The 55786-nt window shown below is 58.2% G+C and carries 58 protein-coding genes, 1 pseudogene and 1 riboswitch (2 of these 60 only partly in view); of the genes and pseudogenes, 35 read left to right on the top strand and 24 right to left on the bottom strand.

What is annotated here, in order from left to right; all coding sequences use genetic code 11:
* Nucleotides 1-13 carry the 5' end (the start) of a tyrosine-type recombinase/integrase gene (locus tag FIL88_RS10785; protein ID WP_246066697.1) on the bottom strand. The gene continues 1280 nt to the left of window position 1, outside the view, so only the first 13 of its 1293 coding nucleotides appear in the window; it begins with the start codon at nucleotides 11-13; its stop codon lies off the left edge, out of view.
* Nucleotides 14-35: 22 nt separating this feature from the next.
* Nucleotides 36-227: pseudogene (locus FIL88_RS16935) on the bottom strand (IS3 family transposase); the annotation flags it as partial.
* A gap of 466 nt (nucleotides 228-693) precedes the next feature.
* Between FIL88_RS16935 and FIL88_RS10790 the strand changes: the two are divergent.
* The 9 genes from FIL88_RS10790 (at nucleotide 694) to FIL88_RS10830 (ending at nucleotide 8911) form a co-directional block, all read left to right on the top strand.
* Nucleotides 694-2250 (top strand): ABC transporter substrate-binding protein, encoded by a 1557-nt coding sequence (locus tag FIL88_RS10790; RefSeq protein WP_142853884.1) that lies wholly within the window; start codon nucleotides 694-696, stop codon nucleotides 2248-2250.
* Between the two features lie 141 nt (nucleotides 2251-2391).
* Nucleotides 2392-3372 carry an ABC transporter permease gene (locus FIL88_RS10795; RefSeq protein WP_142853885.1) on the top strand — a complete coding sequence of 327 codons (981 nt, stop codon included), beginning with the start codon at nucleotides 2392-2394 and terminating at the stop codon, nucleotides 3370-3372.
* The gene (locus FIL88_RS10800; protein ID WP_142853886.1) at nucleotides 3369-4319 is read left to right on the top strand and encodes an ABC transporter permease; all 951 of its coding nucleotides are present in this window, start codon (nucleotides 3369-3371) and stop codon (nucleotides 4317-4319) included. The genes FIL88_RS10795 and FIL88_RS10800 overlap by 4 nt, the downstream gene beginning before the upstream one ends.
* A gap of 4 nt (nucleotides 4320-4323) precedes the next feature.
* Entirely contained in the window at nucleotides 4324-5319 is a 996-nt protein-coding gene (locus FIL88_RS10805) for an ABC transporter ATP-binding protein (protein ID WP_142853887.1), read from the top strand.
* Complete coding sequence (locus FIL88_RS10810; protein ID WP_221931143.1) at nucleotides 5316-6362, top strand: ABC transporter ATP-binding protein; 1047 nt, start codon at nucleotides 5316-5318, stop codon at nucleotides 6360-6362. The genes FIL88_RS10805 and FIL88_RS10810 overlap by 4 nt, the downstream gene beginning before the upstream one ends.
* A gap of 14 nt (nucleotides 6363-6376) precedes the next feature.
* On the top strand, nucleotides 6377-7339 hold the full coding sequence (locus FIL88_RS10815; protein WP_142853888.1) for a LysR family transcriptional regulator: 963 nt from the start codon (nucleotides 6377-6379) through the stop codon (nucleotides 7337-7339).
* 98 nt (nucleotides 7340-7437) lie between these two features.
* Nucleotides 7438-7704, top strand: a complete 267-nt coding sequence (locus FIL88_RS10820; RefSeq protein ID WP_142853889.1) for a spike base protein, RCAP_Rcc01079 family — start codon at nucleotides 7438-7440, stop codon at nucleotides 7702-7704.
* A 287-nt stretch (nucleotides 7705-7991) separates the two neighbouring features.
* Nucleotides 7992-8522, top strand: a complete 531-nt coding sequence (locus tag FIL88_RS10825) for a hypothetical protein (protein ID WP_185960915.1) — start codon at nucleotides 7992-7994, stop codon at nucleotides 8520-8522.
* A complete protein-coding gene (locus FIL88_RS10830) occupies nucleotides 8519-8911 on the top strand; it encodes a hypothetical protein (RefSeq protein ID WP_142853891.1) in 393 nt (130 codons plus the stop codon). The genes FIL88_RS10825 and FIL88_RS10830 overlap by 4 nt, the downstream gene beginning before the upstream one ends.
* 46 nt (nucleotides 8912-8957) lie before the next feature.
* On the opposite strand, the gene FIL88_RS10835 is transcribed toward FIL88_RS10830, so the two are convergent.
* Nucleotides 8958-9977 (bottom strand): NAD-dependent epimerase/dehydratase family protein, encoded by a 1020-nt coding sequence (locus tag FIL88_RS10835; RefSeq protein WP_142853892.1) that lies wholly within the window; start codon nucleotides 9975-9977, stop codon nucleotides 8958-8960.
* A 186-nt stretch (nucleotides 9978-10163) separates the two neighbouring features.
* Here FIL88_RS10835 and ilvD point away from each other — a divergent pair, with 186 nt between their 5' ends.
* The gene (gene ilvD, locus FIL88_RS10840) at nucleotides 10164-11999 is read left to right on the top strand and encodes a dihydroxy-acid dehydratase (RefSeq protein WP_142853893.1); all 1836 of its coding nucleotides are present in this window, start codon (nucleotides 10164-10166) and stop codon (nucleotides 11997-11999) included.
* Between the two features lie 34 nt (nucleotides 12000-12033).
* Here the strand turns inward: ilvD and FIL88_RS10845 are convergent, their stop codons facing one another.
* On the bottom strand, nucleotides 12034-13116 hold the full coding sequence (locus tag FIL88_RS10845) for a serine hydrolase domain-containing protein (RefSeq protein WP_142853894.1): 1083 nt from the start codon (nucleotides 13114-13116) through the stop codon (nucleotides 12034-12036).
* A gap of 117 nt (nucleotides 13117-13233) precedes the next feature.
* On the opposite strand from FIL88_RS10845, the gene FIL88_RS10850 reads away from it, so the two are divergent.
* Nucleotides 13234-13917 (top strand): haloacid dehalogenase type II, encoded by a 684-nt coding sequence (locus FIL88_RS10850; protein ID WP_142853895.1) that lies wholly within the window; start codon nucleotides 13234-13236, stop codon nucleotides 13915-13917.
* Here the strand turns inward: FIL88_RS10850 and FIL88_RS10855 are convergent.
* From FIL88_RS10855 to FIL88_RS10875, 5 genes are all read right to left on the bottom strand, one after another.
* A complete protein-coding gene (locus FIL88_RS10855) occupies nucleotides 13890-15425 on the bottom strand; it encodes a sulfatase-like hydrolase/transferase (protein ID WP_142853896.1) in 1536 nt (511 codons plus the stop codon). The genes FIL88_RS10850 and FIL88_RS10855 overlap by 28 nt on opposite strands.
* A 162-nt stretch (nucleotides 15426-15587) precedes the next feature.
* Nucleotides 15588-16139 (bottom strand): biotin transporter BioY, encoded by a 552-nt coding sequence (locus tag FIL88_RS10860; RefSeq protein ID WP_142853897.1) that lies wholly within the window; start codon nucleotides 16137-16139, stop codon nucleotides 15588-15590.
* Nucleotides 16140-16143: 4 nt separating this feature from the next.
* On the bottom strand, nucleotides 16144-16758 hold the full coding sequence (locus tag FIL88_RS10865; RefSeq protein ID WP_142853898.1) for an energy-coupling factor transporter transmembrane component T family protein: 615 nt from the start codon (nucleotides 16756-16758) through the stop codon (nucleotides 16144-16146).
* Complete coding sequence (locus FIL88_RS10870) at nucleotides 16733-17464, bottom strand: energy-coupling factor ABC transporter ATP-binding protein (protein WP_246066689.1); 732 nt, start codon at nucleotides 17462-17464, stop codon at nucleotides 16733-16735. The genes FIL88_RS10865 and FIL88_RS10870 overlap by 26 nt, the downstream gene beginning before the upstream one ends.
* A 132-nt stretch (nucleotides 17465-17596) precedes the next feature.
* Nucleotides 17597-18457 (bottom strand): LysR family transcriptional regulator, encoded by an 861-nt coding sequence (locus FIL88_RS10875; protein ID WP_142853899.1) that lies wholly within the window; start codon nucleotides 18455-18457, stop codon nucleotides 17597-17599.
* Nucleotides 18458-18556: 99 nt separating this feature from the next.
* Between FIL88_RS10875 and tmpA the strand changes: the two genes are divergently transcribed.
* From tmpA to FIL88_RS17035, 3 genes are all read left to right on the top strand, one after another.
* A complete protein-coding gene (gene tmpA, locus FIL88_RS10880) occupies nucleotides 18557-19702 on the top strand; it encodes a 2-trimethylaminoethylphosphonate dioxygenase (RefSeq protein ID WP_142853900.1) in 1146 nt (381 codons plus the stop codon).
* Nucleotides 19699-20286 carry a (R)-1-hydroxy-2-trimethylaminoethylphosphonate oxygenase gene (gene tmpB / locus FIL88_RS10885; protein ID WP_142853901.1) on the top strand — a complete coding sequence of 196 codons (588 nt, stop codon included), beginning with the start codon at nucleotides 19699-19701 and terminating at the stop codon, nucleotides 20284-20286. Before tmpA ends, tmpB begins: the two co-directional genes overlap by 4 nt.
* 120 nt (nucleotides 20287-20406) lie before the next feature.
* The gene (locus FIL88_RS17035) at nucleotides 20407-22632 is read left to right on the top strand and encodes a M10 family metallopeptidase (RefSeq protein ID WP_142853902.1); all 2226 of its coding nucleotides are present in this window, start codon (nucleotides 20407-20409) and stop codon (nucleotides 22630-22632) included.
* On the opposite strand, the gene FIL88_RS10895 is transcribed toward FIL88_RS17035, so the two are convergent.
* Both FIL88_RS10895 and puuE read right to left on the bottom strand, forming a co-directional pair.
* Nucleotides 22633-23124, bottom strand: coding sequence for an ureidoglycolate lyase (locus FIL88_RS10895; protein ID WP_142853903.1), 492 nt, complete (start codon nucleotides 23122-23124; stop codon nucleotides 22633-22635). It abuts the gene before it with no gap.
* Entirely contained in the window at nucleotides 23121-24542 is a 1422-nt protein-coding gene (gene puuE / locus FIL88_RS10900) for an allantoinase PuuE (RefSeq protein WP_142853904.1), read from the bottom strand. Before puuE ends, FIL88_RS10895 begins: the two co-directional genes overlap by 4 nt.
* A 112-nt stretch (nucleotides 24543-24654) precedes the next feature.
* Between puuE and uraH the strand changes: the two genes are divergently transcribed.
* The 6 genes from uraH to FIL88_RS10930 all read left to right on the top strand — a co-directional run bounded on the left by uraH (nucleotide 24655) and on the right by FIL88_RS10930 (nucleotide 28862).
* A complete protein-coding gene (gene uraH / locus FIL88_RS10905; protein ID WP_142853905.1) occupies nucleotides 24655-25008 on the top strand; it encodes a hydroxyisourate hydrolase in 354 nt (117 codons plus the stop codon).
* Between the two features lie 103 nt (nucleotides 25009-25111).
* Nucleotides 25112-25323: riboswitch (cobalamin riboswitch) on the top strand.
* Between the two features lie 122 nt (nucleotides 25324-25445).
* A complete protein-coding gene (locus FIL88_RS10910; RefSeq protein WP_142853906.1) occupies nucleotides 25446-26231 on the top strand; it encodes a DUF4198 domain-containing protein in 786 nt (261 codons plus the stop codon).
* Between the two features lie 10 nt (nucleotides 26232-26241).
* A complete protein-coding gene (gene cbiM, locus FIL88_RS10915; protein ID WP_142853907.1) occupies nucleotides 26242-26859 on the top strand; it encodes a cobalt transporter CbiM in 618 nt (205 codons plus the stop codon).
* Complete coding sequence (locus FIL88_RS10920) at nucleotides 26856-27440, top strand: cobalt ABC transporter permease (protein ID WP_142853908.1); 585 nt, start codon at nucleotides 26856-26858, stop codon at nucleotides 27438-27440. Before cbiM ends, FIL88_RS10920 begins: the two co-directional genes overlap by 4 nt.
* Complete coding sequence (cbiQ, locus tag FIL88_RS10925; RefSeq protein WP_142853909.1) at nucleotides 27437-28225, top strand: cobalt ECF transporter T component CbiQ; 789 nt, start codon at nucleotides 27437-27439, stop codon at nucleotides 28223-28225. Before FIL88_RS10920 ends, cbiQ begins: the two co-directional genes overlap by 4 nt.
* Nucleotides 28212-28862 (top strand): energy-coupling factor ABC transporter ATP-binding protein, encoded by a 651-nt coding sequence (locus FIL88_RS10930; protein WP_142853910.1) that lies wholly within the window; start codon nucleotides 28212-28214, stop codon nucleotides 28860-28862. The genes cbiQ and FIL88_RS10930 overlap by 14 nt, the downstream gene beginning before the upstream one ends.
* Nucleotides 28863-28877: 15 nt before the next feature.
* Here the strand turns inward: FIL88_RS10930 and FIL88_RS10935 are convergent, their stop codons facing one another.
* From FIL88_RS10935 to FIL88_RS10950, 4 genes are read right to left on the bottom strand one after another with little or no spacing between them, the layout of a single operon-like run.
* A complete protein-coding gene (locus FIL88_RS10935; RefSeq protein ID WP_142853911.1) occupies nucleotides 28878-29510 on the bottom strand; it encodes an ATP-binding cassette domain-containing protein in 633 nt (210 codons plus the stop codon).
* The gene (locus FIL88_RS10940) at nucleotides 29503-31197 is read right to left on the bottom strand and encodes an ABC transporter permease (RefSeq protein WP_142853912.1); all 1695 of its coding nucleotides are present in this window, start codon (nucleotides 31195-31197) and stop codon (nucleotides 29503-29505) included. Before FIL88_RS10940 ends, FIL88_RS10935 begins: the two co-directional genes overlap by 8 nt.
* 45 nt (nucleotides 31198-31242) lie before the next feature.
* Nucleotides 31243-32451 carry an ABC transporter substrate-binding protein gene (locus FIL88_RS10945; protein ID WP_142853913.1) on the bottom strand — a complete coding sequence of 403 codons (1209 nt, stop codon included), beginning with the start codon at nucleotides 32449-32451 and terminating at the stop codon, nucleotides 31243-31245.
* Nucleotides 32448-33083 carry a CDP-alcohol phosphatidyltransferase family protein gene (locus tag FIL88_RS10950; protein WP_142854027.1) on the bottom strand — a complete coding sequence of 212 codons (636 nt, stop codon included), beginning with the start codon at nucleotides 33081-33083 and terminating at the stop codon, nucleotides 32448-32450. The genes FIL88_RS10945 and FIL88_RS10950 overlap by 4 nt, the downstream gene beginning before the upstream one ends.
* 176 nt (nucleotides 33084-33259) lie before the next feature.
* On the opposite strand from FIL88_RS10950, the gene FIL88_RS10955 reads away from it, so the two are divergent.
* Both FIL88_RS10955 and FIL88_RS10960 read left to right on the top strand, forming a co-directional pair.
* Nucleotides 33260-34087, top strand: coding sequence for a bifunctional allantoicase/(S)-ureidoglycine aminohydrolase (locus FIL88_RS10955; RefSeq protein WP_142853914.1), 828 nt, complete (start codon nucleotides 33260-33262; stop codon nucleotides 34085-34087).
* A gap of 67 nt (nucleotides 34088-34154) precedes the next feature.
* Complete coding sequence (locus FIL88_RS10960) at nucleotides 34155-35144, top strand: type I glyceraldehyde-3-phosphate dehydrogenase (protein ID WP_142853915.1); 990 nt, start codon at nucleotides 34155-34157, stop codon at nucleotides 35142-35144.
* A gap of 2 nt (nucleotides 35145-35146) precedes the next feature.
* Here the strand turns inward: FIL88_RS10960 and FIL88_RS10965 are convergent, their stop codons facing one another.
* The 9 genes from FIL88_RS10965 to FIL88_RS11005 all read right to left on the bottom strand — a co-directional run bounded on the left by FIL88_RS10965 (nucleotide 35147) and on the right by FIL88_RS11005 (nucleotide 42820).
* Entirely contained in the window at nucleotides 35147-35941 is a 795-nt protein-coding gene (locus FIL88_RS10965; RefSeq protein WP_142853916.1) for an ABC transporter substrate-binding protein, read from the bottom strand.
* Nucleotides 35938-36651, bottom strand: coding sequence for an ATP-binding cassette domain-containing protein (locus FIL88_RS10970; protein ID WP_142853917.1), 714 nt, complete (start codon nucleotides 36649-36651; stop codon nucleotides 35938-35940). Before FIL88_RS10970 ends, FIL88_RS10965 begins: the two co-directional genes overlap by 4 nt.
* Nucleotides 36651-37355, bottom strand: coding sequence for an ABC transporter permease (locus FIL88_RS10975; RefSeq protein ID WP_142853918.1), 705 nt, complete (start codon nucleotides 37353-37355; stop codon nucleotides 36651-36653). Before FIL88_RS10975 ends, FIL88_RS10970 begins: the two co-directional genes overlap by 1 nt.
* 118 nt (nucleotides 37356-37473) lie before the next feature.
* Nucleotides 37474-38940 carry a protein adenylyltransferase SelO gene (locus FIL88_RS10980; RefSeq protein WP_142853919.1) on the bottom strand — a complete coding sequence of 489 codons (1467 nt, stop codon included), beginning with the start codon at nucleotides 38938-38940 and terminating at the stop codon, nucleotides 37474-37476.
* An 8-nt stretch (nucleotides 38941-38948) separates the two neighbouring features.
* On the bottom strand, nucleotides 38949-39455 hold the full coding sequence (msrA, locus tag FIL88_RS10985; RefSeq protein WP_142853920.1) for a peptide-methionine (S)-S-oxide reductase MsrA: 507 nt from the start codon (nucleotides 39453-39455) through the stop codon (nucleotides 38949-38951).
* The gene (msrB, locus tag FIL88_RS10990; protein ID WP_142853921.1) at nucleotides 39452-39898 is read right to left on the bottom strand and encodes a peptide-methionine (R)-S-oxide reductase MsrB; all 447 of its coding nucleotides are present in this window, start codon (nucleotides 39896-39898) and stop codon (nucleotides 39452-39454) included. The genes msrA and msrB overlap by 4 nt, the downstream gene beginning before the upstream one ends.
* Nucleotides 39899-40000: 102 nt before the next feature.
* On the bottom strand, nucleotides 40001-41239 hold the full coding sequence (locus tag FIL88_RS10995; protein ID WP_142853922.1) for an NAD(P)/FAD-dependent oxidoreductase: 1239 nt from the start codon (nucleotides 41237-41239) through the stop codon (nucleotides 40001-40003).
* A 24-nt stretch (nucleotides 41240-41263) separates the two neighbouring features.
* Nucleotides 41264-41527, bottom strand: coding sequence for a proline racemase family protein (locus tag FIL88_RS17040; protein ID WP_281281305.1), 264 nt, complete (start codon nucleotides 41525-41527; stop codon nucleotides 41264-41266).
* Nucleotides 41528-41938: 411 nt separating this feature from the next.
* Nucleotides 41939-42820 carry a MurR/RpiR family transcriptional regulator gene (locus FIL88_RS11005; protein WP_246066690.1) on the bottom strand — a complete coding sequence of 294 codons (882 nt, stop codon included), beginning with the start codon at nucleotides 42818-42820 and terminating at the stop codon, nucleotides 41939-41941.
* Nucleotides 42821-42942: 122 nt separating this feature from the next.
* Here FIL88_RS11005 and FIL88_RS11010 point away from each other — a divergent pair, with 122 nt between their 5' ends.
* From FIL88_RS11010 to FIL88_RS11070, 13 genes are all read left to right on the top strand, one after another.
* Nucleotides 42943-43719, top strand: a complete 777-nt coding sequence (locus tag FIL88_RS11010) for an N-formylglutamate amidohydrolase (RefSeq protein WP_142854029.1) — start codon at nucleotides 42943-42945, stop codon at nucleotides 43717-43719.
* Nucleotides 43716-44300, top strand: coding sequence for a TRAP transporter small permease subunit (locus FIL88_RS11015; RefSeq protein WP_142853923.1), 585 nt, complete (start codon nucleotides 43716-43718; stop codon nucleotides 44298-44300). Before FIL88_RS11010 ends, FIL88_RS11015 begins: the two co-directional genes overlap by 4 nt.
* Nucleotides 44297-45616: a TRAP transporter large permease gene (locus FIL88_RS11020; protein WP_142853924.1), complete on the top strand. Its 1320-nt coding sequence runs from the start codon at nucleotides 44297-44299 to the stop codon at nucleotides 45614-45616. Before FIL88_RS11015 ends, FIL88_RS11020 begins: the two co-directional genes overlap by 4 nt.
* 33 nt (nucleotides 45617-45649) lie before the next feature.
* On the top strand, nucleotides 45650-46684 hold the full coding sequence (locus tag FIL88_RS11025; protein WP_142853925.1) for a TRAP transporter substrate-binding protein: 1035 nt from the start codon (nucleotides 45650-45652) through the stop codon (nucleotides 46682-46684).
* A 63-nt stretch (nucleotides 46685-46747) separates the two neighbouring features.
* Nucleotides 46748-47272 carry a hypothetical protein gene (locus FIL88_RS11030; RefSeq protein WP_142853926.1) on the top strand — a complete coding sequence of 175 codons (525 nt, stop codon included), beginning with the start codon at nucleotides 46748-46750 and terminating at the stop codon, nucleotides 47270-47272.
* A gap of 10 nt (nucleotides 47273-47282) precedes the next feature.
* Nucleotides 47283-48635 (top strand): glutamine synthetase family protein, encoded by a 1353-nt coding sequence (locus FIL88_RS11035; protein ID WP_142854030.1) that lies wholly within the window; start codon nucleotides 47283-47285, stop codon nucleotides 48633-48635.
* A gap of 89 nt (nucleotides 48636-48724) precedes the next feature.
* The gene (locus FIL88_RS11040; protein WP_142853927.1) at nucleotides 48725-50107 is read left to right on the top strand and encodes an aldehyde dehydrogenase family protein; all 1383 of its coding nucleotides are present in this window, start codon (nucleotides 48725-48727) and stop codon (nucleotides 50105-50107) included.
* Nucleotides 50104-51249 (top strand): iron-containing alcohol dehydrogenase, encoded by a 1146-nt coding sequence (locus tag FIL88_RS11045; protein WP_142853928.1) that lies wholly within the window; start codon nucleotides 50104-50106, stop codon nucleotides 51247-51249. The genes FIL88_RS11040 and FIL88_RS11045 overlap by 4 nt, the downstream gene beginning before the upstream one ends.
* Nucleotides 51250-51253: 4 nt before the next feature.
* Nucleotides 51254-52093, top strand: a complete 840-nt coding sequence (locus FIL88_RS11050; RefSeq protein WP_142853929.1) for an SMR family transporter — start codon at nucleotides 51254-51256, stop codon at nucleotides 52091-52093.
* 335 nt (nucleotides 52094-52428) lie between these two features.
* The gene (locus FIL88_RS11055) at nucleotides 52429-53562 is read left to right on the top strand and encodes an ABC transporter substrate-binding protein (protein ID WP_142853930.1); all 1134 of its coding nucleotides are present in this window, start codon (nucleotides 52429-52431) and stop codon (nucleotides 53560-53562) included.
* Between the two features lie 127 nt (nucleotides 53563-53689).
* A complete protein-coding gene (locus tag FIL88_RS11060; protein ID WP_142853931.1) occupies nucleotides 53690-54802 on the top strand; it encodes an ABC transporter ATP-binding protein in 1113 nt (370 codons plus the stop codon).
* A gap of 11 nt (nucleotides 54803-54813) precedes the next feature.
* Nucleotides 54814-55734, top strand: coding sequence for an ABC transporter permease (locus tag FIL88_RS11065; protein WP_142853932.1), 921 nt, complete (start codon nucleotides 54814-54816; stop codon nucleotides 55732-55734).
* A protein-coding gene (locus FIL88_RS11070) for an ABC transporter permease (protein WP_142853933.1) crosses the window boundary here: on the top strand, nucleotides 55731-55786 show its 5' end (the start). It continues 1222 nt past the right edge of the window; the window shows 56 of its 1278 coding nt (coding positions 1-56); it begins with the start codon at nucleotides 55731-55733; its stop codon lies beyond the right edge, outside the window. Before FIL88_RS11065 ends, FIL88_RS11070 begins: the two co-directional genes overlap by 4 nt.

Consider the following 55786-nt stretch of genomic DNA (forward strand, 5'->3'; position numbering starts at 1 on the left):
CTGGACCAGTCACGGTTTGATGCCGCTCTGTTTGCTCACTCAAGCAGCCTTTTTTCAAAAACCAAGGGGCTTTTCCCGCCGAGGGCTGAGTGCCTGCGTCGTAGATTGTAGAAGCCGTTAATGTATTCGAAGGTGGCCATTTCAGCATCGCGTCGTGCCCGCCAAGACCTCTTCCACAGCAGTTCAGCCTTGATTGCTTTGTAGAACGTCTCGACAGCTGCGTTGTCGGGTGATTGTGAGGGGAAGTGATGGGTGGAATCATGAAGTTCTTATGCGGGAAACGAACTGATCGCAATGCGGAGCCGGCCAACATCATATCGGTTTCCACGCGCTTTGTGTGTGCAGAAAACAAACTCTGTGGGCTGATGGTTTGGTGGGTCATACTCCATAAATTCGAGTTGGAGATCCGATGCGGGTAGCTTATTTCCTTGATGCTTTCAAAACTGCTAGTAAGACTTGCGCGAGGGTCACTCTGATCTGCGTCACAGTTTTCCTTAAGCTTGATATGCAGCTTATAGGTCCTCCCGATTGAGGGAGGTGAGCCTCTCGGTAAGTAAAAAACCTTTATTATCAATATTTTACCAATTTATCATTTAGTGCATGCGCCCTGTGCATACCTTATTCGATATCGGCATTTGCGCCCATCTTCCCAGGCGGCTAGCGTTCTGGTCACAACCACAGGGGAGTAAATCCATGACAAAATTTGTCCGTAGCCTTGCGGCCGTAGCCGCAGTGGCAACGTTGGCATCGGCAGCAAATGCCGAAACCACCGTGCGCGTTGCTTATGACGCTGACCCGGTATCGATGGACCCGCATGAACAGCTGTCTGGCGGCACGCTTCAGCTGTCGCACATGGTCTTTGACCCGCTGGTGCGCTGGACCAAGGATCTTCAGTTCGAAGCCCGTCTGGCCGAAAGCTGGGAACAGATCGACGACACCACCATGCGCTTCAAGCTGAAGAACGGCGTGAAGTTCCACTCGGGCAACATGTTGACCGCGAAAGACGTGGACTGGACCTTCGACCGCTTGAAGGCCAGTGACGATTTCAAAGGCATCTTCGCACCCTTCACGGATGTTGAAGTTGTCGATGACATGACCTTCGACCTGAAAACAGCCGAGCCTTATCCGCTGGTGCTGCACACCGCGACATACATCTTCCCGATGGACAGCGCGTTTTATACCGGCACCACCGATGACGGCAAAGACAAGTCGGAAATCGTGAAGCACGGCGACAGCTTCGCATCGCGCAACATCTCGGGTACTGGCCCGTTTGTTGTGTCCGAGCGTGAGCAGGGCGTTAAAGTGGTCTTCGATCGTTTTGACGGTTACTGGGATACTGAAACAGCTGGCAACGTCGACAAGATCATCCTGACCCCGATTAAAGAAGACCCGACCCGTGTGGCCGCGCTTCTGTCGGGCGATGTAGACTTCATCGCGCCGGTTCCGCCGACCGATCTGAAACGCGTTGGCGATGCTGACGGTGTTGATCTGATCACCATGGCTGGCACGCGTATCATCACGTTCCAGATGAACCAGAACCGCGTTGAAGCTCTGAAAGATCCGAAGGTGCGTCTGGCGATCGACTATGCCGTGAACAACGCAGGTATCGTTGACCGCATCATGCGTGGCTTCGGCACCGTTGGTGCACAGGCATCGCCCGCTGGTTATCTGGGTCACGACCCAGCAATCACGCCGCGTTTCGATCTGGAAAAAGCGAAGGCCTTGATGGCTGAAGCTGGTTATGCTGACGGTTTCTCGATCACTATGATGGCGCCGAACAACCGCTATGTGAACGACGACAAGATCGCACAGGCTGTTGCGTCGATGCTGTCTCAGATCAACATCAAGGTTGACCTGCAGACCATGCCGAAAGCCCAATACTGGCCCAAGTTCGACGAGCGCGCTGCTGACATGATGATGATCGGCTGGCACGCAGATACCGAAGATTCGGCGAACTTCCACCAGTTCCTGTCGGCCTGCCCAGATGAAGCGACCGGCAACGGTCAGTACAACTCGGGTGCATATTGCAACGCAGAAGCTGATGCGCTGATGAACGCGTCGAACAGCGAAACCGATCCGGCAAAACGTGCAGAGCAACTGCAGAAGCTGGAAAATATCCTGTACGATGAAGCAGCCTTCATTCCGCTGCACTGGCAGAACCTGGCTTGGGGATCGAAGTCGAACATGAACTCGACTGACATCGTCAACGCTCTGAACTTCCCCTACTTCGGCGATCTGGTCGTCCAGTAAGGAGAATACATCCGGGCCAGCCATGTGTTGGCCCGGACCCACATCCGCTTGCGCGTGTGAACCCCTTCGGCCCTGCAGATTGGCCAGCCACCTGACATTTCGGGCAGCGCGCAACAGAAAACGTCTACAAAGGTCAATACGATGTTTGCCTATCTCGTAAAGCGAGTATTTCAGGCGATTGCGGTGATGTTTGTCATCTCGCTGATCGGCTTTGCCATCCAGGGCAATCTGGGCGACCCTCTGCGAGAGCTGGTCGGACAATCCGTATCCGAGGAAACCCGACAGCAGTTGCGGGATGAGCTGGGGCTGAATGACAGCTTCATGACCCAGTACCTGCGTTTTGCAGGCAATGCGCTTCAGGGCGATCTGGGGACCTCGTACTTCTTCAAAGAACCCGCGCTGGACGTCATCTTGAAAAAGCTGCCCGCCACGCTTGAGCTGGTGATGGGCGCGACGCTGATCATTGTTGGCCTTTCGGTTCCGCTGGGCGTTTATACGGCCATCAAGCCTGACACGATCCTAAGCCGGTTGATCATGGGCCTGTCGATTGTCGGCATCTCGATCCCGGTCTTCCTGACCGCCATCATGATGATCTTCGTCTTCTCGGTGCATTATGGTTGGTTCCCGTCATTTGGACGTGGCGATGTCGTGCATGTCTGGGGTTATTGGGAGACGAACTTCCTGACCGCCGATGGTTGGATGCATATCATTCTGCCATCCTTCGCACTTGCGTCGATCATGTTGCCGCTTTTCATCCGGCTGATCCGTTCGGAAATGATGGAAGTGCTGCAATCCGAATATGTGAAATTTGCCAAGGCGAAGGGCATCAACCCGCGCCGCATCTATTTCCTGCACGCGCTGAAAAATACGCTGCTGCCAGTCATCACCGTGGGTGGTGTGCAGATCGGGACCATGGTGGCCTATACCATCCTGACCGAGACCGTGTTCCAGTGGCCGGGCATGGGCTTCATGTTCCTTGAGGCCGTGAACCGCGTCGATACGCCCCTGATCGTGGCCTATCTGATCGTCGTGGGCTTTATCTTCGTGGTGACGAACACCATCGTTGATCTGATCTATGGCCTTGTGAACCCAACCGTGAATATTGCGAGGATGGGCGCATGAGCACTGAAAGCCTGAACCCCACCGCCGAGCCATCGCGCTGGACGAAAATCTGGAACTCGAACATGGGCTATAGCTTCCGGAAGAACCCGGTGGCAGTGGTCAGCATGATCATCTTCCTGATGATTGCAGTAGCCGCGTTTTTCGCCCCGCTGATCGCGCCCTATGATCCCTATGATCCAGCGTCGATTGACATCATGAACTCGGAATATCCGCCTTTCTGGGTGGATGGGTCTTTGCCTGACTTCTCGCTTGGCACCGACGACCAGGGCCGCGACTTGTGGTCGACGATCCTGTACGGCACGCGCCTGTCACTTCTGATCGGCGTCTGTGCCGTTGCGCTGCAAGCCTTCCTTGGGATCTCGATCGGTCTGATCGCGGGCTATGTCGGGGGGCGTCTGGACAGCCTTCTGATGCGTCTGGCAGATATTCAGCTAAGCTTCTCGACCCTGATGGTCGCGATCATCTTCCTTGCTGTGACGCAGGCGATGTTTGGGTCCGAGACGTTCAACCAATACGCTGTTTTCTTCCTGATCGCCGTGATCGGGGTTGCCGAATGGCCGCAATATGCGCGGACTGTGCGGGCGACCGTGCTGGCTGAGAAGAAGAAAGAATACGTGGACAGCGCCCGCGTGCTGGGCTTTGGGCCGGGCCGCATCATGGTGCGGCACATCCTGCCGAATTCGCTGTCGCCGATCTTTGTGATCTCGACCGTTCAGGTGGCGAACGCGATTATCTCTGAGGCGTCGCTGAGCTTTCTTGGTCTGGGCATGCCACCCAGCCAGCCCTCGCTTGGGTCGCTGATCTCGTCGGGCTTCGACTATATCTTTTCGGGCAGCTGGTGGATCACCGTCATTCCGGGTGTGATTCTGGTCGTGTTGGTCCTTGTCATTAACCTGCTGGGCGACTGGATGCGTGATGTCCTGAACCCGAAACTTTACAAGGGGTGACGAGATGAGCCTTCTTTCCGTCCGTGACCTGACCGTGAAATTCGCGATGCGCGAGAATACGGTCACCGCTTTGAACGGCATTTCCTTCGACGTGGCCAAAGGCGAACGCCTTGGCATCGTTGGGGAAAGCGGTGCAGGTAAGTCGATCACCGGCTTTGCCCTGATGAACCTGCTCAGCCGTCCGGGCTTCATTGACAGTGGTCAGATTATGTTCGAGGGCGAAGATGTCGTCGGCATGAATGACAAGCAGTTGCGCGGCATGCGCGGCAACCGCATGGCGATGATCTTTCAGGATCCAATGGTGACGCTGAACCCGGTTCTGACCATCGGCCAGCAGATGATCGAGACCTTGATGGCGCACCGCAAACTGTCGCGCGAAGAAGCGCGTCAGATCGCCATCGTAAAGCTGCGCGAGGTCTATATTCCATCGCCCGAAGATCGTCTGGACCAATACCCGCACGAGCTGTCGGGAGGTATGCGCCAACGGATCATCATCGCGATTGCGCTGCTTCTGGATCCGCAGTTGATCATCGCAGACGAGCCCACCACTGCGCTGGATGTGACCATTCAGGCGGACATCATGGAGCTGCTGCTTGAGCTGTGCCAGTCCAACCAAGTTGGGCTGATCCTGATCACCCACGATCTGGGTGTGGTCAGCCAGATGACCGAGCGCACGCTGGTTATGTATGCGGGCCGCATCATCGAAAGCGGTCGCACGCGCGAGATCATCAACGATCCGCAACACCCATATACGCAGGGCCTGATCAACGCCTTGCCACAACAGACACTGCCGGGCCAAAGGCTCAAGCAGATCCCGGGGAACATGCCATCACTCACGAATATCCCCCCGGGATGCCCATTCAACCCGCGTTGCGAATATGCGACCGACCTGTGCCGCTCGCGCATCCCCGAGATCTCGCATTTCGGCGAGGTCGAGGTGGCCTGCCACGAGGTTCAGCGCCTGCAATCCAATGACGCACGGCAGGAGGCAAAAGCATGAAGGATATGGCAACGCAAACACTCCTGCTGGAAATCAAGGGGCTGGAAAAGCGCTTCGATCTGGACAAGGGCTTTCTTGAGACCGTCAAGTTCAAAGATGGGCGTCTGACGCGTGAGACACGTTCGGTCCATGCGGTGAACAACGTGAATCTCGACGTTGCGAAGGGCGAGGCCTTGTGTGTGGTTGGTGAAAGTGGCTGTGGGAAGTCCACGGTTGCGCGGCTGGTGGCGGGGCTTCTGGCCCCAAGTGCTGGCGAGATCCACTATGAAGGGCAGCGCATTGATGATCTGTCGCGCAATGAAATGCTTCCCTTGCGCAAGAAGATCCAGATGATCTTTCAGAACCCCTATGCGTCGCTGAACCCGCGCATGACTATTCTGCAGGCGTTGGAAGAGCCTGTGCGCCATCACAACCCGAAATTCTCGGCCGCCGAAGTGCGGGACAAGGTGACTGAGGTGATGATGTCGGTGGGTGTCGATCCCACGTGGATCAAACGCTATCCGCATGAATTTTCTGGCGGACAACGTCAGCGAATCGCCATTGCGCGCGCGCTGACGGTGGATCCCGAGTTCATCATCGCGGACGAGCCAATCAGCGCATTGGACGTGTCTATTCAGGCGCAAGTTTTGAACTTGATGCTGGAAGCCAAGGAAAGCCGCGGGCTGACTTATCTGTTCATCACGCATGATTTAAGCGTGGTCGAGCATTTCGGCACACGGGTTGCGGTTTTGTATCTGGGAACCGTCTGCGAGGTTGCCGATACGGCAACCCTGTTTTCGAATCCAAAACACCCCTATACTAAAGCCTTGCTGTCCGCAGTTCCGCAGTTGAAGGATGACCGGCCGAACCATATCCGCCTGAAGGGCGAGATTCCGACGCCGATCAATCTGCCGCAAGGTTGCCCCTTCGAAAGCCGCTGTATTTTTGCGAATGGCAGATGCAAAAGTGAAAAGCCGCGCGCCATTCACCAGCCAGACGGCAGCATTGTTGCCTGTCACGCCCTTGAAGAAGGTCGGTTGGATGCGGACGCGCCCGGCCTCTAAGGGCGAGCCGATCCGTGGACATAGTTTGGTTGAAAGATTTTGAGGCCTTGGTCGCGTGTCGAAACTTTTCGCGCGCGGCTGAGGATCGCAATGTCAGCCAACCGGCGTTTTCGCGCCGAATCCGAGCGCTTGAGAATGATATCGGCGTACGCCTGATCAATCGCGAGACGTTGCCGTTAACATTGACCCCGGCAGGGGACGTATTCCTGTCGCAGGCGCGCCTTATGCTGCGGACCTATGAAGAAACGATCGAGCGCTGTCAGACCATTGATGCGGCCAAGGAAAACGTGATCCGGATTGCCGCGTCGCAGTCGCTTTACATGACGCATTACAAGCAATTGATTGCGCCACTGGCGACCGAAGGCGGGGTTGAGACGGATCTGAATTCGACCTCGTGGGCGGCCGATCAGTTTGTGAGTGCGCTTCAACAGCATTATTGCGATGCGTTTCTGACCTATTGGCATCCGTCGATGGATTATCTTGGCCCGCTTGAGGTCGCCAATTTCGAGCACATGACACTTGCCCGTGACCGGTTCGTGCCTGTGTCGCGCTGTAAGCCCGGTGGTAGTGCCGAGTTCACCTTCAGTAATACTGCCAAAGAAGCGATGCCGTTGCTGTCTTACGGTGCGGTGTCAGCGCTGCGATCGGTGCAAGACTTTGTGGTCGAGCAGATTGTCAGCCCGCGCAAGGTGTTCGTCGTCAACCAAAATGCATTGGCCAACAGTGTGAAGGCGATGATCCTTGAGGGGTTCGGGATGGGGTGGCTTCCGCTCAGCCTGTGCCGATCCGAAATCGATGCCGGGATGCTTACCATCGTGGATAGTCGCCTGACCACGGATCTTGAGATCCGCATCTATCGCGATCCCAAAAATAGCAAGGGCACGTTAAACGGTCTTTGGGATCGGTTATCGGATTTGAATACAAACGCTGTGCCGTTCTCGTCGGTTGCTGCGCAACAGAGCGTTCGGACTGGTTAAGGCTTCTTCAACCTCTCTGCTTAGAAAGCTCGACATCCCATCACGTGGGGTGACCGTCTCTGGTTGCCTGATGCGTGTGAACTTGCCAGGAGCTTGCTATGTCCAACCCCTTCGAGAACCGCTCGCCATCCCTGCGCGGCCCTGCCACCGATATCGAGCCGGTCTTGCCGTCCGATGTGACTGATCTGCCTAATGTTGCCGTGTCGCTTTATGTTGAAGCTGGCGGTGTGATCACGTTTGAAAGCGTGGTGGGCGCGACGCGTTCCGTAACGGTTGCAGATAACTCGATTTTGCCAGTTGGCGTGCGAAAAGTGCTGTCAACCGGAACTACCGCATCGGGCATCCACGCGTTTGTACTTGTCTGATGCTTAGTTATGGATTCGAGTTACCGGCGGTGGCCCTGCGACCAGCAGGGGCGTCGTCGTCATCGCCACCGGCATTCTCACCCTTGCAATTAGCGCCGTCGGCTATGTTCGATCCGGCAGATACTGCAAAATTGTACCAAGATTCAGCCGGCGCGACCCCTGTGATTGGAGACAACCAGCCCGTGGGGCTTTGGCAGGATGAAACGACAAATGGTCTGGATTTGCGTCAGGCAGTGAGTGCCGCCCGTCCAAGTTACCGTACAGATGGCGCACATCACTGGATTGAGATGGATGGTGTGGACGATAGTTTGGCTACGGACCCGATTCTGAAGCTGGGAAACCCTCTGACCATTGTTATTGGGTATCAAATGATTTCTGCGATCGGTACGCAACGCGTTAATTTTGTTGAGATCAGCAAAGATAATAAGAATGCGACTTCTTTCGGGGCACAGCCACTTAATGATCGGCTGCAGTTCTTTAGCCGTATTGATGATCAAGGGGTGGGCATTAGCCACATCAAAGCTCTTGGCGCGTTGGGGGGGCACACAAGGCACGTTGCCACGCTTCAGGCGACATCAGGTCAGGTTGTCATTCGTCTGGATGGAACCGTTGTTCAGCAAAGCACGCAGATTTTGGCCGGCGAGTTCTTGGATGCGCAGGCGATGCGTGTTGGGTTGGGGGTGAGCACTGCCAGCATTCCGGGGGCATTCCGTTTGTATGGGATGCAGGTTTGGGACGGGGCAGAGACGCAGCCCGACACCGCCCAGATCGAGCAACTAGAAGGCTGGATGGCCGAGCAAATCGGAGTAACGATATGACATTGCGCATCACCATTATTTGCCCAGAAAACATGATTGACGACGCCAATCAGTTTGCACTGTGCGTGGGGAACATCATGGACGACGCGCAGACGTTTCGAAGCGCTGGGTGGGAGGATGCAGGCGGAATGAAGTTCGCTTTAGCATCCCTGTTGTCATCAGATGATTTTCCACTGGTAGCTTCGAGTTCGCTGAATGCGCCAGCGCATGCGCCTACTGCTGACCTGGCGGCTGCAATGCGCGCGCAGTCCGTGCTTGAGACATGGTCACCTCTGATGTCGCCGTTGCCTCCTGCACCTGATCCGGGAAAGCTGTTGGCCATCATCGGGGTCGAGCCGCGGAATGTGATCCCTTTGCTGGGACTGAGCCCCATCCCGATTGAAGAATGATCATAGCCAGCCCGAGTATGGTGGGTGTTTCTTTTGATGAGGGGGATCAGACTTTGTAATAGTCGCGATACCACGCCACGAATTGGTTTACTCCGTCGCGGAAGTCCGTCGCGGGGCGGTATCCGGTCAAGCGGTGCAGCAATGTTGCATCTGCCCATGTGGCAGGCACGTCGCCCTTCTGCATTTCCATATAGTTCCGCAGCGCCTTCTTTCCCAAGGCGTCCTCGATCGCCTCGACGAAATCCATCAAACGTACCTTGTCTGAATTCCCCACATTCACCACGCGATAAGGCGCGGCGGGGGACAGGCTGTCGCCTTCTTCAATGTCGTCTTTGCTTTCGGGGCGCACCGGTGGGCTGTCGATCAACAGTCGGATGCCGCGGACCAGATCCTCGACATAGGTGAAGTCGCGGAACATGTCGCCGTTGTTGTAGATGTCGATGGGCGTGCCGTCGATGATCCCCTTCGTGAACTTGAACAGTGCCATGTCGGGCCGCCCCCACGGGCCATAAACGGTGAAGAAGCGAAACATCGTCGATGGGATGTTCCACAGATGCGCATAGCTGTGTGCCATGCTTTCATTCGCCTTCTTGGTGGCCGCATAGATGGTCAGCTGGGTGTCCGCCTTTTCCGTTTCCGTAAACGGCATTTCATCATTCGCGCCATAGACCGAGCTGGTCGAGGCCATCAGCAGGTGGTCTACCTTGTGACGGCGAGCTGCCTCCATCACGTTGAACGTGCCGACAACGTTTGAATCGATATAGGCCCGCGGGTTCTCAAGGCTGTAACGCACGCCCGCCTGAGCGGCCAAATGCACGATGATGTCAGGCGCGAAATCATCCGCCATCTGGTCGAACAGCTCTAGATCCTCAAGCATCCCTTCGGTGGCGGTGAACCCTTCGTTCTGCAACAGCATCTGATGACGGCGCTGTTTTAGGGTGACGTCGTAGTAATCCGTCATCCCGTCGAAGCCGTGCACACGAAAGCCGTCTTCCAGCAGAAGTTTTGACAAGTGATAGCCGATAAATCCGGCCGAACCCGTCACAAGAACCTTACGTTTTCCCATTAAAAATGACCTTTTATGAAATCGTCAGTTACACTTCTAAACACCGCAATCGCATGCGCCAAGTGTCTTGGCCAGCGCATGGTGACAAGGTGTAAACCCGCCGCGAATGTCAATCTGCTCTGGTTTCAACGCGCACGAGGTGGTAATCGCTGCCAGATAGGAAATTCCAGACAAGGTGGGGGCCACATGCCTGCTTACAGATCCAGAACTTCGACACACGGGCGCAATATGGCGGGTGCGCGCGGGCTTTGGCGCGCGACTGGCATGAAAGATGGGGATTTTGGCAAGCCGATTATTGCCATCGTCAACAGCTTCACGCAGTTCGTGCCGGGTCACGTTCACCTGAAGGATCTGGGCCAGATGGTCGCCCGCGAGGTTGAAGCCGCTGGCGGTGTTGCCAAGGAGTTTAACACCATTGCTGTCGATGACGGGATCGCGATGGGCCATGATGGGATGCTCTATTCGCTGCCGTCGCGCGAAGTGATCGCGGACAGCGTGGAATACATGGTCAACGCGCACTGTGCGGATGCAATGGTCTGCATCTCGAACTGCGACAAGATCACGCCGGGTATGCTGATGGCCGCGATGCGCCTGAACATCCCCGTAATCTTCGTGTCTGGCGGTCCGATGGAAGCGGGCAAGATCGACATTGCCGATTTGGATGCCAAGAAGATCGACCTTGTCGACGCGATGGTTGCTGCTGCCGACGACAAATACACCGACGAGCAGGTCCAGCATATCGAAGAGAACGCTTGCCCGACCTGTGGGTCGTGCTCGGGTATGTTCACCGCGAACTCGATGAACTGTCTGGCCGAGGCGCTGGGTTTGGCGCTGCCGGGCAACGGTTCGACGCTGGCGACCCACTCGGACCGTAAGGGTCTGTTTTTGGAAGCGGGCCGCAAGATCGTCGACATCACCAAGCGTCACTATGTGGACGAGGAAAAAGGTCTGCTCCCGCGCGAGATCGCGACGTTTAAAGCCTTTGAAAACGCCATGTCGCTGGATATCGCGATGGGTGGTTCAACGAATACTGTGTTGCACCTTCTAGCCATCGCTCACGAGGGCGAGGTTGATTTCAACATGACCCATATGGATCAGCTAAGCCGCAAAGTGCCCTGCCTGTGCAAGGTCGCGCCGAACACGGCCAACGTCCATATGGAAGATGTGCACCGTGCGGGTGGCATCTTCTCGATCCTTGGTGAACTGTCGCGCGCGGGGCTTCTGCACAATGATTGCTCGACCGTACACAGCTCGACCATGGGCGAGGCGATTGCCAAATGGGACATCAAGGTTGCCAACAACCCCGAGGCTGAAAGCCTGTTCAAAGCAGCCCCCGGGGGCGTACGCACCACGCAGGCGTTTTCGCAGTCCAACCGCTTTAAGGAACTGGACACGGACCGCGAAGGTGGCGTGATCCGTTCGGCAGAGCATGCGTTCTCGAAGGACGGTGGTCTAGCAGTTCTGTTCGGTAACATCGCTGAAGACGGCTGTATCGTGAAAACCGCAGGTGTGGATGAAAGCATCCTGACTTTCACCGGCACCGCGCATGTCTGCGAAAGCCAAGACGCTGCCGTGAACAACATCCTGACCGGCAAGGTCAAGGAAGGCGACGTGGTTGTCATCCGTTATGAAGGCCCGCGCGGTGGTCCGGGGATGCAGGAAATGCTGTACCCGACCAGCTATCTGAAATCGAAAGGTCTGGGCAAAGCCTGTGCTCTGCTGACCGATGGCCGTTTCTCGGGTGGGACCTCGGGTCTGTCGATCGGCCACGCCTCGCCGGAAGCGGCTGAAGGTGGCGCAATTGGTCTGGTTCAGGATGGCGACAAGATCGAGATCGACATTCCGAACCGCACCATCAACCTGATGATCGCGGACGAAGAAATGGCGGCCCGCCGCGCTGCGCAGGATGAAAAGGGCTGGACCCCTGCCGAGCCACGCAAGCGAAAGGTCTCGAAAGCGCTAAAGGCCTATGCGATGCTGGCCTCATCCGCAGCGAAAGGCGCTGTACGCGTCATCGACTAAGTTTAGAAACGGCCCGCAATGCGCGGGCCGTTTTTCATTCTGCATAGGCCGTCAGAAGCGCGCGGAGCAGGTCTTCGATGGGGTCTCCATCAGGTCGGTTTGTTGCTGCGACAAAAACGCGATTGTCCGACGGGCGCAGCACCAGATTTGCGTACCAAGCTGTATTGGACCCGTTATGCCAGACCAAAAGGCCTTCTGGACTGTCCGTCAGCACCCAGCCCAATCCGTAACTATCCGTTGCAGCTGTCTGCATCACAAGGCAGCTTTCCATGCTTAGAAAAGCGGGCATCTTGCCCTGACAGGCGCTAAGATGTGCTTGCCCCCAACGGGCAAGATCCCGCAGGTTCATGTGAATGGTGCCCGCAGGTCCCACCCAAGGCGGATTATCCGAAACCTCGCCCAGTGCCGCGACGGGGACATGGCGGAACAATGACCTTCTGTGCCCCCAAGCTGAACCCTTCGCCGTAGGTGCACCGAACCCAAGCGAGGTCAGACCAAGCGGCGCAGCGATCTGTTGCTGCACCAGATGCTCCCAACCCTTCCCGGTCACAGTCTCAAGCACATAGCCTGCAAGGACATAGCCGGTGTTGGAATAGTCGAAACTGCCTTGACCTGCCGGGATCGGAGCAGTCCACAGCCCTTGCAGGATTTGGCGCCGAACTTCGTGCAGGTCTTTGGCGGTTCTCACCATGAATGTGTCGTCGGGTGGGTTGGGGGGCAGGCCCGCAGTATGGGACAATAACTGCCGAAGCGTCAGATTTTTCCAGTCTGCATGCATATCGGTTTCATGCGGCAGGTATGTGCCAATAGGGGTGTCCAGCGAAAGCCTGCCGCGATCAACGAGCTGAAGAACCAGCGTGGCGGTGAAGGTTTTGGTGATCGACCCAATATGCCACGGCGCGTCGGGTGCAACGGGCGCATCAAGCTTTCTGCTTTGCGGCCCGAATGTCAGCGTTTCAGGCTCTTGCCCGTCGACGCCCATTGCAACACCCAGCGCATAGCGTGGTGCGGATCGATATGTTTCGTCGGAAAGCTGAGACAGCGGATCGGCACTGGCAACGCTGCCTGTGCCCGCAACCACGGCTGTGATGAAGCCAAATATCTTTGGGAATGTCATGGGTCGGGTGCATCCTTTGGAGTATTAACATCAGATTACGCACAAGATATGCCTGTGTTTAGGGACTTAAACAGCCCAGCGGCAAAACTGTGTCCTCGCCGAACAGAAAGGAACCCTATGCCCATCAAAGCCATCGCGTTTGACGCTTACGGAACGCTTCTGGACGTCTACTCTGTAGGCGCATTGGCGGAAGAATTCTTTCCCGGTAAAGGGGCGACCATCGCAGCCATGTGGCGCGACAAGCAAATCGAATACACGCGATTGCGTACCATGTGCGATCGCTATGCGGATTTCTGGCAGGTGACGGGGGACGGGTTGGACTATGCCTGTGAGTTTCACAAGGTGGTTTTGACCGTCGATCAACGTGCGGCGCTGATGGGCGCATATGAAACGCTAACCGCGTTTGACGAAAATCACGCACAGATGACCCGCCTGAAAGCTGCCGGGGTTCCGATGGCAATCCTGTCCAATGGGACGCGCGCAATGATCGACAGTGCGCTGCAGGCGGCGGGGCTAGAGGATTTATTGGATCATGTTTTGTCCGTCGACACGGTCGGTAAATTCAAAACCGCGCCCGAGGCCTATCAGATGGGGTCGGACGCATTCGGTTGTGACGCGTCCGAAATCCTGTTCGTCTCGTCCAACTGCTGGGACATCTGCGGGGCCACGTGGTTTGGCTATCACACCATATGGCTGAACCGAGCGGGCTTGCCGATCGAGCGGCTTGGGGTGGAGCCGATGGCGCGTGCCGCCAGCCTTCACGATGTGGCCGATTACGCGCTTGCGTCATTCTCGGGGTAACGCGGTGCGCGTTTTGGCCCCTGTTCGGTGATCATGTCATACGACAGCGTGTGGTCCATGTTCCGCATTCTGTGGCGTAGCATTTGGCGGGTTAGGCGGGCCAAATCTGTCGCGAAGGCTGGGTTTTCGGCGACATTCTGAAGCTCTCCCTGTTCGTCGTGATCGAACAGCAAAGGCGGCAGATCGGCGGCGAACTCGATCAGTGTGAACCGTTCATCCCGTAGGATGCCAACGCACGAGGTGCTGGCATCGGTTCCAAGCTCTTTTTGCCACAGGGTCGGTGTGACCGGGTCTCCGAAATCCAGTTCCGAGAAGGAATAGTCGCGCCATTCGTCAGGCGTGTTGCCTAACAGGAATGGCAGCAAAGACCGCCCATCCATCGCGTTCGGCACCTCTTGCCCGACCCAAGACAGAATGGTGGGCGTCAGGTCGATGCTTTCGGTCGGTACATCTACCACGTGCCCCGCATCACAGCCCGGCGCATGGATGATCAGCGGCGTGTGATAGGCCGCGTCATAGACCGAGTGTTTGCCCCATGCATGGTGATCGCCCAGCATCTCGCCATGGTCGGCGGTTACGACCAGAAGCGTATCGTCCCATTGGCCGCTGTCTTTCAGGAAGGCGACAACGCGGCCGATATGATGGTCGACCTCGGTCGCCAGTCCCAGATAGACCGCGCGCAGGGTTTGCAGCGTCTCGTCGCTGTCGTCAGCCTTTGCGCCCAGCACAAAGTTGGCAGCTTTTTCATTCGCCAATGCCGGATCGAAGAAGGGATGCACCGCGGCTTCGTCCTGACGCGAGCCAACGCGAGCGGGTGCGGGCAGGGTGGCCGGGTCGTACATGTCGTTATAGGGCACTGGCGCGACCAGTGGCGGGTGCGGGCGGATATAGGTCAGATGTGCAAACCAGCTTTGGTCGGCATAGGCGGGCATCCGGTCAAGGAACTGATTGGTCAGGAAAGCTGTATCGCTGTCTTCGGCTGAATATACGGCGGGGGCGTTCAGGGACGAGCCATCGCCGCCCGGCATATGCAGTTGCCAGTAGTTGTTCCAGCTATGCCCCTTGCTCATCAGGTATGATCGCCACGGGTACGACATCTCAAGCCGCATCTCGACCTGCTCGACAAAGCCGGACATGGCCTGCTCATAGGTCTGCACGGCCGGGTCGGTCGGCGCAAAGACGCGGGGATCTTGCGAGGTATCGGTATAGCCAAACAGCATCGGCAAATAGCCCGCCTTGCGCATCTCGCTGGCGATGGTGGGGATGTCGTGACGCAAGGGGGTGCCGTTGCGGACCGAGCGGTGGTTCATCGCATACTGTCCCGTCAGGATCGACGCCCGCGATGGTCCACACGGGTTAACGACCGAGAAGTGGCGCTTGAACGTGACACTCTCGTCCATCAGCGCACGCAGATTGGGCAGGTCCACATGATCCGCCAACGCCCCATGCAGGCAATCCGCCCGCAGTTGGTCGATAATGATAAACAGCACGTTTTTCTTGGCGGTCATCGTGGATCCCTCCCCTTATTCGAAATTGATAGGGCATGGATTTTCTTTGGGTCCAGCAGAAGTTTCTCTGGAGCGTGAGAAAACATCAAACTGGTATGGTCGCACAAAAAAGCCGCAGCGCGCGGGGCGGCTGCGGCTTTGGCCCGAGAGGGCGGCTTTAGATCAGGCTTGGGCGCGCGACAGCACGCTTGCAGGGCGCACTTTGACCAGTGCTGCGGTCAGCATGCCGGCAAGGGCTGCTTTGATCAGGTCGCCCGGAATAAAGGCGGTGATCAGGCCAGTGGCTTCGATCAGTGACTTGTCCAGCACGATCGCCATGCCGGGGATGCCGAAGGCGTAAAGCACGATGATGCCGCCGATGACGGCAGCCACGCCAGCGCTCAGCCAGACGGGCCCGGCGGTCCATTTCTCAGTAATCAGGCCGGTGACGAAGGCTGCGATCGGGAAGCCGATCAGGAAGCCGGCAGTGGGGCTTGCAAAGAGGCCAAGGCCTCCGCGTCCGCCTGCAAGAAGCGGCAGGCCGATGGCGACCAGCAGCAGGAACAGCAGCACGGCCAGTGCCCCGCGCTTAGCGCCCAGAATGGTGCCGCACAGCATGATGCCAAGGCTTTGGGCGGTGATCGGAACGCCAAAGAACAGGTCAATCTTGGGGATCAGGCCGAGGGCTGCGATCAGCGCTGCGAACAGCGCGATAAGGGTTACGTTCTTTTCCATTGAATTAAGATTCCTTCATGGCATCAAAACCGCCGCGTGCACGCAGCGCGTCGGCAATGTGGTCTGCGTCGTCTAACGCAAGAACCGTGAATGGCAGGATAACACGCCAGCCGGGACGGCGGGCAGACCGGGCGCGCCATGCCTCGGTCAGGTGGGTGCCCTTGGCAAGAAGCTCGGGCGTGAAACGGATGACCAGCGCGATGGCGGTCTCAAGATATTCGGTACGCAGCCCCAGCCCACGCAAGGGCGTTGCCAGCCACCGGACCACGGCGATCATGTCGGTCAGGCGCGTTGTCATGGTGACCAGGTTGGCCAGCCCGACTGCGGTCAACATGCGTAGGATGATTACCATCCCGTCGAGTGGGCTGCGTGTGATGAAGTGATAGATCCCGACCAGAAGCACGAAAGGCCACAGCACTTTCAGCGACCGCAGCCCGGCGCGCAGGAAGCTTTGGCCGGGCAGGGCGTAAAGCGTCAGCGTGGCCGCGAAGGCAACCATGTGGAACCACAGGCTTTGCATCTGAAACAGGACGATCGTTACGGCGCATAGCCCGGCCAGCTTCAGACCGGCGGGCCAGCCGTGTGCGCGGGTCTCAATCGGAGAGGTCAGAGATATCATCGCTCTCTCCTTGCTGTTTCATTTGGGCGGAAAAGGCGGGCAGCACGTCGGCGGGCAGGCCTTGTTGCGCCAGTTTACCGGCTTCGATCCAGATTACGTGATCATAATCTGTCAGATCGCTGGGATCATGGGTGACATGGACCAGCGTGCCTTCGTACTGATCAAGATAGCGGCCAAGCTGCATCCGCGTGGGGATGTCCAGCCCGGCGAAAGGCTCGTCCAGCACCAGAATGCGCGGAGCCATCGCAAGCACCGCCATCAGGCAGACCAATTGCTTCTGCCCCTGAGACAACCCGTGCACGTGGCTTTCCGCCCAGTGGCTTTTGCCGAAGCGTTCCAATTGGGCGCGGGCTGCGGCTTCGGGATCGTCCAACCCAAGCTGGCGGAGGCCAAAGGTCAGCTCTTCTACCACTGTGGGGAAGATGATCTGATGATCAGGGTTCTGGAATAGGATGCCGACCAACGACAGCGCTGCGCGGCGATCTTTGGCGGGATCTATTCCGTCGATCCGAACCGTGCCCGCGCTGGGCGCGACCAGACCGGACAGAAGCCGCGCGAAGCTGGTCTTGCCCGATCCGTTGCGTCCGATGATACCAATGCGTTTACCGGTCAGGTCCACCGTCAAGTCCGACAGAATCCGACGCTCGGCCACCGCAAAGCTGGCAGCACTAAATTCGATCCGCGCGGGTTTCATCTGACTGTCCATACGCCCTTTCCAAGGCCCGAAGTTTGCAGGTGTTTGCCGGGCCTTTTAACGGGACGCAACCGGAAATACTGCAAGAAAATGCAGAAAACGTAGTTCTACCGCATCGCATTTCGACCGTCGAATTTGATCAGATCAGGCGCAGAATGCGGTTGTTAGCGCAACCCATTGACGCTTGGTCAACTCACCTTGCTCGGCGACCATCCAGTAAGAGCTTTCTGATCGCAGGCTTTGAGGGGACAGTCGGATCAATTCCCCACGTTTCAGCGCGGATGTGATCAAAGGAAGCGACGCCAATAAAACTCCTGCCCCTGCGCATGCGGCAGAAAGTGCTGCAGTGAATGTGTCAAAGCGCAGATGCGGGATGGGGGTGGGGGCGTCCCCTGTCTGTGATGCCCATTCGTGCCAGCCCATGCGCGGGCCGGACAATCCGATCCGGGGCAGATCCTGCCAATGCGCGGGGTCCCGTCCCTGCATCAGGGCGGGCGCGACGACGGGGGCCAGTTCTTCGTCATACAGGCGGGCGCGATGGGCGATGTTCCAATCGCCACTGCCATAGCGCAACCGAACACCGCGCGATTGCGGGGTGTCCTCTGAAGCCAGCATCAACGTCTTGAACGACAGCTGCACATCCGCGCCCAGCGACAGCCCGGCCAGCCGGGGTGCAATCCAGTGTTCAAGGACCGAGGTGCTGCTCCAGACCGTTAGGCGCGTGCGTTGAATGCCGAACAACTCTTCCGAACTGTGGCGCAGTGTCCCAAGTGCGTGGGTAACGTAAGGCAGCCATGCCTCGCCCTCGACCGACAGGACAACGCCGCGCGGTTTGCGGATGAACAGGGCGACGCCCAGCCGGGTTTCCAGATGTCCGATCCGTTGGCTGATCGCCGCCTGCGTCAGCCCGGTTTCCGTTGCTGCGGCGGTGAAGCTGCCCAGCCGCCCGGCGACCTCGAACGCGTGGACCCAGTCGAGGGGCAGATTGGAAAGAGGGTTATCCATAAGGAGTTCGGGGTCTCAGGTGTGTTTTCGCTTGGTTGTTCTTATCACGCTTTGCGCGGACAATCACCACAAGATCAACGCGTCACAGGAGACACGCGCATGTTTACCACCCAGCTCGATCCATCGGGCCAGGTTCTGACCCTGACCACGCCCAACGGCCCCCTTCGCTTTCACGCAATCTGGCTGCGTGACAATTCGTGGGATCCCGAAACCCGCGCCGCTGGCAATGGCCAGCGCCTGCTGTCGCTGGGCGAGCTGCCCGCAGACACGCATATGACCGACGCATCCGTCAGTGGGGACCAGATTACCGTCAGCTTTGCCCCCGAAGGCAAGACCCTCACCTATGATGCGGGCTGGCTGATCCAGAACGCTTATGACCGCCCTGTACCGGCCCGACGTGGTTGGCTGGGCGACGGGATCGAGGCATGGGATGCGGGACTTATGGGCAATGTGCCAATCGGTGACTTCGCACAGCTATCCTCTGACCCCGCCGCGCTGGGCGCGTGGCTTGAACAGGTCACCCGCTATGGTTTTGGTAAAGTCGTGAACGGCCCGGTTCAGGACGGTGCGTTGTTCGACGTTGTTGGTCTGTTCGGTTATGTGCGCGAAACTAACTATGGTCGTCATTTTGAGGTTCGGACCGAGGTGAACCCGACCAACCTTGCCTTCACTGGGTTGGGATTGCAGGCGCACACGGATAACCCCTATCGTGACCCGGTGCCCTCGGTTCAGGTGCTGTATTGTCTGGAAAGCTCGGCCGCTGGGGGCGAGAACATGGTCGTCGATGGCTTCGCCGCCGCCCGCCGTCTGCGTGATGAAGACCCCGCCGCCTTCGACGTTCTGGCCAACCACTGCGCGCGCTTTGAATACGCGGGCGAAGAAGGCGTCTGCCTGCAATCGCGCCGCCCCATGATCGAACTGGCCCCCGATGGCGAGATCATTGGCGTGCGTTTCAACAACCGATCGCTGGCCGCAGTGACGGATGTGCCCTTTGATCAAATGCAGGCCTATTATGCAGCATACCGTCATCTGGGCGAGATCATTGATGACCCTGCGATGGAGGTTACGTTCCGCCTTGAACCCGGCGAAGGTTTCGTCGTCGACAATACCCGCGTGTTGCATGCGCGTAAAGGCTATTCCGGCGAAGGCACACGTTGGCTTCAGGGGTGCTATTCCGACAAGGATGGATTGCGCTCGACCCACGCTGCGCTTGCGCGGTCACACCGTCAGGAGGCCGCGGAATGAAGCCGGATATTGAAACCCTCACCCCCGAAAACATCGTCGCGTTCATCGGTGGTATATTCGACCGCCGCGGAGACGAAGAGTATCTGGGCGAAGACGTCACGATGGCCGAACACATGCTGCAAGGCGCCACCTTTGCCGAGCAGAACGGCCAAAGCGAGGAAATCATCGTGGGGGCTTTGCTGCACGACATCGGCCACTTCACGTCCGAGTTCGGCACATATCATCCTGACGACACACAAGATCGTCATCATGAAGACGCCGGTGCCGAGGTGCTGGAGCAGTTCTTTCCCAGCGTCATCACCGATTGCGTCCGCTTTCACGTGGCGGCTAAGCGATACCTTTGCGCGACAAAGCCGTCCTATTTCGACCGCCTAAGCGCGGCATCAGTGCACACGCTGGAACTGCAGGGTGGACCGATGAGCGAGGATGAGGTCACGACGTTCGAAAAGAACCCCAACCTGAAACAGATCATTGCCGTCCGCTATCTGGACGAAGCTGGTAAACGCGCCGGGATGGAGACGCCGGACTATTGGCACTTTGCCCCGATGGTCCAGCGCATGGTGGATCGCCACTGCGCGGAATGATGCGCATCCACGCGGGAAGACTAGGTGGCTGTCCGCGTGGATGCCTGAAGTTTATCAACAACCTTGCGACGAAGGTCGAAATTTGCTTTGTATGACGCAACTTATTGATGAGAGGTTAAAATGTGCCTGAACTGCGGTAATATGTATCATATAGCTGATGATGAAAACGACGCGGTCGGCCTCGTCGGTGGTGGGGCTGTTGCAGCAGCTCTTCCAACTTATTCGCCCCATCAGGTAGCGAATTATCTGACTAACGGGTATTGGCAGGATGTAAATTTTCAACCTCATAAGTTTGATGTTTCCACTGGCGGTACGATTACCTATTCGCTGACAGGGATCGAGGACGCAGGGAAATGGTTTGCTCGTAAAGCATTTGAAGCCTGGAGCGCGGTGACAGGTCTCAATTTCGTCGAGCAAAATAGTGCAAGTTCTGACATTATCTTTCAGGATCATAGACCTGGTGCATTTGCCGGGGTGAGTCTGAAAGCGCCAGGGATAATTAGTCAGGCCACCGTGAATATTTCTACCAGTTGGTATGCCGGTGATGAGAACGACCTGCACAGTTACTCTTTTCAGACCTATCTGCACGAAATCGGCCATGCTTTGGGACTGGGACATGCTGGGAACTACAACGGAACGGTCAGTTCTGATGACCTCGTATTTGCCAACGACAGTTGGCAGATGTCGGTTATGTCGTATCTTTCCCAGACCGAGAACTCGAATGTGAACGCGGACCTTGCGTACACGTTAACGCCTATGATTGCTGATATTCTGGCCGTTCAGAAGATGTATGGTAAGCCGACAAATGTGAATGGTGGCAATACAGTCTGGGGCTTTGGGTCAAATGCCCAAGGTCCGGCAAGCAAGTTTACAGAGCTTTCCGGGGGATCGATTGGCTCTGCGATGACCGTGTTTGACACTGGTGGCGTTGACACATTCGATTTTTCTAACTCAAGCGCCCATCAGCGGATTGATCTGCGTCAGGGCGCGATTTCCAACGTGCTTGACTATAATAAGGGAAACCTCGTCGTTGGCTATAAGGGAAACCTCGTCGTTGCGTTTGGCACGTTGATCGAGAATGCCAAAGGTGGGTCGGGGAACGACGTACTGATCGGGAACCTAAAGGGAAACCACCTGAGCGGTGGAAACGGCAACGATGTGCTGAATGGCGGCGACGGATTCGATCGGTTGGTTGGTGGCAACGGGAATGATCGTTTGCTGGGTGGCAATGGGAATGATGAACTCACCGGAGGCGCTGGTGCGGATACTCTGATCGGTGGTTTCGGATTTGATACAGCATTCTATAAGTCGACGACCACCAGAGTTGACATTGATTTGCTTACCAACAGAGCGGCAGGTGCCGCTTTGGGGGATAAACTTTCGGGTATTGAGGGCCTTGTTGGTGGATCCGGACATGATTTGCTCAGGGGGAATGGCGCGGCCAACAAACTGGTCGGGAATAATGGGAATGACTTGTTGGTCGGGCGCGGCGGCAACGACAACCTGTTTGGCGGATTGGGCAACGACAGTCTTCACGGAGAAGTTGGTAATGACCGGCTTTTTGGGGGAATCGGCAATGACAAGCTGAATGGCGGCTTTGGGGCTGACAAGTTGTATGGCGATATGGGGAGCGACGTGCTTGATGGAGGCGCAGGAAACGACTGGTTGGTTGGTGGTTTGGGGGATGACAAACTCACCGGCGGTGTTGGTGCTGACCATCTGAACGGTGGTGCTGGGATCGACACAGCGTACTATTCAACGGCTACCACCAGAGTTGATATTGATTTGCTTGCCAACAGAACGGCAGGCGCCGCTTCGGGGGATACGCTTCTGGATATTGAAGGCCTTGTTGGCGGATCCGGACATGATTTGCTTCGAGGAGATGGCGGGGCCAACAAACTAGTCGGCAACAATGGGAATGACTTGTTGGTCGGGCGTGGCGGAAATGACGTCTTGTATGGCGGATTCGCCCATGACAGCCTTCACGGAGAGATTGGTAATGACCGACTTTTCGGTGGGAATGGAATTGACAAGCTGTATGGCGGTCTTGGTGCGGATTGGTTGTATGGTGGCCAGCAAAATGACATCTTGATTGGCGGCGGGGGTCAGGACCGCTTCTATTTTGACGATGGAAAGGATGTCATTAAAGATTTCCGCGCCGGAGAGGGTGACAGTATCTATATTGATGACGTGCTTACTGGTGGCAAGTCCGTTAGGGAGCTGTTGAGCTCGAAAGCCAGCGTCGTCAACGGCGATGTCCACATTGATTTCGGAAATGGCGACAAGCTGATCATCGAGGACGTCTCGGACAAAATGAGCCTTGTGGACGACATTCTGTTCTACTGATCACCCGCTTGGTGGATGAACTAATACCGGATCGGCAAAGCGGAATTCTTCTAAGTTTTCGCCGCCTCCGATCCGGTCAACAACCGCATACAGACCTTGCGCGGCAATGGGTGCTAACACGCCGTGCCACGTTCCCTTGTGCAGATTGACGGCCTGATCTGGGCGCATGATGAAGGCGTGTGGAGTGCCGGGTGCTCCGTCTTTGTCGGGGCAGACGCTGACCAGAAGCGGCACGCCGTTCATTGGAATAAAAGCCTGTGATCCCAGCGGGTGGCGCTCGACCATGTCCAGCGCATAAGGAAAGTGGCGCGCCTTGCCGTCAAACAGGCTGATCCCGGCACGCCCTTCACCAAAATCCAGTTGCGCCAAGTCATGATGGCGCTGGCACATGCCTGCGTTGATGGTCAGGCTGTCCCGGTCTGTCAGCTCCAAGACATCTCCGAACGGGGCGAAGGCTCCGGCGGTCAGAGGTTGGGCGGTAATTTCGGTCATGGCAGCAGGTCCATCAGGCGAAACTCGGCAATGCGTTCGACTTGTCGGCAAGCTTCGGCAAACTCGGTGTCGCGGTCATTGTGAATACGCCTTTTGAACGCTGCAAGTATCGACGCCTTGTCATGATCGCGCACGGCAATGATGAAGGGAAAGCCGTGCTTGTCGACATATTCAGTGTTCAACTGGGTAAAGGTCGCGCGTTCATGATCTGTCAGCAAATCCAATCCGGCCCCCGCCTGTTCCAGGGTGCTTTCTGTCGTCAATCGACCTGCTGCGGCCAGCTTGCCAGCCAGATCCGGGTGTGCGCGTAAGACCCCAAGCCGGTCATCCCCGCTTGCGGATCGGAAGGCACGGCAAAGCGCGTTATGCAACCCAACCGCGCTGTCATGTGCCGGGCCAAGTTCCAACGCATGCGCGCGTTCGGCGACCCATGCCGAATGTTCGAAGATGCCCCCGTACAATTCCACAAAACGGTCGCGGTTCATCTGGCTGGGACGCTCGATGCGGGTGTGGGGGTGCTGTGTTGCCCAGTGATCGGCAATCTCGATCCGGCGCGGACACCAGACGTCATCGTGGCGTTGGATATGGTCGATAAAGCGACGCAGGCCTGCGATCTTACCGGGGCGACCGATCAGGCGGCAATGAAGGCCGACCGACATCATCGCGGGGCGGTCACCGGCCTGCCCTTCGGCATAGAGCGTGTCGAAAGCGTCAATCAAATAGCGACCAAAATCGTCCCCGGTAATCCAACCGGGCGCCGTGGAAAACCGCATATCATTGGCTTCGAGCGTATAGGGGATGATCAGTTGATCGCGATCACCTATTTCGGCCCAATAGGGCAAATCATCGTCGTAAGTGTCTGAAATATAGCTAAACCCTCCGTGTTCGGCGACCAGCCGCACGGTGTTCTCAGAACAACGCCCTGTGTACCATCCGCGTGGAGGTGTGCCCACGACCTCGGTATGCAGGCGCACAGCTTCGGCGATCGCGGCACGTTCTGCGTTTTCGGGCATATCCTTGTGCTCGACCCATTTCAGGCCATGACTTGCGATCTCCCATCCGGCGGATTTCATCGCTGCGACCTGTTCGGGGCTTCGCGCAAGGGCCGTGGCGACACCATAGATCGTGATGGGGATATCCGCGCCCGTAAACAGGCGGTGCAGCCGCCAGAACCCGGCCCGTGCACCGTATTCATAGATGCTTTCCATGTTCCAGTGCCGCTGACCTGGCCATTGCGCGGCACCGGGAATGTCGGACAGAAATGCCTCGGATCCGGCATCGCCGTGCAGCACGCAGTTCTCGCCACCTTCCTCATAATTCAGAACAAACTGAACGGCGATTTTGGCATCATTTGGCCAGTTCGGGTTGGGCGGTGTCGGACCGTGGCCGCGCATATCGCGTGAGTATCTGTCGGGCATGGGTTCCCTCTGCTTTGTTCCGCACCACCCTTCCAAGGAACGGCCATGACGTCAAATAGGATTGCACGTCGGCACGGTTCCCCCAATAGTGGGGCCAATGAAAGGACATATCATGACCGGATATCTGACCACCCATGTTCTGGACACGGCACGCGGCTGCCCTGCGCAGGGGCTGCGCATTGATCTGTATCGGATCGAAGGCGACACGCGCGCGTTGGTGAAATCGCTTGTGACCAATGACGATGGCCGGACAGATGAACAGATCCTGCCCTCGGATGTGTTCGAAATCGGAACCTACGAGCTGGTTTTCCACGCGGGCAACTATCTGCGCGCAACCGGTCAAGACGGTGAAAACCCTCTGTTCTTAGATGTTGTTCCGATCCGGTTTGGAATGTCCGAACAGGCGCATTATCACGTGCCGCTTCTGCTGTCGCCTTATGGGTATTCGACATATCGCGGAAGTTAATTCGCTTTCAAAACAATTGCTTGAAGATTTAGCGACCTTTGCCGCCGCGAATGCGACCATGCGCCGACCGTGCTTTCGCTTGACTCGTCCCTGCCAGTTCTGACATTCAAAGCCAGCGATCGGTTTCGCGTGTGCAGAGGCACCGCGGAAGTAATAGGGAATACGGTGAGGTGTAGCCATAAGGCGCCAAGACCGTAACTGCCCCCGCAACTGTAAGCGGCGAGCAACGCTGAACATGCCACTGGGGTCATCCCGGGAAGGCCAGCCGCGCGACGACCCGCAAGTCAGGAGACCTGCCGGACGCTGGGCAATTGCCCATTTCCACCGGACGCCGGGGTGAGCGTCTGGCCCGGCGGTCCAAAGACCCTTCCGTGCCAATATACCCCGTTCGTTCATTCCTGATTGCAGGTTTCCCTGCGACGTCGAATGAGGACGATATGAAAAAAACTATTCTGGCCGCTACTCTGGCCGCATTTGTTCCTGTTTCTGCACAGGCGCATTTCCTGCTGCATCACACCGATGAGGTGTTGATCGAAAAGCCCGGCGATGTGCCGATGGGCTTGATCTTTTGGCACCCGATGGAGAACGGGCACGCCATGGATATGGCCACTCCGCAGGAATTCTTCATGATCCATAACGGTGAAAAAACCGACCTGATGGATCACGTGGCCCCTGCGACATTCAAGGGTAAGCACAATGAATCTGCGGCCTTTACCGCGTCAGTGCCGGTCAAGCGCTCGGGCGACTATGTGGTCGTGACCGTGCCTGCGCCATATTATGAAGAAAGCGAAGACATCTTCATCCAGCAGATCACCAAAAGCATGCTGAACCGCAACGGTCTTCCCACTGATTGGGATCAGCCTGCCGGTCTTCCGACCGAGATCCTGCCGCTGAACAAACCCTACAACGTTGTTGTCGGCTCGACCTTCTCGGGCGTGGTGCTGGCTGATGGTAAACCCGTTCCGGGCGCTGAGATCGAGATCGAATACATGGCCGCCGAACCAGATCTGACCGCCTTCGCAGCCACTGACAACACAGTGGGTGCGATGCCCGGCGGCACCATCGTGGCCCTGACTGACGCGAACGGCGTTTTCACCTTCGGTATTCCGAAAGCGGGCAACTGGGGCTTCGCAGCCTTGGGGTCAGGTCCGTCGAAAGAACACGAGGGCAAAGAGCTGAGCCAAGACGCTGTTCTGTGGATCAACGCCACCGAACTGAAGTAAGGACCGCGCGATGCACATTGTAGATGGAGCCCTGTCAAATCCCGTGCTGATCGGCGGCGCGGCTTTGGCTGTGGGCGGTATCGCGATGGGCCTGAAGAAGCTGCCGCTGGAACGTATTCCGGCGGCAGGCGTGCTGTCGGCAAGCTTCTTCGTGGCCTCGCTGATCCACGTGCCAATCGGGCCCAGCTCGGTCCATCTGATCCTGAACGGGTTGGCGGGGCTGGTTCTGGGTTGGGCGGCGTTTCCGGCGCTGTTTGTCGGGCTGTTGTTGCAGGCCGTGTTCTTCGGCTTTGGCGGGTTGACCGTGCTGGGCGTGAACGCGGTGAATATTGCGCTGCCAGCGGTCTTGGCCGGCTTGATCTTTGGGCGGCTGATTGCCCGAGGCAGCCCGATGCAGGGCGCCATCTGGGGCGGGATCGGCGGCGGTTTTGCCATCGCCGCCACGACGGTCGCGGTTGCATTCTCGCTTGCTTTGTCGGGGGACGAGTTCATCCCCGCAGCCAAGCTGGTATTCGTGGCGCATATTCCTGTTATCATCATCGAAGCGCTTCTATCCGGCGCGGCCATCTTCTTGGCCCGCCGCGTAAAGCCCGAGCTTTTCGTAGGCTCGAAAGGAGGATGGGCATGATCCGATCCCTAGTTCTGATCCTCGCCTTGGCGACCCCTGTGCCAGCCTTGGCGCACAACGTGATCTCGTCCGTCTTCCCATCGGGGTCGGACATCGAGGGCGAGATCGGTTTTTCCAGCGGCGATATGGCCACCGATTTGCTGATCGAGGTTTTTGACGAATCTGGCAATAAGCTGGGCGAGACGAAGACCGATGCCGACGGATTTTTTATCTATACGCCCTCGCAACCTGTCACCCACATCTTCCGCGGTGATCTGGGTGCGGGACACGTGGCCGAGGTCATAATGCCCGCGTCCGAGGTCGCTGCACTGATGGGGCAGGACGCTGCCCAATCGTCTGCATCTGCCTCTGTCGGGATACCCGCCTCGTCCCGGGCAGACCTGACCGGTCTGTCCGATCAGACCCGCGCCGAGCTTGCGACAATGATCCGGACCGAGCTGCGCCCCCTACGTCAAGAAATCAGCGCCTATAAGAACAAGAACGATCTGCAGACTGTTTTGGGCGGGCTGGGCTATATCGCGGGGCTCTTTGGTTTGGGCTTCTACATCGCGGCCCGCCGCAAGATGGGGGGCGACGCGTGACATATGTCCTAACATCGGACGAAAAGCCGCTTACCGGCTTTGGCGCGCTTCGGGCAGCGGTATCGTCACTTGATCCCCGGATGCGGATCGTGATGACCGTGATCTATGCGATCACCGTGGTGGCCTTGGATGATCTGCGGGTGCTGTCAGGCGCGTTGATCCTGTCCATGTGGCTTCTGGCGATCTCGGGTCTGCCGTTTCAGAAGACGCTGAAACGCATGGCCATGATGGACGGGTTCATCATCTTCACCCTGATCCTGTTGCCCTTCACCATGCCCGGCACGCCGATGTTTTCCGTCTTCGGCTTTGACGCCACATGGGAAGGCCTGTGGCGCGCGACTGAAATTGCGTTGACCGCCAATGCCGTCATTCTGGCCGTCATGACGCTGGTCGGGTCGATGGAGCCGGTGACGATGGGCCACGCCCTGTTTGCGCTGAAAACGCCCGAACGGCTGGTCCATCTGATGATGTTCACCATCCGCTATATTGACGTGCTGCGCGAGGAATACATGCGTCTGCGCACCTCGATGAAGTTGCGCGGGTTTCGTCCGGGCACGAACTGGCACACCTATCGCAGCTATGGCTATCTGGTGGGTATGATGCTGGTGCGCGCGATTGAACGTTCGGAACGTATTCTGGCCGCGATGAAGTGCCGGGGGTTCTCGGGCCGGATCGTGCTCTTGGAAGAGTTCCGCCTGACCCGGTCGGATGTGGTGTTTGTCAGCGCGATGCTGCTTGCTTTGTCTGCCCTGATCTGGGCCGAGGTCGCTTATGCCCTTGCTTGAGCTTTCCGATATCCATTTCGCCTATCCGGGACTGGATCCAGTTCTGGAAAGCGCGTCCATGCAGATGCAGCCGGGCGAACGCCTGTCGATCGTTGGGCCGAATGGCGCGGGAAAATCCACGCTTCTGAAGATCATCATGGGGCTGTTGGTGCCCGATACCGGGACCGTCCACGCCTTCGGCAAGCCGCGCGCCGAGGAAGCCGATTTTCACGAGGTCCGCCGCCGTATCGGTTTTGTCTTTCAGGATGCGGATGACCAACTGTTCTGCCCCACCGTGGCCGAGGACGTGGCCTTTGGCCCGCTGAACCTCGGTAAGTCCAAGGACGAGGCGCTGGCGATTGTCGATCAGGTTCTCAGCCGCCTTAGCTTGATGCATCTGCGCGACCGGATCACACATAAACTGTCTGGCGGCGAGAAACGTCTGGTGACGCTGGCCACCGTGCTGGCGATGGAGCCAGAAGTGCTGATCTTGGACGAGCCAACCAATGCGCTGGACCCCGACAATTACAGCCGCTTGATCGAGATCCTGAACGGGCTGGATCAGGCGATCCTGCTGGTCAGCCACGCCCCGGACTTCCGCGCTGAAATCGCGCCCGAAGGCTATCGGTTGGAGCATCGGAAACTGGTGCGAATCTAGCATTCCGCCCTAGCGTCACCCCAACCGCACAACCTCGCCGCCCGCTGCATCCGCGTCTTCTTGGTCATGGGTCACCATCAGAACAGGCAAAGCGCGGGCGCGGGCGTGTCGAAAGACGAGATCGCGCACCTGCCCGCGCAATTCGGCGTCGAGACCTGAGAACGGCTCGTCCAGCAGCAGCGCATTAGGTGCGGACAGAAGCATGCGCATCAAAGCGACCCGCGCTCGCTGCCCGCCTGACAGGGTTTCTGGATCACGGTCTGCAAAACCTTCCAGCCCCACTTCGGCCAGCGCGGTGTCAATCTTCGCGCGGCGTTCCGCGCGGGTGCCGCCTTTGGTCAGACCAAAGGCCAGATTGGCCCCAACGCTGAGATGCGGGAACAGAAGCGCGTCTTGGAAGAGGATCCCGACGCAGCGATCCTCGGGCGGCAGGGGCAGCAGGTCGCGGCCCTCTAGGCGGACGTGACCTTGCAGTTCAAACGCAGGGGGCAACGTGCCGATGATCGCCGACAGCAGCGTTGACTTCCCCACGCCGCTTGGGCCCATGATGGTCAGCACCGATCCGGGCGCGACATGGGTATCGATCTCGATCAGCGGTGCGCCGTCTTTCAGGATGCGGACCTGATCCAGATGCAATCCGTTAGCCATTCAAAAGCCCCTTTCGGTTGCGCCATACCAAAGCTGGCAGCGCCAAGGCCAGCGCGAAGGGTAGCATCGCGGCGGCAGTTTGCATCAGGCCGAAAACTCCGATGGCGCGGCGATCCCCGCCGGATGCAAGCGCGACGGCTTCGGTGGTCAGGGTTTCAACCCGGCCTCCGCCCGCCAGAAGCGTGGGTAGGTATTGCCCGACGGACACGGCGACACCCACGGCGGTCGCGGTCAGAAGTGGAGCCAGAAGCATGGGCAGGCGCACACGCCACAGCACTTGGTTCGGCGTGGCCCCCAACGCTTTGGCGACGGTGGCTTGGCGCTTGTCCCAAGACTGCCAGGGCCCTTCCAGCGACAGGCGCAGATAGGGCAGGACAAAGACCAGATGGGCCAAAATGACGGGCAGACGTCCCATGCCCAGCCCGAGGTTTAAAAGCAGCGTTTGCAGCCCAGGTAGGAAGGCGGTTTGCGGCAGGATCAGCGGCAGATAGATCAGCCACATACCGCGCTGGGTCAGGCGCAGGCCCAGACGTTCCTCGGTCTCGAGGCAGCCGATGGTCAGGATCATTCCGATCGTGACTGAGACACCTGCGATCAACGCGGTTTCCCCCAGTGCGTCCAGACTGCCCGTGCGGTGGCGCATCCAGCTGCGCAGAGTGAACTGGTCGGGCAGCAGGTCAGGGAAGCTCCAGAACCCTGCAAAGGACCAGATGATCAGGCCGAGGAAACCCAAAAGCAGGGACAGCGAGACGGTGGTGCCAAGAGCAAACCCCGCGACGCGCAGGGGGGTGTTGCTGCGTCCGCGTCGTCCGGTTTGGACATGGCGGCGGGCAAGGCGGGCAATCAGATGTTCGCCCAGAAACCACAGGCCGACGCCCGCGATGACCAACACAAGCTGCCACAGCGCGGCGGCGGCGGCCAGCAGGCGAAAGCCAATGTCCGGGTCGGACATCCAGCGCACGATTTGCACGGATAGCGTTGGCGGCGTCGATGGCCCAAGGATCACCGCCACATCGACCACCGACATAGCCCATGTCAGGACCACCAAAATGGGCAGGCGGATGCGGGCGTAAAGGGCGGGGAAGATGGCGATCATCCACGCCTTGATGCGGCCGTATCCCATGCTTTGGCTTAACGCCATGCGGCGGCGTCCGTCGATTTGGCCCAAGGCCGCGATGGACATGAGCAGCAGGAACGGCACCTCTTTCACCACCATGCCTGCGATCAGCGAAAGCCCCCAAGGGTCGTTCAGGATCAACAGGTCTGGCGGACGCTCCCACCCGGTTAGCCACGGGGAAAACAGACGTGCGATCCAGCCTGATGGCGCGATCAGAAAGGTCAATCCGAAGGCGGCGGCAGCATGGGGGACAGACAGGAAAGGCGAGAGTAGACGCTCCAGCACGCGAAACCCGCGCGTGCCGGTCCAGCCTGCAAGGATCAATGCGGTGATGGCCAAAGATAGAAGCGCCGAGACGATGCCCGTGACAAGTGATAGGCGCGTTGCAGCGGACAATCCGGGCCAGTCAAACAGCGTGCGAAATGCCTCTAGCGAAGGGCCGTAGTGTCCGCCAGCAGGGAAATGCCCGAAGGCTGGCAGGATCGTTCCCCACAGCCCTGCCACTAACGGACCCAGCAAAAACAGGACCGTCAGTAATGGAAACAGGGGAAGGCGGGGGAGGTATTTCATAGGAGAGTATTGCCCCGCACGCGATGCGCGGGGCAATGGTACTTCTTACTGAACGCCGTAGCGCGATTGCCAGTCTTCGGCGATGCGGGTCATCCAGCTGGGATGCGGTTCATCCTGCACGCGGCCAAGCTGGGCGGGCGTTAGGGTTGCGATGCCCAGATCCAGTGCGTCAAATCGGGCGCGGTCGTCGTCTGACAGCGCAGCCATGTTCAACACCGTGCCGTATCCCAGCACGTTCGGGTCTTGCGCATGGGCCTGCGCCTCGGGCGACATCAGGAAGTCGGCCAGCACCATCGCGCCTGCTTTCGATCCCGAGTTATAGGGGATCGCCACGAAGGACGCGTTGCCGATCGTGCCCTTGTCCAGAACGAAGGTGCGCACGGTGTCGGGCAGTTCGAAGTTTGCAATCGCGGTCGAGGCGGCGCTGGGGCTGAAGGACACAGCCATATCCAGCTCTCCGTCATTGATCAGCTGGATCTGACGGGTGCCGTTGGGCGGATAGGCGCGGCCTTCGCGCCACAGGGCTGGGGTCAGCTCTTCCAGATAATCCCACAGCGGTGTGGTTACCTCGACATAGTTTTCATCTGACACCGGTTCAGCCAGCACGGATGGATCCTCCAGCAGTTCGACCAGCATTTGCTTGAGGAATGTCGTGCCTAGGAAGTCAGGTGGCTGGGGATAGGTGAAACGGCCGGGATGGGCTTTGGCCCATTCAAGGATCGCCGCGGCGGAAGGGAGCGGTTCGGCAATGTCTGCAGTATCGTACATGAACACCACCTGCGCCATAGCCCACGGGGCTTCATAGCCTTCGACCGGAACGGTGAAATCGGAGCGGACAGTTTTGCCTTCAGCATCGACGAACTGCCAGTTTGGAAGATCCTCGGCGAACGGGCCAAACAGCAATCCGTTGTCCTTCATAGACGCGAAATTCGCCCCATTAATCCAGATCATGTCGATCGCACCGTCGTCATCCTGACCGGCCTGTTTTTCGGATAGAACGCGGGTCACGGCATCGGCGGTGTCGGTCAGCTTCACATGCTCCAGTGTCACGCCATAGCGGTCTTTGATTTGGTCGCCCGCCCATTCAATAAAGGCGTTTGTGGTGGGCGACCCACCCCATGCGTTCCAATAGACGGTCTGGCCCTTGGCTTCGTCTAGAACTGTATCCCAATTCGCGGGATCGGGGTCGGCAAAGCTGGTCGTTGGCAGAAGGGTCGACGCCAGCAGGCTGGCGGCAAGTGCAAGATGTTTCATTTGGGCTCCTGTTGGTCGGAAAGGATGGGGCCAAAGGCCTGATACGCGCCCCAGACGCGCAAGATGGCCGTGGCAAAGCAGACGATGGCAAACAGCCACGCCAGCGGCATGAAAAAACGGGGGAGAAGGCAGAGAAGGACGAAGAATAGGATCGTTTCGGTGCCTTCCAGAATGCCGTTGGAATAGTAAAGCGACTTGATGCCCTGCGCGCGGGTCTGAAGCCCTTTCTTTTCCGCAAGTATCGCATAGCCCAGAAAGCTGGCGCCGTTCACATAGAAGCTTAGCAGCAGAAATGCGCCTGCGATCCCATTGGTTGCCGGATCGTACAGAACGAACGCAAAAGGAATGGCACCGTAGAATGCGAAATCGGCGGTGATGTCCAAATAACCGCCGAAATCACTGCGGGTGCTGGCGCGGGCCACCGCCCCGTCCAGCCCATCCGCGAGGCGCGAGGCAAGCAGCAACCATAGGCCCAATGTGAAATGTTCCGTGGTAATGCTGATCGCGGCCAAAAGCCCAATCCCCAGCCCGATCAGCGTCACCAAATTGGCGCTGACGCCCGCGCGGGCCAACAGGCCGCCGACCCGATCCAGCGGCGGGTCAATCAGTTTACGTGCATAAGCGTCCAGCATGACGCGCCCTTTCCCATTGCCGCAATGGTACGGCGTTTGATGCGATACTTGGACCAGATCGGCCTGCCGCGTCCATGCGGCATACGAAAACGTGAGCATTCGTCATGAAATCAGTGCGAAAATCCTTGGCGGAGGGGGCAGGTTGCGATTGAATGGGGCGTCAATCGGAGGCCCTGATGAAGAAACCGACTTACTATTCGCCCGAAGGTGGCTTGCCACCCCAGACGCAGCTGCTGACGGATCGTGCGGTGTTTACCGATGCTTATGCGGTGATTCCTAAGGGGACGTTATCGGACATCACGACCTCGGCCTTGCCGCATTGGAATGCGGCGCGGTTTTGGGTCTTGGCGCGCCCCTTGTCGGGCTTTGCCGAAACATTCTCGCATTACATCGCCGAGGTCGCACCGGGTGGTGGCAGTGACCGGCCCGAGGAGAACGCGCAGGCCGAAGCCGTGCTGTTTGTGGTCGCGGGTGCGATGGAGCTGACGCTTGATGGCGTCACCCATCAGATGCAAACGGGTGGCTATGCATTTATACCAGCGGGCACGTCATGGACGTTGGTGAATACCTCGGACGCGCCGGTTAGCTTTCACTGGATCCGCAAGCGCTTTCAACCGGTTGACGGCATCGACGCCCCCACGGCGTTTGTCACGAATGAAGCGGACCATGACCCGATTCCGATGCCGGATACAGATGATGCTTGGGCGACCACGCGATTCGTCGATCCCACGGATCTGCGCCACGATATGCATGTGAATATCGTGACCTTCCAACCGGGCGGGGTCATCCCGTTTGCCGAAACCCATGTGATGGAGCATGGGCTTTACGTGCTGGAAGGCAAAGCCGTCTACCGCCTGAATCAAGATTGGGTCGAGGTCGAAGCCGGCGATTATATGTGGCTACGTGCCTTCTGTCCGCAGGCTTGTTACGCGGGCGGACCGGGGCCGTTTCGCTATCTTCTCTATAAGGACGTAAACCGCCACATGCCGCTGAGCGGTTTTTGATCAAAAGGCTTGAACCTTCTGCGCGTTTCCCCTTCTGTGGCTGTGACACAAGCGCGAGGGATCAACGATGTCACAGAAGATTCGTATCGGATTGAACGGGTTCGGTCGCATTGGCCGGTCCATTCTGCGAATATTGGCGCAAGATGCAGGCCCGTTTGACGTGGTCTTTATCAACGATATCGAAAGCTTGGATACCTGCGCTTATCTGTTCAAATATGACAGCGTGTTTGGCCCGTTTCCGGGCGAGATTACGACGGCCGATCAGGCGCTGGTGATCAATGGGCAGAGCATCCCGTTCTATGCCATCCCAGACATCAGCACGATGGATCTGTCCGATGTGGATGTTGTGCTGGAATGCACGGGCATGGCAGGCAAGCGCGCGGTGGCCGAGCGTGGTCTGGCGGCAGGTGCGCGTAATGTTCTGATCTCTGGTCCGTCATCCGAGGCCGACGTGACCGTGGTTCTGGGCGCGAATGAAGATCAGTTGGCGGGGCAGCGAATTGTCTCGAACGCGTCATGCACCACCAACGCATTGGCCCCGCTTTTGAAACTTCTGGACGATCGGCTGGGCGTGATTGGCGGACATATGACCACTGTCCATTGCTATACCGGCAGTCAGCCCACCGTCGACAAACCGCGCGCCAATCCGGCGCGATCACGGGCGGCGGCGTTGTCGATGGTGCCCACCACCACCAGCGCGCATAAGCTGGTGGGCGATGTGCTGCCGCAACTGGCGGGCAAGGTCGAGGCGCGGGCGATCCGAGTTCCCACCGCGTCTGTATCCTGTATCGATCTGAGCGTGCGGGTCACCAAAGAGGTGGACGAAGATCAGGCCCGCGCCATCCTGCAAAAGGGCGCAACGGGCGATGTGCTGGGCTGGACCGAGGAGCCTCTTGTGTCCTCGGACCTGCGCATGCGGCCCGAAAGCCTTGTGATTTCCGGCCCCGAAACCTCGGTGTCTGAGGGCGGCTTGCTTCGGGTCTTCGGCTGGTATGATAACGAATGGGGCTTTTCCCACCGCATGCTGGACGTCGCCCGCTTAATGGCGCGTGGCTAAGCCTATTCCGCGTTGAAGGTGAACAGCGTTTCGCCGTTGATCTCGTACCCGTCGATCAGCGCCTTGGCGGTGCCCGAGGTTAGCCAGTCTTCCAACGTCTGTGCCAGATCAGCTTTGACATGCGGATGTTTGGCCGGGTTCACTGGCAGGAAGGCGTATTGGTTGAACAGCACGGGATCGCCTGCAAACAGCAGCGCCAGCCCGTCCTTGTTGCCGAAATTCAGCCAACTGGCCCGGTCGGAAATCACATAAGCAGGCATGCCTGATGCGATGTTCAGCGTGGCCCCCATGCCTGCGCCGACCTTCCGATACCAGTTCCCAGCCGGTGTAAGATCGGCAGCGGCCCAAAGCTTCAGCTCGGCCTTATGTGTGCCGCTGTCATCGCCCCGGCTGACAAAGGGGGATTTGGCGTCTGCGATCTTGGCCAGAGCCACGCTGGCGGTGTCTGCTGCTTTGATATCAGCGGGGTCCGTGTCGGGGCCGATGAAAACGAAATCGTTATACATGATTTCGCGCCGGTGGGTGCCATAGCCCGCGGCGACGAATGCCTCCTCTGCCGTGCGCGAATGCACCAGAATGGCGTCTACATCGCCTGCTTCACTTAGGCGAAGCGCCTGCCCAGTCCCGACGACCAGAAGCTGCACATCAATGCCCGTGTCTTCCTTGATTGCGGGCAGCAAAACATCCGCCAGACCCGAGTTCTGGAAGGACGTGGTGACGGCCAGTTTCATGTCATCCGCAAAGGCGGCGCTGCTTGTGGCAAGGGCGACCCAAAGTCCGGTCAGCAGGGATTTCATTCGACGATGTCTCCGTTCAGGAAGGCTGCAGCCTCGGCGGTCTGCGGTTGGTCAAAAAACAGGGGGGTCGGCGCGTGCTCGTGGATATGCCCTTTCAGAAGGAACAACACATCATCTGCCAGTCGGCGCGCCTGCCCCATGTCATGTGTAGACATGATCAGCCGGGTGCCCGAGGTGGCAGCTTGCCGCAGGATCTCTTCAATCTCGCGGGTGGCGCGGCCATCCAGCGACGCGCAAGGTTCGTCCAGAAACAGCAGCGCGGGCTTGGTGATCAGCGCACGCGCAATGGCCAGTTTCTGCCGTTCGCCACCAGACAGGAAGGTGGCGGGGCGATCCAGCATGGGGCCAAGCCCGACCCGAGTACCTGCCGTGTCTGCCTGTGCGCGTGCCATGGCTTTCGCGATGCCGCGCAGACGCAGCGGATAGGCGATATTGTCGCGTACCGACCTGCGCAGCAGAATGGGTTGCTGGAAGACGAAGGATTGCGCGGCATGCGCAGTGTCCAGATCACAACCCCAGTTGATCGCACCATCGGACAGACGCGCAATCCCGTGCATCATCCGCAGAAGTGATGTCTTCCCCGCGCCGTTTGGCCCGATCACAATCGTGATGCCCTGATCTTGCAGCGTCAGGTCAATCGGCCCGACTAACCGCTTGCCTTTGCGGCGGATCGTGGCCCCGGTCAGAGTTAAAGGGAACAGACTGCGCATCACCAGCGTCCCTCTTGTTCGGTGCGGCCAATGATGTGGATCGCAAGGTTCACGGCAATCGCCAGCAGGATCAGCACAAAGCCCAGACCCAGCGCCATGGCAAAGTCGCCTTTGCCGGTTTCCAGCGCGATGGCTGTGGTCAGCACGCGGGTGTGATGATCGATATTGCCACCGACGATCATGATCGCGCCGACTTCTCCTATTGCGCGGCCAAACCCTGCCAGCGCGGCGGTTAGAAGCGCGCGGCGTCCGTCCCACAGAAGGGCGGCCATACGCTGGCGCTGCGTTGTGTTCAGCGAGATCAGAAGGTCGTGATAATCCGACCACAGTTCACGCAAGGCCTGATGGGCGATGGAGGAGATGAGCGGCACGATGATGACCACTTGCGCGATGATCATGGCGGTCGGGGTGAAGATCAGTCCCATAACCCCAAACGGCCCCGAGCGGCTGAGCAGCACATAGACGATCAGCCCGACCACAACGGGCGGCAGGCCCATCAACGCGTTCAGAAGCGCGATGGTGAAACGGCGCGCGCGGAAACGGCGGACGGCCAGAAAGGCCCCGATTGGCAGGGCGATGGCGCAGGCAATGACCAATGCCGTCAACGTCACGCGCAGCGAACGCAGCGTGATTTCTACCAGATCCGCGTCCAGCGTCACCAGAAGCCAGAGCGCCTGGCCTATTCCTTCCCACAGATCCGACATTTGCCGCCTTTAGCCCAGTACAGGCATCCCTGATACAGGCCCGTTCTGCCACAGCGCAAGCCGCGTTAAGCCATTGGAAATGGTCTGATAAGGCACCTAAACCGACATTTCTGCCGGTTTAGGTGCCACAGAAGGTTGTATAGGGACCGAACCCGTCTGGTGCGGGCAGGGCGAAGGCCTCGGCCCCGTCCTGTTCGCGAAACGGGTCGGACAGAACCTGAAGCAACGTGTCAAAAGGGGCCATGTCGCCATCAGATGCGGCGGACAGGGCTTCTTCGACCTTGTGATTGCGCGGGATATAGATAGGGTTCACGGCGTCCATCGCGTCGGGCCGCGCAAAGTTATCCTCGTCATGGCTGAGCCGGTGCAGATAGCGCGAGCTCCAATCCGCGGTGCCTTCGGCGATGACGATCCCATCCAGCGCGGACGCATCTCCGCCGGCCACACGCGACAGCGCGCGGAAGGTGCGGGTATAGTCGCTGCCCGCACCCTGCATCAGACTGTGCAAGTCGTTCGCCAGATCCAGATCCTCGTCACGCGCGGTGAACAGGCCAAGCTTTTTGCGCATCCCATCCAGCCAATGCTGCTGATAAAGCGCCGGGAATTCTTCAAGCACTTGCATCAGCTCCGCGATGGCTGCGTCTTGGTCGTCTGGGTTGATCAGCAAGACCAGCGTTTCGGCAAACCGCGCAAGGTTCCACTGCGCCAGATTGGGTTGGTTTCCAAAGGCATAGCGCCCCTGTCGGTCAATAGACGAAAACACTGCGTCCGGGCTGTAGGCATCGATGAAGGCGCAGGGGCCATAGTCAATCGTCTCGCCCGAAATCGTCATATTGTCGGTGTTCATCACCCCATGGACAAAGCCCACATGAACCCATTGCGCAATCAGTGCGGCTTGGCGGGCCTGCACCTGTCGGAACAGTTCCAGATAGCGGTTTTCGGCACCCTCGATGTCGGGATAGTGGCGCGCAATGGCGTAGTCGGCCAGTTGCTTGACCCGTGCGTGATCACCGCGCGCGGCAAAGAACTGGAACGTGCCCACCCGCAGGTGCGAGGCCGCGACCCGCGCCAGCACAGCGCCCTGTTCAGGGCCGTTCTGGCGTAGCACCGGTTCCCCAGTGGTCGAGGCCGCAAGCGCGCGGGTGGTCGGGATGCCAAGGGCGTGCATCGCCTCGCCCATCAGATATTCGCGCAGCACGGGGCCAAGCACGGCCTTCCCGTCGCCGCCGCGCGAAAATGGCGTCTTGCCCGAGCCTTTCAGATGCAGGTCACGGCGGTTGCCGTTCGTGTCGAGAAACTCGCCAATTAACAGGGCACGACCATCGCCCAACTGGGGCGAGAAGCCCCCGAACTGGTGGCCTGCATAGGCCATCGCAACCGAGCTGCCACCGTCGGGAATGCGCATGCCGACCAATTCCTCGGCGCCTTCGCGCGTCTCAAGATAATCGGCATCCAGCCCAAGTTCGTCCGCCAAGGGGCGGTTCAGGCGCAGCACGTTTGGGTCGGGGACTTGCGCCCCCTTCCACTCGACATAAAAGCCTTGCAGCTCGCGGACGAAGCTGTTGTCAAAATCTGGATGAGCCATACCGGATTTTACTCGGCCGCGCCGCGTTTGGGCAGAACCCAATCGGGGCGGGCGAAGTGGCAGGTATAGCCGTTGGGTAGACGCTCCAGATAATCCTGATGCTCGGGTTCTGCTTCCCAGAAATCACCGGCGGGTTTCACCTCGGTCACGACTTTGCCGGGCCACAGCCCGCTGGCGTCGACATCGGCGATGGTGTCCAGCGCGGTCGCTTTCTGTTCGTCCGACAAATAGTAAATGCCCGAGCGATAGCTGGTGCCAAGGTCGTTGCCCTGACGGTTTACCGTGGTCGGATCATGGATCTGAAAGAAGAACTCAAGCAGCGTGCGATAGCTGATCTTGGCCGGATCAAACCAGATCTCTATCCCTTCGGCATGGGTGCCGTGATTGCGATAGGTCGCGTTGGGAACGTCCCCACCGGTGTATCCCACACGGGTTTTCGTCACGCCGGGCATCTTGCGGATCAGATCCTGCATGCCCCAGAAGCAGCCACCGGCCAGAATTGCGCGTTCAGTCATTGGTTTCCCTCCACAAGGTGAAGATAGTCGCCATAGCCTTCGGCTTCCATCTGGTCTTTCGGCACAAATCGCAGCGAAGCCGAGTTGATGCAATAGCGCAGCCCGCCGGTTTCGCGCGGGCCGTCCGGGAACACGTGACCCAGATGGCTGTCGCCATGGGTGGACCGGACTTCAACTCGCTCCATCCCGAACGTGCTGTCGCGGTGTTCAGTCACGTGGGCGGCTTCGATCGGGGTCGAAAACGCGGGCCAGCCACAGCCTGAGTTGAACTTGGTGGATGACGAAAACAACGGCTCGCCCGAGACGACATCTACATAGATCCCGGGTTCATAATGCTTGTCATACTCGCCCGTGAACGCCCGCTCGGTCCCGTTTTCTTGGGTGACCCGGTATTCTTCCGGGGTCAGGCGATCAATGGCGTCTTGGGATTTTTGATAGCGCATGCGGTCCTCCTTCGGGTTGAGGCAAGAATATGGGGTCTGTAGGCCAAATTGGAAGCGTCCGGTGAAGCACGTTGACGTGAGTGATCTGTAACGAATTGGGCCTTAGAACCGCGTGGGGGCAAACGGATCCAGCGCCAGTTCCGGCGTCGCGCCAAGCGCCAGATCTGCGACCAGTTCCGCTGTGCCCGCCGATTGGGTCAGGCCAAGATGGCCATGTCCGAACGCATAAACCACCCGCGCGTCTTGCGGAGAGCGCCCGATGACGGGCAGCGTGTCAGGCAGGGACGGGCGGTACCCCATCCATTGCTTGCCGCCCTCGGTGTTCAGCCCTGGCAGGAAATCCCGTGCCTTCTTCAGCAAGATATCGGCGCGTTTGAAGTTTGGGGGGAGCTTCAGCCCGCCAAGTTCTACCGCGCCGCCGACGCGCACACCGCCATTGATCATCGAGACCACGAAACCGTGTTGGCTGAAGGTCAGATGGGTGCGCAGGTCGAAGGCACCGGGGGGCAAGGTGGTATTATAGCCGCGCTCGGTTTCCAGCGGTATCTTGTCGCCCAGACGGCGCGCCAGATGGTGGGACCATGCGCCTGCGGCGATGATCAGCTTCTGGGTCTCAATTTGGCTGTCACTTGTTTGCACGCGCATACAGCTCTCGGCGGGGGTGATGCTGTGAACGTCAGTGATCTTGATGTCGCCACCCGCGTCGCGCAGCGCTTGCGCCACGGTTTCGGTCCACAGCTTCGGGTCCACGGTGTTGAACCAGTTCGGGGTGAACGCGCCGTGGGTGAACCGCGGATGCAGGCCCGGCTGGTATTCCGCGATTGCCTCGGGGCTGGTCAGGTGGATTGCGTCAAAGCCGTGCTGTTTCTTCAATTCCCATGCGGGCAGGGTGCTCAGGTAAGCTTTTTCGCCCTCGTACAGCGCCATTTGACCTTTGCGCTGGATCAGGTCCTCGCCCTTGATATGCGCGACCTGCCGTTCGAAGGCGGCCTTCGCCACGTGCATCAGCTGGGCCTGCGCTTTCATCGAACCTTCATAACGATCCCGCCAACTGGCCCTCCACAACCGCAGCATCCACGGCGCGATTTGCAGCGCATAGGCGGGCGGGACTGACAGAGGCCCCAATGGGTCCAATAGCCATTTTGGGGCTTGTTTCATGATGCCGGGTTTGGCCAGCGGCTCGATTTCCTGAAACGCAAAGGCGCCAGCATTTCCGGCCGAGGTTTCACCCGCGACGCCCTTACGGTCCAGAACGCGGACCTTTTGGCCACGGCGGGCAAGCTCCAGCCCGATGCTGATGCCGGTGATGCCGGCGCCGATGATTGTGATGTCGTCAGCCATGTCGAACCTTGCAGGAAAAGTGGATCAGGTCCCGATACCATTCCTGAAAGGATCGGCCGGGTCAAAGATCAATCGCGCTTCGGCCATGATAAAAGCTTGGCCCGTGATTGATGGGATCACGCCCCCGTTCGGGCTCGGCGTACAGGATAGGCGATAGGGGCTGCCGATGACGCTTTCCGATGGGAGCAGATCTGCCAGACCGACCGCACCCAATTGGAGTATGAAATGTACCTGGGTGACGGCCGGATCTGGGTCGAGGTCATCGAATCGGATTCGATGCGCAGACACGCATTCAAGTTGCGTTCGACACCTCCCGTCATCGGAGCGTCAGTGAAACTGTATTGCCGCGTCCCTGGGGGTGGACTGCGCAGCGCATTCTCTTTGATGGATTTGTGTGTTGCTCAATCGGTGGTGTGCCGATTGCCCTTCAGACATCAGAAGATGGTGAAGTGAAGGGGCGAGCGCTCCATAGTGTGAAATGTCCTGTTTCAGCGACGACCCTTCTGGGAGGTCGGATTGTCCGCGAGTGGTGATTGCACCATATTGAGCATTGGATCCAAAAATCCAGAGAAAAAATGAGGACGTCGGGTAAGTTCAAGTGTGGGTTGATGAATCTTTATCTGGCAAAGCCGTTTTGCTTCTTTGTGGTGCAATACCTGCCGCCGCCTGAAGCTCATGCAAGTGCTGTGGTGAATTGGCTCAGCTTGGGCCACCGCCGCTGCTGCTTTGGCCAAACTTGCGAAACAATTTTGTGCGGTCGAAGGCCTCTTCCAGCTCGTCCGTGCGTGCTTTGACGCTGTCCCAAAGGCGTTCCTGAACCTCGGCCACTGCGCATTCCAGCAGGACCAGCAGAGCTGACATCGAATCCCACGCCGAAGGAACGGCAATACGGGCGCTGAACGTGTGGCGCGCCAGCCGGTGAATGGGCGAACGCCATTGGTCCGTGAACAGCACAATCTCGGCCTCGCGTTCATGGGCCAATTGCCCGATCACAAGTGTCGTATTTTCATAGCGCCGGACGTCCAGCGCAATCAGAATATCCCCTTTGCGAATGTCCAGCAGCTCGTGTGTCCACGAGGCCGAAAAGGGCAACAGACGCACATCCGGGCGGATCATCTGAAGGTGCAGATAAAGGTATTGCGCCAAGGTTCCTGTGATGCGGCCTCCGGTGATGAAGATCCGCCGGTTCGGATCGCAGATCAGCTTGCACAGCGCGTCGAACTCGTCGGGGTCCACTTCGTCCAGACTGCGCTTTTGGTTCTCAAGCGCTTGCCGGGAATAGCGGTTCAGCGTGTGTTCTTCCGGCAGATCCGTCTTCCACACATCGCGCTTGGCGACTGGGTCCGAGATCATCTCTTTCAGCTCGCGCCGCAGTGCTGCCTGAAACTGTGGGTAGCCGTTGAACCCGGTTTTCTGCAGAAGTCGCGCGACAGTAGTCGTGGACACCGCCGCCGCCGCGGCCAATTCCGTAATGCTGCCCAGCCCTGACAGCGGATAGTCATCCAGAATGGCGTTCATAAGCTGACGCTCGGAAGGTGTCATGTCTTCGCGATGTTGTAAAAGCTGATCGGTTACGCGCACAGGCAACATCCTTTGCATTGAATTTCACTATTCTGTCAAAATATCGACAGGGAAATCAAGGGTGGTTAATTTGCTACGGAAAAATATTGACACAGTTAAAGAAGCTGTGGAAGTTTTTCCGCATGGAATCGCAGACGTTGAAATCAGCATTCGGTCCGGCCGTGCATGTGGACCAGATGGCCGATGCGCCCTCGGTGATCGTGGTGTGTGAACATGCCTCGAACCGGGTGCCCGCGCATCTGAAGGGTTTGGGGCTGGATGCCGACACATTGACCCAGCATATCGCTTGGGATCCCGGCGCGTTGCCCGTGGCCAAAGGGATTGCGCGCCGTCTGAACGCGGTACTGGTTTACGGTGGAATTTCGCGTCTGGTGTATGACTGCAACCGCCCACCCAATGCGCCAGACGCAATTCCGTCCCGCAGCGAGGTATTCGAGATCCCCGGCAACACTGATCTAAGCGACGCCAACCGCGCCGCACGGGTGGACCAAGTTCATCGCCCGTTTTCAACAACACTCACGGAACAGATCGGTGTGCACCGGGCTCATCTTCGGATGATGGTCACGGTCCACAGTTTTACACCTGTCTATCGTGGTCAGACGCGTGATGTGCAGATCGGCGTTTTGCATGGCGACGATGACCGGTTGGCGCATGCGATGATGCAGACGATACCCGCAGATCTGGGTATGGAGGTTCAGCTGAATGAGCCATATGCGGCGTCAGATGGTGTTGCACATACGCTGAACAAACACGCGGTGCCGTACGGTTTGCCGAACGTGATGATCGAAATCCGCAATGACCTGATCGAAACCGAAGCGCAGCAGGCAGCGATTGCTGGTGCGTTGGCGGCTTGGGTTGCTCAGGCCGAGGCCCATTTGACCGAAAGGAGCACCGCATGACTGCTCTGATGACTGGGTATGTACGTGTCGTTGATGCCGTGAATTACCGCATCGGTCGCGTGATGATGTGGGGGCTTTTCGTCATGATGGGGATCCTTTTGTGGTCCTCGATCTCGAAGACGTTTTTTGTGCCTTCGCTTTGGACGCTGGAAATGGCGCAGTTTGCCATGGTGACCTATTACATCATGGGTGGGCCGTATTCGCTTCAGATGGGGTCGAATGTGCGGATGGACTTGTTTTATCACAATTGGAACGACCGCAAGAAAGCGTGGTTCGACGCGTTCACAGTGTTCTTTTTGCTGATCTATCTGGGCGTGCTGGTTTGGGGTGGTGTCGGATCGACCGCCTATTCTCTGGGATATTGGGGCGATGCGCCGTTTTCGTATTTCTGGGGGCTGATCACCGGGGCGGAAGAGGTCGGGCGGCTTGAGCGCTCGTCCACCGCGTGGCGCCCCTATGCCTGGCCCATCAAATCCATCATGGTCGTCGGCTTCTTCCTGATGCTGCTTCAGGCCATTTCCGAACTGTTCAAAGACATCGCCCGCATCCGCGGCAACGAGATTGGTGTGACACGCGCATGAGCCAAGAATATATCGCCATTTTCATGTTCGCATCGATGATGCTGATGCTGTTCACCGGCCAGCGCGTGTTCGGTGCGATCGGGGCCGTGGGTGCCATTGCCGCGCTTGCCCTTTGGGGCGTGGGCGGGCAGGACATTCCGTTCTCGGCCGCGATGAAGCTGATGAAATGGTATCCGCTTCTGACCCTGCCGATGTTTATCTTCATGGGTTATGTCCTGAGCGAAAGTCGCTTGGCTGATGACCTGTATCGCATGTTCCACGTCTGGATGGGTCCGGTGAACGGAGGCCTTGCGATAGGCACCATCGGCCTGATGGTTCTGGTGTCCGCCATGAATGGTCTGAGCGTCGCAGGCATGGCAATTGGCGCGACGATTGCCCTGCCCGAACTTCTGCGCCGGGGCTATGACAAAATCATGGTCACAGGGGTGATCCAAGCCGGGTCCAGTCTGGGCATCCTTGTGCCGCCTTCGGTCGTGTTGGTGCTCTACGCGATGATCGCGCGCCAGCCCGTGGGACAGCTGTGGCTGGCGGGCGTTCTGCCAGGGCTGATGATGGCGTCACTGTTCATCATCTACATCTGGCTGCGCTGCAAAATCCAACCGCATCTTGGCCCGGCGATGGAAGATGCGCATCAGGTCTCGCGCGCTGAAAAGATCCGCTTGCTGGGTGCGGGTATCCTGCCGCTAGCGATCTTCGCCGCGATGATGGTGCCTTTCGTGAACGGCTGGACCTCGCTGGTCGAAAGCTCGGCCATTGGCGCGCTGACGGCCTTGTTCGCCTCGGTCGCCAAGCGCCGCATGACGTGGCAGATATTCGAGACCTGTACCAAGCAGACCTTACTGATTTCCTGCATGTTCATGTGGATTATTCTGGCGGCGCTGGGCTTTGGCGCTGTCTTCGACGGGTTGGGCGCGGTCAAGGCCATCGACAACCTGTTTACCGAACAGCTTGGGCTGAATCCGTGGGTCATTTTGATCCTGATGCAGCTAAGCTTTATCATCATGGGTACGTTTCTGGACGATACCGCGATGCTGGTCATCGTGGCGCCGCTTTACGTGCCCTTGGTCAAAGTGCTGGGCTTCGACCTGATCTGGTATGGGGTGCTTTACACCATCACCACCCAGATCGCGTATATGACGCCGCCCTTTGGCTATAACCTGTTTCTTATGAGGGCCATGGCACCGCCAGAAATTGGGCTGGGGGACATTTACCGTTCGATCGTGCCATTCGTCCTTATCATGGTGATGGCCTTGGCAATCATCATGACCTTCCCCCAAATCGCTCTGTGGCTGCCCAATTACGTTTACGGAAAATAACGATAATAAATTCAACCAACTAGGAGAGAAGAAATGACGACAAGACGTAAGTTCTTAACTACCGCCGGGGTTGGCATGGCCGCCGCCCCATTGGCGACACCCGCACTTGCACAAAGCACGATCAAATGGCGCATGCAGACCTATGCAGGCCCCGCGCTGGCAGCCCACGTGATCGATCCGGCAATCAAGATGTTCAACCAGATCGCAGGCGATCGCATGCAGATCGAACTGTTCTATGCGGACCAGTTGGTCCCAACAGGCGAGCTGTTCCGCGCTATGCAGAAGGGCACGATTGATGCGGTGCAGTCGGATGATGACTCGATGGCGTCGCCCACGGATGTGACCGTGTTCGGCGGCTATTTCCCCTTCGCCTCGCGCTATTCGCTGGACGTGCCGGTCCTGTTCAACCAGTACGGCCTGAATGAGATCTGGGACGAGGAATACTCGGCCGTTGGCATCAAACACGTCAGCGCCGGATCGTGGGACCCGTGCCACTTTGCCACCAAGGATCCGATCAATTCGCTGGCCGATCTGAAGGGAAAGCGCGTCTTCACCTTCCCAACTGCAGGTCGCTTCCTGTCGCAGTTCGGCGTGGTCCCCGTGACCCTGCCGTGGGAAGACATCGAGGTCGCTGTACAAACAGGCGAACTGGACGGCGTGGCGTGGTCGGGCATCACGGAAGACTACACCGTGGGCTGGGCAGACGTGACTGACTATTTCCTGACCAACAACATCTCGGGCGCATGGGCTGGGTCGTTCTTCACCAACTTGGATCGTTGGAACGAGTTGCCGGAAGATCTGCAAACCCTGTTCCGCGTTTGCTGTGACCAGTCGCACTATTATCGCCAGTGGTGGTATTGGGGCGGAGAAGCCAGCCTGCGCGTCAACGGCGACAAGATGAAGCTGACCACCATCCCGGATGAAGAATGGGCGCAGGTCGAACAGGCCGCCGTCGCCTTCTGGGACGAGATCGCTGCAGAAAGCCCGACCAAGGCCAAAGTGGTCGAGATCTTCCGCAAGTATAACGCCGACATGCAGAAGGCTGGACGGCCCTATCGCTATGGCTAAGGTGTAAGCAATCCGGCAGAGCTCTGACCTTAGGGCTCTGCCAACCTAACTGAAAGACAACTGATGTTTCCTTGGCTACGAACAGCATTTAAGCGCGGCTGCTTTTTGGTGGTAGCGATTTCGACAACGCTTGGTTGGGCGACCGTCCCTTTGGCGGCCCAAGCAGCAGATAGCTGTCCAGATTACAGATGGTCGGGTTTCACAAATCCCGGTCCCCAGGAGTTCAAAGTCGTAGACGCCTATCCCACTTCGCGGGGCCGCGAAGTGCATGAAGTACTTTTCGGACCACTCAAAGGGAAATACGCGAAAGCATACCTATTCGCTGAGTTCGAGGGCGATTGCTTGATGCGAGTGGTGTCTATCGGTTCCTATGCTCTGACAGCGATGGGTCTCGATGGTGAGGGCTCCACAGGTGATGACAGGCTTTATCATGCCGATCTGTATGAACCTAATAGCCATGCCACTCTTGGTTTCTACGAGGGCAAGCCAAATCTGGATGAGATGCGAGCACTGGCGATGTCGGTATTCTCTGAGCAGCCTGTAGAACCTGTAAGCCAAACGGAGTTGCCAAATGGCACCGGAGAATGAAAGTGAAAGCATGCTGAGTTTCGAAGATCTTAAGGCGCAAGTGGCAGACGGAAGCATCGACACGGTGCTGGTTTGTTTGGTGGATATGCAGGGGCGTCTGATGGGCAAGCGCTTCCATGCCGGCCATTTTGTGGCTGGTGCATATGAGGAAACCCATTGCTGCAATTACCTGCTGGCCACAGACCTAGAGATGGGTACGCCGGAAGGCTATGCCTCGACTTCGTGGGAAAATGGGTATGGCGACTATGTGATGAAGCCTGATCTGTCGACCCTGCGCCCGGTGCCGTGGCTTGAGGGGACGGCGTTGGTGTTGTGCGACATCCTTGATCACCATACGCATGCCGAGGTGCCTCATTCCCCGCGTGCGATCCTGAAGCGTCAGGTGGCGCGTTTGTCCGAGCTGGGCTTCGACGCCATGACCGCGACCGAGCTGGAGTTCTTTCTGTTCGAGAAGAGCTTTGACGAGATCAGCAAAGGCGGCTTCCGCGATTTGACCCCGATCTCGGGCTATAACGAAGATTACCACATTCTGCAGACCACCAAGGAAGAACACGTGATGCGGCCGATCCGTAATCACTTGTGGAACGCCGGTCTGCCGATCGAAAACTCGAAGGGCGAGGCTGAGACTGGTCAGGAAGAGCTGAACATCAAATACGCCCCCGCGATGGACAATGCCGAGTATCACACGATTGCCAAACACGCGGTGAAGGAGATCGCATGGCAGCAGGGGCATGCCGCGACCTTCCTGCCTAAATGGCACCATGACAAGGTGGGCTCGTCCAGCCATGTGCATCAGTCGCTGTGGAAGGATGGGGCAAACGTGTTCTACGACGCGGATGACGCGCTGGGTATGTCAGCCCTGATGAAGTCCTACATGGCGGGTCTTTTGAAATACGCGCCGGATTACACCTATTTCATGGCGCCCTATATCAACTCGTATAAGCGCTTCATGAAGGGCACCTTTGCCCCCACCCGGATCATCTGGTCCGTGGACAACCGGACGGCGGGCTTCCGTCTGTGCGGCGATGGCACCAAGGCCGTGCGCGTGGAATGCCGCATCCCTGGATCGGACATGAACCCCTATCTGGCCATAGCCGGAATGCTGGCCGCAGGTATTGCTGGTATTGAAGAAGGTTTGGAGCTTCAGGCCCCAACCACTGGCGATGTCTATCAGGGGGAAACCGGAATGATCCCAGGCAATCTACGCGAAGCACGCGATGCAATGCACGGATCAACGATGCTACGGGCCGCGATGGGCGATGATGTGGTGGATCACTACACGCGCGCTGCGGAAGTCGAGATTGAAGAGTTTGACCGCGTCGTGACCGATTGGGAAATCGCACGTGGGTTCGAACGGGCGTAACGGAATCAGGCTGGGGGCTAGCCCCCAGACCCCCAGGATATTTGTGACAAGAAAAAGGGATTTGATCCCTTAGAGAATGGAGACATGGCATGGGCCAGATGTTGAAATGTATCTCGCCGATCGATGGATCGGTCTTTGCCGAGCGCGAGGTGCTGTCGCTGGGCGCGGCGCAAGAGGTCGTAGCGCGTGCCCGCAGCGCACAGGCAGACTGGGCAGCGCGCCCATTGGCCGAGCGGGTCGAGCTGGTGATGGCGGGCGTTGCCGCCGTTGGCGCATTGAATGACGAGATTGTGCCGGAACTGGCCCAGATGATGGGCCGCCCGGTGCGCTATGGCGGAGAGTTCGGCGGGTTCAATGAGCGCGCCAGCCACATGGCGTCGATCGCGGCAGACAGTCTGGCTGATATCGAGGTGGGCGAGGATGCGACCTTCAAGCGCTATATCAAACGCGTGCCGCATGGCGTGGTCTTTGTCGTTGCCCCATGGAATTATCCCTACATGACCGCGATCAACACCGTCGCGCCTGCGCTGATTGCTGGCAATGCGGTGGTGTTGAAGCACGCGACGCAGACCCTGTTGGTGGGCGAGCGGATGGCGGCCGCATTTGCCTCGGCCGGGGTTCCCGCCGATGTGTTCCAGAATGTCTTCCTGTCGCATGACGTGACCAATGATCTGATCGCGGGCAACGCTTTTGATTTCGTGAACTTCACCGGATCGGTTGGTGGCGGTCAGGCGATGGAGCGCGCGGCTGCGGGCACCTTTACCGGTGTCGGAACCGAGCTGGGCGGCAAGGATCCGGGCTATGTCATGGAAGACGCTGATCTGGACGCAGCGGTCGACACGCTAATCGACGGTGCCATGTTCAACGCGGGTCAGTGTTGCTGTGGGATCGAACGGATTTACGTGCATGAAAGCCTGTATGATGATTTCGTCGCCAAGGCTGTTGAGATCGTGAAGGGCTATAAGCTGGGCAACCCGCTGGACCCTGAGACCACGATGGGGCCGATGGCGAATGTGCGTTTTGCGCAAGAGGTCCGGGCCCAGATCACAGAAGCGGTCGAACAGGGGGCGACGGCGCATATTGCCTCGTTTGCGAGCGACAATGGTGGCGCGTATCTGACGCCTCAGATCCTGACCAATGTGACCCATGCTATGCGCGTGATGCGGGACGAAAGCTTTGGACCCGTTGTGGGTATCATGAAGGTATCCAGCGATGATGAAGCCATCGCGCTGATGAATGACAGCGAGTTCGGTCTGACGGCGAGCCTGTGGACCAGCGACGTGGATCGTGCCGCGCGCGTGGGCGATCAGGTCGAAACCGGGACAGTTTTCATGAACCGTGCCGACTATCTTGATCCTGGCCTGTGCTGGACCGGCTGCAAAAACACTGGGCGCGGAGGGGGGCTGTCCGTGATCGGCTTCCACAACCTGACACGCCCGAAATCCTACCATCTGAAGAAGGTGACATCATGAGCCTTGTTGGAAACTGGTCCTATCCGACCGCTATGAAATTCGGCGCAGGCCGTATCAAGGAATTGCCCGAGGCCTGTGCGCAGGCGGGCATGAAGCGCCCGCTTCTGGTGACCGACAAAGGCTTGGCAGATCTGCCGATCACGAAGGCCACGTTGGACATTATGGAGGCCGCCGGTCTGGGCCGTGGCATGTTCAGCGACGTGGATCCGAACCCCTCCGAGATCAATCTGCATGCGGGTGTCGAAGCCTATAAGGCGGGCGGCCACGATGGTGTGATCGCTTTCGGGGGCGGCTCGGGGCTGGATCTGGGCAAGATGGTTGCGTTCTACGCAGGCCAGACACGTCCGATTTGGGATTTCGAAGATATTGGCGACTGGTGGACTCGTGCGGATTCAGATGCGATTGCGCCGATCATCGCGGTGCCGACCACGGCGGGGACGGGCTCGGAAGTGGGTCGTGCCTCGATCATCACGAATTCTGAGACGCATGAGAAGAAAGTCATCTTCCACCCCAAGGTTTTGCCAGCCGTCGTGATTGCTGATCCTGAGCTAACCGTGGGAATGCCGAAATTCATCACCGCAGGCACAGGTTTGGATGCGTTTGCCCATTGTGTCGAGGCCTTCAGCAGCCCGCACTATCACCCGATGAGCCAAGGCATCGCGCTGGAAGGCATGCGGCTGGTCATCGACTATTTGCCGCGCGCCTATGCAGATGGCACCGACCTTGAGGCACGGGCCAACATGATGTCCGCCGCCGCGATGGGCGCGACTGCGTTCCAAAAGGGCTTGGGCGCAATTCATGCGTTATCCCACCCTGTCGGAGCTATTTTCAACACCCACCACGGGACCACGAATGCGGTCTGTATGCCTGCCGTGCTGGAGTTCAACACGGGTGAAATCGCCGATCGGTTCGACCGTGCTGCGGGCTATCTGGGCATCGACGGCGGCTTCAAAGGTTTCCAAAGCTTCGTGCAGGATTTCAATGATAGTTTCGAAATCCCCCGCAAGCTTTCCGAGATGGGCGTGAGCGCCGATCAGATGGATGCACTGGTCGAAGGGGCTATTAAGGATCCCAGCTGTGGCGGTAACCCGGTCGAACTGACGCGTGAAAATCTGCGCCAACTGTTTGAAGATGTGATCTGACTCGATGACCACGGGCATTGTCCTGATCATCCTGTCGGCGGCGTTGCTGCACGCCACATGGAATACCATCGTGAAAACGGCGGGGGATCGGACAGCCACATTGGGTTTGGTGGCTCTGGGCCACGTGATCCCCGGCCTGGTCATGGTGGCGGTGCTGCCATGGCCGTCAGCCGAAAGTTGGCCCTATCTGATCACGTCCACAGTGATCCATTTCGGCTATTTCTATATGCTGGGGCAGGCCTATAAGCACGGAGACCTCAGCGTCGTCTATCCGATTGCGCGCGGTATTGTCCCCGCACTGGTGTCGCTTTGGGCGATGCTGTTCGTGGGCGAGGTTCTGCCCGCGCAAGCATGGTTCGGCATCGCGCTGATCGCGGTGGCCATACAGATTTCCAGCTGGGCAGCGCTTCGCCATGGGGTCGGACGGGCGGCGTTGATTTTCGCGCTTGGCACGGGGGTCTGCATTTCGGGCTATTCTCTGGTGGACGGGGTCGGCGTGCGCCTGTCGGGTGACACGCTGTCTTATTGGGCGTGGCATTCGGTTTTGCATATCTTCATCACCGGTTTCGTGGCCATGCGCCGCAGAGGTGCGTTGCTTGCGCTGCCCAGGCGCACATGGATGATCGGCATACTGGGCGGTATGGTGTCGATGACCGCCTATGGTCTTGTCCTCTACGCCAAGAATTTCGCGCCTCTTGGGGCGGTGTCGGCCTTGCGTGAAACATCGGTCATCTTCGCCGCATTGATTGGGTTTGTTTTCTTGGGCGAAGGCAACTGGCACCGCAGGTTGCTGGCGGCTGTCCTGATGGCCGGGGGGGTGGCACTGATTGGTCTTTCGATCTGATGAGGATTCGAATTGAGCTAGGTCTAAGCTGTTGACACATACCCCTTTCAAGGCGTTCACTTCTTATAGTGGTCGAGGAGTCGGTCCAGATGAAATCGAAGGGTGGGATGCTGATGTAGCCAGTTTTAATCTGGGTATATAGTAGTCTGAAAGCAAAGGAATAAATCAGTTTCAAAGCTGGGCCTGACGTCAGTTACTGCCCGGCATTTTGCCAAAAGCCCAAGCATTACATCAAAACTGGACCGAACAAGCGACAACAGCTGGCGCTATTGGTGCGCCGGATAATGAAAAAAACTGTCGCAAGACAAAAAAGAAAAAACCAACGGGAGAAGAAAATGACAACAGATAACAAGTTCAGTCGTCGTTCCGTGCTGAAAGGCGCGACCACGATGGGTGCCGCCGCACTGGCGACGCCGCTCTACGTGAAGAACGCACTGGCGTCCTCGGGCGAGATCAACATCCTGATGTGGTCGGACTATCTGCCGCCCGAGTTCATCGCGGGCTTTGAGGGCGAGACCGGCATCAAGGTGAACTACACCGGCATCGGTTCGAACGAAGAAATCATCAACAAGATGAAAGCGACCAAAGGTCAAGGCTTCGACATCGTATCGCCGACCAACAACCGTTCGCTGCAGTGGGAGCCGCTGGAGCTTCTGAAGCCCTTCGATCTGGCGAAAGTAAACATCGACGCGGTGAACCCGGCGATGGCAAAGATCGGCACCGATGCATGGAACTTTGGCGACAGCGGCGCGCACTGGCTGCCGCATATCTGGGGCACCGAAGGCATTGCCTATCGTACCGATAAATGGCTGCCAGCGGGTGACGCACCCAGCTATGGCGACGTCTGGTCGGAAGAAAACGCTGGCAAGACCATGGGTCGCGCACACTCGATGATGCTGGGTGCTGGCCTGTACATGGAAGCCTCGGGCGAGATGGAGCCGGGCTCGGTTTGGGCCGCCTATAATGACGAAGACACCATGCGCAAAGTTTGGGGTCAGATCGCTGACTGGTGTATTGCGCGTAAGAACCGCATCAAGCTGATCTGGAACGATGCCGACACCCAGAAGAACGGTCTTCTGAACGAAGGCGTTGTGGTTGGTCAAACTTGGGATGGTCCGCCGCTTGCTCTGAAATCGGCAGGCGAGCCAGTACACTATCAGGCGCCTGTTGAAGGTGCGATGGCGTGGGTTGACGGTATGTCTATGCCTGTCGGCGCGTCGAATGAAGAGCAGGTCTATGCCTTCATCGAATACGCTTATCGTCAGCAGCCAGCTGGCGTTGCAATTGACAGCCACGGTTATAACTCGCCGGTTCTGGGTGCCGATACCTATTCGGGTGACACCTATAAAAAGAACTTCTCGGAAGCCTATCCGGGTGAAAGCCTTGCCAATCTGAACCCATGGCCGGCTGAAGCGCCTTGGTATGCTGATGTGCGTACCGAGTTCGTCAACAAGTTCAAGAGCGCCTAAGCGACTTGAAAGCGCGTGCCTCCGCCAATGGGCGGGGGCGCCTTACCAAACTGACTGAAACGTCTGGAAAACACGGTCGCACGCCTGAGATCAGCGCGTGAACGACCCGTCTATGGGGAGAGACCATATGAGTGCCGGAGTAGGCGTCGATCTTGAAAACCTCTGGATCCGCTTTGGAGATTTCGTCGCTGTGCGCGACGCGAATGTGCACATCAAGGGGGGCGACTTCTTCTCGTTCCTGGGGCCATCGGGCTGTGGCAAGACCACGATCCTGCGTGCCGTTTCGGGCTTTCTTGAGCCCAGCGAAGGTAATGTGCTGATTGGCGGCAACAACATGAAGGGCATCGGGCCGAACAAGCGCCCAACCGCGCTGATCTTCCAGAACCTAGCCCTGTTTCCCCTAATGAAAGTCTGGGAAAACATCACGTTCTCGATGGAGATCGCTGGGGCCTCGGCCCGTGATCGTCGCAAACGTGCGGACGAGCTGTTGGACATGATCGCGCTGCCCGGTCAGGGTGACAAGCTGCCCAGCGAATTGTCAGGTGGTCAGCGTCAGCGTGTGGCGATTGCCCGTGCGCTGTGCGCCGAACCTGATGTGCTGCTATTGGACGAACCGCTTTCCGCGCTTGACCTGAAGCTGCGCCAGCACATGCGCACAGAGCTGCGTGAAATTCAGAAACGCGTCGGCATTACCTTCATCTATATCACGCACGACCAAGGCGAAGCGCTGACCATGTCAGACGATATCGCCGTGATGCGGGCAGGCGTGATCGACCAGATCGCTGATGGCAAAACCATCTACAACGATCCGGCAACCGCTTTTGCTGCCAGTTTTGTGGGTGAAAACAACGTCTTCCGCGGCAAGGTGTTAGAGGTTCGCGGTGATCAGGCCCTCATCCGAACCAACCGTTCGGGCGATCTGCTGTCGCGGATCTCGACCGCCAATCAGGGCAAGATGAATGTGGGCGATGATGCCATGATGTTCATCCGTCCCGAGGCATTGTCCTTGGCGCCCACCGGCACGCAGGGCGATCATTTCGTCACCGCTAAGGTCAACCACGAAGAATTCGAAGGCAACTCGTTCAACATCTTCATGGAAGGCGACGGCGGGAAAGAGCTGAAGGTTGCAATCCCGAACCACGGCCAGTCGTTCGATGACCACTCGGGTCAGGACATGACGCTGGAATATGACGTGAACAACGCCGTTGCGGTTCCCGCCGGCGAATTGGCCGCGGAATAAGGAGTGGAGCGATGCCAGGTTTCCTGAAGGAATTCTTCAACCGGAACGGCACGCTGATGGGATCCTTGATGCTGGGTCTGGTCCTTTTCTGGACCGTTGGCCTGATTATCTTGCCTCAGCTGTCGATGCTCGACTTTTCGTTCCGTCCGAACCTTCCCCCGCCCGAGATCGGTGGGCCGAAGGACGTCTATACACTCGAAAACTATAAATATCTGATCTATGGCCCAGAAGGCGGGTCGCAGGATTATAACGCGGTGGATTTGAAAGTCTTCTTCCGCACGTTGGTGGCGGCCGTCTGTGTGACGATCTTCAACCTGATCCTGTGCTATCCGATTGCCTATTATCTGGGTCAGACCAAGGGCAATCACATCCGTGTTTTCGCGCTGATGCTGATCATCCCCTATTGGATTAACGAGATCCTGCGCGCTTTCGCGTTGCGGATCATCTTTGGCGAAAGCGGGGTGTTGAACACGCTGCTTGTGGGGTCTGGGATATTCGACACACCCTTTGACTTCATCCGCAACGACATCGCGCTCTATGCGGGTCTTGGGTACGCCTATATCCTTCTGATGATCTTCCCGATCTACAACGTGATCGAAAGCCTTGATCACAACCAGATCGAGGCCGCGCGTGACCTTGGCGCCCCGTGGTGGCGCATTCACAAGCGGGTGGTCATTCCCTATGCCAAGCCGGGCATCAGTTCGGGCTGTACGATGGTGTTCATGCTGTCTGCAGGTGCTCTGGCCGCGCCCCAAATCCTTGGGGGTCCGTCCAGCCTGTGGTTCACGCAGCTGATCTATCAGCAGTTCAACGACAACTCTGATTGGCCGCAAGGCGCTGCCTACGCAATCGTTCTGCTTGTCACCTGTATCCTGCTGGTGCTGGCTGTGATGCGCCTGTTCAAGGTGAACATGGGGGATATTGGCAAATGACAACTGATAAAATCATTCGCGTATCCATCTGGGTCTATCTGGGAATCTTTTT

Source organism: Aliiroseovarius halocynthiae, assembly GCF_007004645.1.
Taxonomy (GTDB): Bacteria; Pseudomonadota; Alphaproteobacteria; order Rhodobacterales; family Rhodobacteraceae; genus Aliiroseovarius; species Aliiroseovarius halocynthiae.

Bases quoted from the DNA above. Each gene is read 5' to 3' on its own strand.
- FIL88_RS11035 (WP_142854030.1), top strand. From the start codon at position 47,283: ATGCTGAGTTTCGAAGATCTTAAGGCGCAAGTGGCAGACGGAAGCATC.
- FIL88_RS10810 (WP_221931143.1), top strand. From the start codon at position 5,316: ATGAAGGATATGGCAACGCAAACACTCCTGCTGGAAATCAAGGGGCTG.
- FIL88_RS11015 (WP_142853923.1), top strand. From the start codon at position 43,716: ATGACTGCTCTGATGACTGGGTATGTACGTGTCGTTGATGCCGTGAAT.
- ilvD (WP_142853893.1), top strand. From the start codon at position 10,164: ATGCCTGCTTACAGATCCAGAACTTCGACACACGGGCGCAATATGGCG.
- FIL88_RS10805 (WP_142853887.1), top strand. From the start codon at position 4,324: ATGAGCCTTCTTTCCGTCCGTGACCTGACCGTGAAATTCGCGATGCGC.
- FIL88_RS10830 (WP_142853891.1), top strand. From the start codon at position 8,519: ATGACATTGCGCATCACCATTATTTGCCCAGAAAACATGATTGACGAC.
- FIL88_RS10875 (WP_142853899.1), bottom strand. From the start codon at position 18,457: ATGGATAACCCTCTTTCCAATCTGCCCCTCGACTGGGTCCACGCGTTC.
- FIL88_RS10965 (WP_142853916.1), bottom strand. From the start codon at position 35,941: ATGAAATCCCTGCTGACCGGACTTTGGGTCGCCCTTGCCACAAGCAGC.
- msrB (WP_142853921.1), bottom strand. From the start codon at position 39,898: ATGCGCTATCAAAAATCCCAAGACGCCATTGATCGCCTGACCCCGGAA.
- FIL88_RS11010 (WP_142854029.1), top strand. From the start codon at position 42,943: ATGGAATCGCAGACGTTGAAATCAGCATTCGGTCCGGCCGTGCATGTG.
- msrA (WP_142853920.1), bottom strand. From the start codon at position 39,455: ATGACTGAACGCGCAATTCTGGCCGGTGGCTGCTTCTGGGGCATGCAG.
- cbiM (WP_142853907.1), top strand. From the start codon at position 26,242: ATGCACATTGTAGATGGAGCCCTGTCAAATCCCGTGCTGATCGGCGGC.
- FIL88_RS11025 (WP_142853925.1), top strand. From the start codon at position 45,650: ATGACGACAAGACGTAAGTTCTTAACTACCGCCGGGGTTGGCATGGCC.
- FIL88_RS10835 (WP_142853892.1), bottom strand. From the start codon at position 9,977: ATGGGAAAACGTAAGGTTCTTGTGACGGGTTCGGCCGGATTTATCGGC.
- tmpB (WP_142853901.1), top strand. From the start codon at position 19,699: ATGAAGCCGGATATTGAAACCCTCACCCCCGAAAACATCGTCGCGTTC.
- FIL88_RS11030 (WP_142853926.1), top strand. From the start codon at position 46,748: ATGTTTCCTTGGCTACGAACAGCATTTAAGCGCGGCTGCTTTTTGGTG.
- FIL88_RS11050 (WP_142853929.1), top strand. From the start codon at position 51,254: ATGACCACGGGCATTGTCCTGATCATCCTGTCGGCGGCGTTGCTGCAC.
- FIL88_RS10960 (WP_142853915.1), top strand. From the start codon at position 34,155: ATGTCACAGAAGATTCGTATCGGATTGAACGGGTTCGGTCGCATTGGC.
- FIL88_RS10940 (WP_142853912.1), bottom strand. From the start codon at position 31,197: ATGAAATACCTCCCCCGCCTTCCCCTGTTTCCATTACTGACGGTCCTG.
- FIL88_RS10825 (WP_185960915.1), top strand. From the start codon at position 7,992: ATGGATGGTGTGGACGATAGTTTGGCTACGGACCCGATTCTGAAGCTG.
- FIL88_RS10800 (WP_142853886.1), top strand. From the start codon at position 3,369: ATGAGCACTGAAAGCCTGAACCCCACCGCCGAGCCATCGCGCTGGACG.
- FIL88_RS10945 (WP_142853913.1), bottom strand. From the start codon at position 32,451: ATGAAACATCTTGCACTTGCCGCCAGCCTGCTGGCGTCGACCCTTCTG.
- FIL88_RS10910 (WP_142853906.1), top strand. From the start codon at position 25,446: ATGAAAAAAACTATTCTGGCCGCTACTCTGGCCGCATTTGTTCCTGTT.
- FIL88_RS10955 (WP_142853914.1), top strand. From the start codon at position 33,260: ATGAAGAAACCGACTTACTATTCGCCCGAAGGTGGCTTGCCACCCCAG.
- FIL88_RS11045 (WP_142853928.1), top strand. From the start codon at position 50,104: ATGAGCCTTGTTGGAAACTGGTCCTATCCGACCGCTATGAAATTCGGC.
- FIL88_RS10790 (WP_142853884.1), top strand. From the start codon at position 694: ATGACAAAATTTGTCCGTAGCCTTGCGGCCGTAGCCGCAGTGGCAACG.
- FIL88_RS10895 (WP_142853903.1), bottom strand. From the start codon at position 23,124: ATGACCGAAATTACCGCCCAACCTCTGACCGCCGGAGCCTTCGCCCCG.
- FIL88_RS10995 (WP_142853922.1), bottom strand. From the start codon at position 41,239: ATGGCTGACGACATCACAATCATCGGCGCCGGCATCACCGGCATCAGC.
- FIL88_RS11060 (WP_142853931.1), top strand. From the start codon at position 53,690: ATGAGTGCCGGAGTAGGCGTCGATCTTGAAAACCTCTGGATCCGCTTT.
- FIL88_RS10855 (WP_142853896.1), bottom strand. From the start codon at position 15,425: ATGACCGCCAAGAAAAACGTGCTGTTTATCATTATCGACCAACTGCGG.
- FIL88_RS10975 (WP_142853918.1), bottom strand. From the start codon at position 37,355: ATGTCGGATCTGTGGGAAGGAATAGGCCAGGCGCTCTGGCTTCTGGTG.
- FIL88_RS10860 (WP_142853897.1), bottom strand. From the start codon at position 16,139: ATGGAAAAGAACGTAACCCTTATCGCGCTGTTCGCAGCGCTGATCGCA.
- FIL88_RS10845 (WP_142853894.1), bottom strand. From the start codon at position 13,116: ATGACATTCCCAAAGATATTTGGCTTCATCACAGCCGTGGTTGCGGGC.
- FIL88_RS10930 (WP_142853910.1), top strand. From the start codon at position 28,212: ATGCCCTTGCTTGAGCTTTCCGATATCCATTTCGCCTATCCGGGACTG.
- FIL88_RS10980 (WP_142853919.1), bottom strand. From the start codon at position 38,940: ATGGCTCATCCAGATTTTGACAACAGCTTCGTCCGCGAGCTGCAAGGC.
- FIL88_RS10850 (WP_142853895.1), top strand. From the start codon at position 13,234: ATGCCCATCAAAGCCATCGCGTTTGACGCTTACGGAACGCTTCTGGAC.
- FIL88_RS11065 (WP_142853932.1), top strand. From the start codon at position 54,814: ATGCCAGGTTTCCTGAAGGAATTCTTCAACCGGAACGGCACGCTGATG.
- FIL88_RS11040 (WP_142853927.1), top strand. From the start codon at position 48,725: ATGGGCCAGATGTTGAAATGTATCTCGCCGATCGATGGATCGGTCTTT.
- puuE (WP_142853904.1), bottom strand. From the start codon at position 24,542: ATGCCCGACAGATACTCACGCGATATGCGCGGCCACGGTCCGACACCG.
- FIL88_RS11020 (WP_142853924.1), top strand. From the start codon at position 44,297: ATGAGCCAAGAATATATCGCCATTTTCATGTTCGCATCGATGATGCTG.
- FIL88_RS10970 (WP_142853917.1), bottom strand. From the start codon at position 36,651: ATGCGCAGTCTGTTCCCTTTAACTCTGACCGGGGCCACGATCCGCCGC.
- FIL88_RS10935 (WP_142853911.1), bottom strand. From the start codon at position 29,510: ATGGCTAACGGATTGCATCTGGATCAGGTCCGCATCCTGAAAGACGGC.
- FIL88_RS10950 (WP_142854027.1), bottom strand. From the start codon at position 33,083: ATGCTGGACGCTTATGCACGTAAACTGATTGACCCGCCGCTGGATCGG.
- uraH (WP_142853905.1), top strand. From the start codon at position 24,655: ATGACCGGATATCTGACCACCCATGTTCTGGACACGGCACGCGGCTGC.
- tmpA (WP_142853900.1), top strand. From the start codon at position 18,557: ATGTTTACCACCCAGCTCGATCCATCGGGCCAGGTTCTGACCCTGACC.
- FIL88_RS10870 (WP_246066689.1), bottom strand. From the start codon at position 17,464: ATGGACAGTCAGATGAAACCCGCGCGGATCGAATTTAGTGCTGCCAGC.
- FIL88_RS11055 (WP_142853930.1), top strand. From the start codon at position 52,429: ATGACAACAGATAACAAGTTCAGTCGTCGTTCCGTGCTGAAAGGCGCG.
- FIL88_RS10820 (WP_142853889.1), top strand. From the start codon at position 7,438: ATGTCCAACCCCTTCGAGAACCGCTCGCCATCCCTGCGCGGCCCTGCC.
- FIL88_RS10865 (WP_142853898.1), bottom strand. From the start codon at position 16,758: ATGATATCTCTGACCTCTCCGATTGAGACCCGCGCACACGGCTGGCCC.
- FIL88_RS10920 (WP_142853908.1), top strand. From the start codon at position 26,856: ATGATCCGATCCCTAGTTCTGATCCTCGCCTTGGCGACCCCTGTGCCA.
- FIL88_RS17035 (WP_142853902.1), top strand. From the start codon at position 20,407: ATGTGCCTGAACTGCGGTAATATGTATCATATAGCTGATGATGAAAAC.
- FIL88_RS10795 (WP_142853885.1), top strand. From the start codon at position 2,392: ATGTTTGCCTATCTCGTAAAGCGAGTATTTCAGGCGATTGCGGTGATG.